The organism is Microbacterium sp. ZW CA_36 (assembly GCF_044987475.1).
In the GTDB taxonomy this organism is placed as follows: domain Bacteria; phylum Actinomycetota; class Actinomycetes; order Actinomycetales; family Microbacteriaceae; genus Microbacterium.
In genome coordinates this window covers 1-57671 of the sequence record NZ_JBJDRL010000006.1, presented here as the reverse complement: position 1 = coordinate 57671, position 57671 = coordinate 1, and the positions used below count along the sequence as shown (strand labels likewise).

Here is a 57671-nt window from a genome sequence, read left to right as displayed (position 1 = left end):
GATGACGTAGTCCTCGCCCGTCTGCTCCCAGCCACGTCGGGACACATCGGAGGCGACCAGCGCTGTCGGCTCGCCGATGGGCGTCAGGTCTCGGTCGAGTTCGACGCCGTAGAGAGGCTGCACGTTGTCGCATCCCCAGTAGAGGTAGATCCGGCCATCGTCGTCCTGGAAGATGCTCGGGTCCCAGAACGGGAAGGTGCCGGGCGACACCTGAGTGAAGTCGTCGCCGAGCGGATCGCGGCTTCGGAAGAAGGGCGAGTTCCCGTTCTTCCGCGAAGCGCTGATGACCAGAGCACCGTCGATCTCGCGTACATCCGGCGCGTAGTCGAAAGGGGGGAGCCTGTCGGTGGGCCGGTAGGTCCAGTCGATCAGATTCTCCGAGTACCAGAACCCGCGCGACATCGACGCGAAGAGCAGGTACCGGCCGCCGTATCGGACGATCGACGGATCGGCAGCCTCCCGATGCACGCTCCGCCGCGCGCCGCCGAGATCGATACCGCCGACGACGCCCGAGAATCTCACCTCCTGGTAGCGGTACTCGATGTCCAGGGGGTTGCAGATCGCTCGGCCCGTCACCGTCATTCCACTCTCTCTTGTCGTCATCCCTCAGGTGAGCAGGCCGCTCATCTGCTTGGCGATCATCGTGGTCGCCATCTTCGGGTTGAGCCGCGACAGCTTGTCCATCGCCGCTGCGTCCGCGCCGATGGTGGCCCGGAACCTGCCTCTGCGGATGGCGTCCACGATGACTTCCGCCGCCTTCTGAGGACTCGTGGTCTTATACGCCGACGTCTCGCCTGCTGCGCCTTCCGTGCCGAGCGAGACGCCCGAGTTCGCGGCGATCGCCGTCGCGATGGCCCCCGGGAACACGACCGTGACGGCGACGTTCGTATCGCGGAGCTCGGCGAAGAGGGCTTCGGTCAGCAGCTTGACCGCCGCCTTGGATGCGCCGTACACGGCCTGTCCCGGCACCGGAGCGTACGAGCCCATGCTCGCGATATTGACGATCGCGGCGGCAGGCCGTGTCACCAGGATCGGCAGGAAGGCCTTGCACATGTTCATGACCCCCCAGAAGTTCACGTTCATGACCTTCTCGATCTCACTGAACGGCAGGTCGATCACCTTGACGAACTTCTGGATCACGCCGGCGATGTTGACGATCCCGTCGACCTGCCCGTGGATGTCGGCGACCGCAGCGGGCAGCGCCTCGACTGCCGCCCTGTCGGTGATGTCGACGACATGCAGCGAGAACCGCTCCCCTGCGCCGGCGATCGTGGCCGTCTCGAGCAGTCCCTGTTCGCTGAGATCGACACCCGCCACCGACGCGCCTGCGGCGAGAAGGCGCAGCGCGACCTCGCGCGCGATGCCGTTGCCGGCTCCGGTGACGACGAAGACCTTGTTCTGGATGTCCATGAGTGCGCGTCCTTTCGGGGATGTCAAAGCGCTGCCGAAGCCGGCGACATGCGTGTGAGGACCGCGTCCATCGTGCGCATGGTCCGGAGCGTCTGGTCGTGTGCGTGCCACGGGTGCTCGATCAGCCCGTCGTCGAGGGCACGGGCGACCGCGTCGAGCATCGGCCGGTAGCCGTTGCCCTGGCGAGGGTGCTCGACGACCTCGGGGCTGCTGAAGATCCGCTCGACAGACCCGGCATGCACGCGAGCCATCGATCCCGCCCAGAACATCGGGGCGAAGGTGACCCAGCCGCGGTCGCCGCTGACTGTCGCCGAAAGATCGAGGAACTCGACTCCCGACCACGCGAGCTGCGCGAATCCGCGATCGAACTCCAGAGTCGCGTGTCCGTCGACGTCCGTGCCGTCCATGAACCGTCCGGCGGCATCGACACGCGTCGGGTCGCCGAGGAACCACTGGGCGAGAGTGATCGGATAGATGCCTCTGTCGAGGAGGATGCTGCCGCCCTGCGCGGGCGTCAGGGTGCGTCCGCGCGCCTGGAAGGGCGTACCGAAGCTTGCGCGCACACTGTTGACGTCGCCGAGCAGACCGTCGCCGATGCGGTCGATCATCTCGACGTAGAGCGGATTGAACCGCATCCACATGGCCTCCATCGCGAAGAGGCCGGCTGCGCGTGCGGTGGTGAAGATGCGCTCGGCGTCTGCGGCGCCGGTGGCGATCGGCTTCTCGATCAGCACATGCTTCCCTGCCGCCAGCGCCTCGAGCGCGATAGCCGCGTGGGTGTGCGCCGGAGTCGCGATGTAGACGACATCCACGTCGTCGCGCGCCAGCAGCTGGTCGCGTGAACTCGTGGCCGACGGGATTCCGTGGGCGTCGGCGAACGCCTGCGCACGCTCGGCGGTCCGTCCCCACACGGCCGTGACGGCACCGGGCGCGACGGCCTCCAGGTCGGCGACGAGGCGATCTGAGATGTCGCCTGTTCCGATGATCGCCCACCTGTGCATCGTCGCCTCCATGTTCGCGCGCCGGCTTCGTTGCGCCTTGGTTGGCAACCGGTTGTCAAAATCGAGCATACGTGATGTACTTGTCGCGCGACAACCCGTCGTCGCACGCACGACAAAGGAGTTCTGCCCATGGCCGCCCCCACCAGCACCGCAACGGTGCCCACCGAACGCCTGCCCTTCGGCAAGCTCGTCGCCTGGGCCGGCGCCGGCCTGTCCGCCGCGGCGAACTTCATCATCCTGGGCTACGTCGCCATCTACTGCACCGATACTCTGGGCCTGTCCCCCGCGGTGGTGGGCGTGCTCCTGCTGGTGAGCAACCTGTGCAACGCCGCCCTGGCCCTCGTCGCGGCGTACATCGTGGACCGCAGTCCCGAGACGCGCTGGGGCAAGGCCCGCCCTTACGAATTCGCGATCATCGGCATCTGGGCGACGACGTGGCTGATGTTCTCCACGCCGTCGGCGCTCGGCGAGACCGGCCGCATCATCTGGGTCTTCGTGACGTTCATCATGATCCAGGCCGTCTTCCGCACGCTGCTCGATGCGAACGACAACCTCTATCTCGCCCGCGCGTTCCACGGCCGCCGCGTCTACGCCAAGGTCACCACCCGTTCCGGCATCGTGACCTCGCTCGGCGCCATCGCCGTCACCGTCACCCTGCCGATGGTGCTGAACGCCGCGGGCAAGTCGCCGGAAGGCTGGTCGACGGCGATCGCGTGGTTCGCGATCCCGCTCGCCATCATCGGGATGTCCCGGTTCGTCTTCGTCAAGGAGACGCATCTGACCGCCGACGCCGGCTCTCCCCCCGTGAAGGTGCGCGACATCCTGGTCGCCCTCAAGGGCAACGCATGGATCTTCGCCATCGCGGCGCTGCAGCTCTTCGCGTCGGCGATCAACGGCGCCGGCGCCGGCGCGTACTACTTCCGCTACGTGGTCGGCGATCTGGGAATGCAGTCGATCGTCCTGGGCGCCGGCATCCTGATCCTCCCCAGCATCATCTTCCTGCCCGTGATCATGAAGCGGTTCGCGATCTCCCGCATCATCATGGCCGGCGCCGTCGCCGGCATGATCGGCTCGACCATCAACGCGTTCGCGGGCGCCAGCATCCCGGTGCTGATCGTCGGCGGGCTGTTCACGGGTCTCGCTCTGCTGCCGGTGAGCTATCTCGCCGCGGTGCTGATCCTCGACCTCTGCTCGTACAACGAGTGGAAGGGCAACCGCCGCCTGGAAAGCACCATCGGCGCGATCGTCGGCATCTTCACCAAGATCGGCGCGGGGCTCGCCGGCGCGTTCGTGGGGCTCGTCCTCACCGTCGCCGGCTACGACGGAGCCGCAGAGACGCAGGCCCCCGCCGCGAACTCCGCCATCGTCGCGCTGTACTCGTGGTTCCCGCTCGCGCTGTTCGCCGGCGTCTTCGTCGTCATGATGGTCTACGGCCGGTTCGACCGGCTCATCCTGCCCCAGGCCCAGGCCGAACTCGAGGCGCGAGGCGAGACCGCCCACCACGCCACCGAGCTCAGCCCCACCCCGCCGGTCATCGTCGGCGGCTCGGTCGGCGTCGATGCGCACGCCGAGCTCGAGCTCCTCGCCGCCGAGCGTCTGGACGCCCAGGCCGAGGCTGAAGTCTCGGCCGACGAGAAGAAGGCCTGAACGGATGCCGCGTCCGGCGATCTCCATCCAGCTCTACACCGTCCGCGATCACCTCGCCGACCTCGACGGCACGCTGGAGCGTCTGGCCGGGCTCGGCATCCGCTCTTTCGAGCCCTTCTCGCTGTACGACCGTGTGCCCGAGACGGCGACCGCGCTCGCTCGCCACGGACTCTCCGCGCCTACCGCGCACGCGCCGTTCCTCTCCGACGACATCGAGTACGAGGGGCGGCGCGTGGCGCTGCCGCCGCTCGGCATGACGCTGCAGGCGGCTCGGGCGCTGGGCGTGCACACGCTGATCGATCCGATGGTGCCCGCGGATCGCTGGCAGAGCGGCGCCGACGTCGAGCGGACCGCGGAGCGCCTGAATACGGCCGCCGCCGAGGCCGCCGCTGCGGGCGTGCGCGTCGGGTACCACAACCACTCGTTCGAGTTCCATCACCGCATCGGCGGCACGACGGCGTACGAGTACTTCGTGTCGAGGCTGGATCCGGCCGTGGTCCTCGAGGTGGACGTGTACTGGGCGGCGATGGCAGGACAGGATGTGCCGGCGCTGCTCGGGCGGCTGGGCAGTCGCGTCGCCGCGCTGCATCTCAAGGACGGCAACAGCATCCGCGATCCCTTCGGCGCCGGGGGCTATGCAGCGGAACAGCTCGACCAGAAGCCGCTCGGGCAGGGCATCCTCGACATCGCCGGCATCCTTCAGTCCGCTCGCTCCGTCGACTACGACGTCATCGAGTTCGACAATGTCGAGGGCGACGTCTTCGCGGCCATCGACACCTCTCTGGACTATCTGCGCGCCGCACGCGCCGGCATGCCCGTGACCGACTGACGAGTCGCTCTGGGGCCGCGAGGCCGTCGCCGCGGGCAGGACGTTTCGTCTCGCTCGTTCCTCGCTCGCTCAACGACCGGAGGCGCGGGGGCCGGTGCTTCCGCGGACCACGAGGGCGGTCGCAAGCAGACCGTCGTCGATCGCGTCGCGGCTCTCTTCGAGTCGCGCGAGCACCTTCTCGACCGCACGCTCGCCCGCGAGCTCGAGCTGCGCCTGCACCGTCGTCAGCGGCGGGACGATCAGCTCGCTGCCGAAGATGTCGTCGAAGCCCGCGACACTCAGCACGCCGGGGACGTCGATGCCGGCGGTCGCGGCGGCCTGCATCAGGCCGATGGCCATGAGGTCGTTGAAGGCGATCACGGCGGTCGCGCGGGCGGCGAGCACTCGACGGAGGACTTCGCGTCCGCCCTCGATCGTCGGGCTGTTCGGGCCGATCTCGACCACGCCGACGTCGAGGCGTTCGGCCGCGTCGAGCAGCGACTCCCAGCGACGTCGGCTGATCCACGAGGTCTCCGGGCCGGCGAGGTACACGATCGAGGTGTGGCCGAGCTCCGCGAGATGGTCCATCATCGCGTTCACGCCGCTCTCGACGTCGGGAAGCACCCCGGCGACGTCGCCGACCTGGCGGTTGATGAGAACCATCGGCTTGCGTTCGGCGAGCGCCGAGATCTTCTCGTCGGCGAGGCGCGTGGTGGCGAGCACGAGCCCGTCGACGCTCGGCAGCAGACGCGAGATCGCCTGGGCCTCGGCTTCACCCGACTCCTGCGACTCGGCGATGACGAGGGTGTAGCCCGCCTTGGCGGCCGCATGCTCGGCGCCCCGGACGATGCCGAACACCACCGGGTTCGTGATGTCGGCGACGAGGAGGCCGATGGTCTGACTGCGACCCGTCGGCAGCGCGCGCGCCATGGGGTTGAACTGGAAGTCGAGGCGCTCGGCCGCGGCGCGGATCTTCGCCTCGGTCTTCTCGCTGATGCGGCCCGGCTTGCTGAGCGCGCGCGAGACGGTGGAGGGATTGACTCCCGCGAGCTCGGCGATGTCGTAGATCGTCGCCGCACCGCCCCGGCGTTTGATCCGGGCCGCGAGCTCCGGGGGCAGTTCCTCCACCGCGACTCCTGTCGTCGATTCGTCAGCGCGCACGCGCGTCCATCCATTCAAGTGCAGTCTGCGCGATCTCGGCGACCGGCGCGTCGATGGCGATCTCGATGCCCGCCTCGTCCGGCTCGAGCGGCTGGAGGGTGTCGAGCTGCGAGCGCAGCAGGGCGGGGGGCATGAAATGGCCCTCCCTGCCCGTGGCTCGAGCCGCCAGAAGCTGCGGCGAGCCGGTGAGGTGCACGAACACGACCTCGGGCGCTGCGGCACGGAGCCGGTCACGGTACGACCGCTTCAACGCCGAGCACGCGACGACCGGCGCGTCGTCCCCGGCGAGCGTCACGGCGACGGCATCGAGCCACGGCCACCTGTCGTCGTCGTCGAGCGGTGTGCCGGCCGCCATCTTGGCGACATTGGGCGCGGGGTGCAGGTCGTCGGCATCGACGAAGCGCGCACCGATCGCCTCGGCGATGCGGGCCGCCACCGACGTCTTGCCCGACGCCGAGACACCCATGACGACGACGCGCGGGCGGGAGGAGGCATCCTCCCGCCCGCCGCGGCCGGTCATCGCGCTCCGCTCACCAGTCGTGGACGGTGCCATCGAGCAGACGGTTGTAGGGCAGATAGGCCTGCTCGTACGGGTACTTGCCCGCCTCATCGGCGTTCAGTTCGACGCCGAGCCCGGGGTTGTCGCCGGGGTGCAGGTACCCGTCGGTCCATGTGAACGACTGCTCGAAGACCTGGTCGGTCTTGGCGCCGTGCTTCATGTATTCCTGGATGCCGAAGTTGTGGATCGCCAGGCCCAGGTGCATCGCCGCCGCCATGCCGACCGGCGAGATGTCGGTCGGCCCGTGCATGCCCGACTTGATCTGGTACATCGCCGCGTAGTCCAGCGTCTTCTTGAGGGCCGTGATACCGCCCATGTGGGTGACGGCGCCGCGCACGTAGTCGATGAGCTGGTCGCGGATGATGTCCTTGAAATCCCACACCGTGTTGAAGATCTCGCCGATGGCGAGCGGCGTGGTGGTGTGCTGACGCACCAGGCGGAGTGCCTCCTGGTTCTCCGCCGGCGTGCAGTCCTCCAGCCAGAACAGGTCGTACGGCTCCAGGTCCTTGCCCAGGCGAGCGGCCTGGATGGGCGTCATCCGGTGATGCCCGTCGTGCAGCAGCGGCACATCGGGACCGAACTCGTTCCGCACCGCTTCGAACACGCCGGGCAGGTGGTTCAGGTACGCCCGGGTGTCCCAGTCCTCTTCCACCGGCTTCGCCCCGCGCCGGGCAGGCTCGTGGTCGTACCGGACCGTGGCGTCGCCGACGTCGGCGCCCTGCGCGGCGATCCCGTAGATCGCCTTGAGCGTCGGCACGCCGGTCTGCACGCGGATGGCCTTGTAGCCCTGCTCCTGGTGCGCCCGGATGGAGTCGAACAGCTCGGGCAGCTCCTTGCCCGACGCGTGCCCGTAGGCCATGAGCCCGTTGCGCGATGCGCCGCCGAGCAGCTGGTACACCGGCATCCCGGCCGTCTTGCCCTTGATGTCCCACAACGCCATGTCGACCGACGCGATCGCGGCCATCGTCACGGGACCCCGCCGCCAGTACGCCGACCGGTACAGGAACTGCCAGGTGTCTTCGATGCGCGAGGCATCCGCGCCGATGAGCAGAGGCACCACATGCTCGGTCAGGTAGGCGACGACCGCGAGCTCGCGACCGTTCAGCGTCGCGTCGCCCAGCCCCGTGATGCCGTCCGCCGTCGTGAGCTTGAGCGTCACGAAGTTGCGGTCGGGGCTGGTGACGATGACTTCGGCTCTGTCGATGATCATGATGTTCCTCCGGAGGGGTCAGGCGTCGGAGCCGGGCTTGCGGCCGTCGAGACCGCGCCAGCGACGGCGCAGCGCGAAGGCGGCTGACTTGGGCTTGCGATCGCGGGTGAAGACGCCCTTCTTGTTGCCGTCGACGCGGTGGATGCCGTTCGAGGTGGCGAAGTCGGCGAAGTTCCACACCTGCTCCCCCACGAACTGGGGGAAGCGATCGAACACGCGGTGGTACATCTCGAGCAGGTCCGACTGGTACTCCTCGGTCCACGCCTGATCCCACACCGAGTGCAGGCCGGGCTGCGTGTCGGCACCGTATTCGGTCATCATGATCGGCTTGCCGGTGCGCTCGACCCAGCCCTGGATGTCGCCCTGCAGGTACATCTCGGCGGTCTTCAGATCGCCCGTCGCGATGTACCAGCCGTAGTAGCGGTTCATGCTGACGACGTCGAAGAGGTCGACGATCTGGTCGTTCTTGAAGGTCGCGAACATCACCAGCGAATAGGTGATCGGGCGCGTCGGGTCGAGCTCGCGGGCGAGGTCCACGAGCGGCTCGAAGTACTCGCGGGCACCGTCCTCGTTCGAGGCCGGCTCGTTCGCGATGCACCACATCACGACGGAGGGGTGGTTCTTGTCGCGCCCGATGAGCTCGCGCAGGTGCTGGGCGTGCGCGGCGTGCGTGGCGGCGCCCGCGTACTGCTCCGAGAAGGTGGGGAACGGCGGCGTGCCCGACATCCCTCCCACGACGCCCATGTTGAGGCCGACCGCGGCCGTCTCGTCGATGACCACCACGCCGTGGCGGTCGGCGAAGTCGAGCACCTCTTCGGCGTAGGGATAGTGCGAGGTGCGGAACGAGTTCGCGCCCGACCACTCCATGAGCTGGAAGTCGTGCACCATGTAGGCGTCGTCGTGGCCCTTGCCGCGGATGGCCGCGTCCTCGTGCTTGCCGAAGCCGGTGAAGTAGAACGGCTCGCCGTTGATGAGGAACTCGTGTCCGCGCACCTCGACGGTGCGGATGCCGACGGCGACCGGGTACGAGTCGAGCACCTCGCCGCCGCGCACGGCCTCGACCGTGAGCTGGTACAGGTACGCCGCGCCCGGCTTCCACAGCACGACGTCGGCCACCGACAGCGTGCCCGCGGCACCGGTGCCCTCGGCGACGACCGCCCCCGTAGCATCCGCCAGCCGCACGCGGACGTCCGCGTCGCCGACCACGTCGACGCGGTAGTCCACCTGGCCCGTCGCGCCTTCGAAGCCGGTCACCACGGTGACGTCGTCGATGCGCGTGGCCGGCACCGAGTAGAGCCAGACGGAGCGTGCCAGGCCGGCGTAGTTGTAGAAGTCGTGGAAGTACGTCTGCGTCCGCTTGCCCGTCATCCCGACCTCGATCTTGCCGGGCGGGATGGTCTCGTTCGTGAGCTCGCCGCTGACGGCGACGGTCAGGCGGAAGGCGCCACCGGCCTGCACGCGGTCGGTGATCTCGACGTCGAACGGCGTGTAGCCGCCGACGTGCTCGCCGACCAGCTCGTCGTCCACGTAGACGCGCGCCGCATGGGTGGCGGCGTCGAAGCGGAGCAGGATGCGCTCGCCGGCCCAGCCGCGAGGCACGCGGACCTCGCGCTGGTAGTACACCCAGCCGACGTGATCGCGGATCTCGGCGTCGGTGAACAGGTCGTTGTAGCTGGCCGGCACGGCAGCCTCGAGCGGGCTCGTCAGCGGCGATGTCCACGGCTGCTCGCCGAGCCGCGTGTCGATCCCGAACCGCCAGACGCCGTCGAGGTTGACGAGTTCGCGGGTGGGGGTGGGCGTGGGCTTCAGCATCGATGGGCCTTCCTGCGCTGCGCTGCGGTGTACGGGTCTAGTAGATCAGGTTTGAGAGAGTAAGGCAACCGGTTGCCATCAGATGGTCTCGCCGGCGTCTGCCAGGAGCGTGCTTCCCGTCATCACCATCGAGAGGTCGCTCGCGCAGAACAGCACCACGCGCGCGATGTCGTCGGGCGTTCCGGTGCGGCCGATGAGGCTCTGCGACATCGCCGACGGCATGTTCGAGGGGTCGACGCCGGCTGCGGCCATCTGCTCCACCGCGGCGGCCGCCATCGCGATGTTGCCCTCGGTCGGCACGTAGCTCGGGGCGACTCCCAGAACGCGGATGCCGCGGGGCGCCAGCTCCAGCGCCAGCTGCTTGGTGAGCCCGCGCGCGGCGTGCTTCGACGCGACGTACGCCGACAGCCCCGGGGCGATGCCGCGGAAGCCCGCCGTGGAGACGACGTTGACGATGACGCCGCCCTCCGGCATGCGGTTCACCGCCTCACGCGCCCCGTTGCGCACGCCGCGGGTGTTGACGGCGAAGACCTGCTCCCAGGTCTCGTCCGGCATCTCGACGAGGGGCTGGCTCGGGAAGATCCCGGCGTTGTTGACCCAGACGTCCAGGCCACCGAGGGCCTCGACGGCGGATCGAGCGCCGGAGGCGACGGATGCCGCATCCGCGACGTCCATGCGGACGCCGACTGCTGCGCCGCCGAAGCGATCGGCGATGTCGCGGGCGGCCACGGCCGCATGTCCTTCGTCGAGGTCGGCGATCGCGACGGAAGCGCCCGCCTCGGCGAGGCGCAGCGCGATCGCCTTGCCGAGGCCCTGCGCGCCGCCCGTGACGAGGGCGCGGCGTCCCGCGAGCGAGAGGAGGTCGGAGAGCGGTGCGGACGAGACGTCGGCGAAGGGATAGGCCATGCGGTTTCCTGTCGGTTGGCGGGTCAGCGGATGCCGCGGACCCTGAGGGTGATGATGGAGCCGCCGACGACGGCGAGCGCGGCGGCGGTGAGGTACAGCGCGGTGAAGTTCTGCCCGCCCGACCCGATCGCCAGCACAGCGGGCGCGGCGAGCGGCGCCACGACTCCGGGGATCTTCTGGGCGAACATCGTGATCGCCATGTAGCGGCCGGCCTGCGTCTCGCGCTCGGGCAGCACATCGAGGACGAGTGCCTGGCCGACGGCCGAGAACGTCGCGATGCCCAGGGACGAGAGCAGCGTGCCGGCGATGACCAGCGGCAGCCCGTAGGCGAAGGCCGAGACGGCGCACCCGGCCGCGAACAGGAGTGCGCCGATGAGGATCAGCGGCTTGCGTCGCCGCAGCCGGTCGCTCAGCCATCCGCCGCCGATCGCACCGAGCGTGGCCGACACGATGCTGAGGCTGGAGGTCAGCGCCAGCACGCCGGCGACATCGGCCACCGGCAGTGCGAGGCGCTGCGCGACGAAGAACACCGAGAAGCTCGTGGTGAGGGTGAGCCCGAGGAAGAAGACGAAGCGCCCGAGCCAGTTCCAGGCGAAATCGGGCACCTCCCGCGGGCGGAACCCATAGCTGCGCAGGACTCCGCCCAGCGTGAGGCGGCTCTCCGGCAGCATCCCACGGCTGTCGGGCTCGCGGGCGAACACCACGAACAAGCCGATGAAGAGCGTGGCGATCGCGGCGGGAACCGCGAAGACCAGCAGGATGTCGTCGCGCAGCGGGCCGACGAGGACGATGCCGACGACCGGTGAGATCTGCATCATGAGACCGGTCAGCCCCGAGACGCTGCCGCGCTGGCCGGCCGGCAGGCGGTCGGCCTGCCAGTTGCCCACGGAGCCGGCCGCGGTCCCCCAGCCGACTGTCGACAGCACCCAGCCGGCGCCGAGCCAGACGAGGTCGGGTGCGAGAGCCATGACGGGGATCGAGGCGATGCCGAAGACGAGTCCGAGGATGGTGAAGGGCCGTCGGCGACCCCAGCGCGTGCGCGTCCGATCGCTCAGGATGCCGGTCAGCGGGGCGACGACCAGGGTCGCTGCCGACCCGATCCCCAGGATGTAGCCCAGGATGTCGGTGCGTCCGGGCGCAAGCTGATCGAGGCGGACGGCGAGCGAGTACGCCATGGGCACGACCATGGCAATCCCGCCGCCGAAGGTGGCCGCGACCAGCAGCACGAGCTGCCACCGGGGGACGCGCAGCAGGTCCGCGGCGTCCGCTTCCGAGCGCTCGCCGGGCCCGGCCGGGGGCTGCGGAAGAGCGACGTTCCCGGTGGGAACGCGCTCCTCCGCCGCCTCCAGCGCGTCGTGTGCGGAGACCGGCCGGACGCCGTCTGCGGGCGAGGGTCCGCTGCCGGCGGCATCGACAGCCACACTGGCTCCTTTCGTCCCCGAAGTCGGCTCAGGCCAGACCGTTGCGGCGCGCGATCTCGCCCAGCCAGCCGAGGCTCGGCTTCGGCGTGCGGACGAAGGTCTCGCGGTCGACGGCGATGAGTCCGAACGTCGGGCCCCAGTGACCCCACTCGTAGTTGTCGAGCAGGCTCCAGTGCAGGTAGCCGCGCACGTCGACGCCGTCGGCCATCGCCGCCTGCAGGCCTCGGAGCGCCGCATCCGTGTAGCGGATGCGCTGGGTGTCGTCGGCGGTCGCGATGCCGTTCTCGGTGATCACGATGGGCACGCCCTCCGAGACGGTCCACGCGTGACGGACGGCCATGGCGAGTGAGTCCGGGCGGTACGCGGTGCCGACCAGGGTGTTGTCGGGGTTCTGCGGGTGCGGCACGAGGCCGTTCGCGTCGACCTCCTGGCTCGAGTACGCCTGCACGCCGACGAAGTCGTCGCCGCGAGCACCCTCCCAGTAGATGTCCTCCTTGCCGTAGCGGATCTCCTCGAGCTTCTCCTCGCCGCCCGGAGACGCCGTGAGTGCGCCGGCCGCGATGGTCAAGCCCACCTTGGCGCCGGTCCTGGCGCGGACGATCTCGCGAGCCGCATGGTGGATGTCGACGAAGCTCCGGCCGATCTCGGGGTCGGCGTAGGTCAAGAACTCGCTGTGCGAGGTCTCCTTGCGTTCGGGGTCGCCCGCACCGTCGCTCTCGATCGTGGGGCTCTGCCACTGGCCGTCACCGGCCTGCTGCATGCGGCGCATCGCGGTCATGATCGCCGCCTGCATGTTCGGCTCGTTCATGGTCACGACCCACTCGACGCCGTCGAGGATCGTCGTCGCCTCGGTCGTGAACCGCTGGAAGCGCTCGGAGGCATCGGGTGCCGCCCACCCGCCGGCGGCGGCGAACCACTGCGGCGTGGTGAAGTGCTGCAGCGTCACGACGGGTGTGACGCCGCGATCGAAGCACGCCTCGATCACGCGGCGGTAGTGCGCGAGCTCTGCGCGGGAGAAGCGCCCCGGCAACGGCTCGATGCGGGACCACTCCAGGCTGAATCGATACGAGGTGAGGCCCGCGTCGGCCAGCAGGTCGATGTCTTCGCGGTAGCGGTGGTAGCTGTCGCAGGCGTCGCCCGAGGGCTCCATGCCTGGCATCTGCTGCTCGCGCGCCCACCAGTCGCTGTTGACGTTGTTGCCCTCGATCTGGTGTCCCGCGGTCGCCGCGCCCCAGAGAAAGCCGTCCGGGAAGTTCGTCATCGCACATCCTTGTCTCGCTCGAATGAACCGTCAACCGGTTGCCAGACCCCAGGCTAACATAGAATTCGAAAGGTCTCACTAAATTGAGGGGGCGCCGATGGCGCAGTACGCGAAGACCGCCGAAGTCCGCCGCGGCATCATCGCCGCGTGCCTGTCGGCATTCGGCGACTCCGGATTCCACGGCGCGTCGATGGCCGAGATCGCCCGTCGGGCGGGCATCAGCCACACCGGTCTGCTGCATCACTTCCCCCGCAAGGAGGACCTGCTGACGGCGGTGCTCGACCTGCAGGACGAGCGCAGCGCGGCGTACCTGCGCACCCACTCCGCGCTCGCACCGGATGCCGATCCCCTCGACATGCTGCGAGGGATGGCCGAGACGCTGGTCGATCGCGACCGCCACGTCGGCCTCGTCGAACTCGGCGCCGTGCTCACCGGCGAGGCCACGGCACCCGGGCATCCCGCGCACGGGTATTTCGCCCAGCGCTACCGGAACGTCCGCGGGTTCATGACCCGGCTGTTCGACAGGCTGCACGAGGAAGGGCGGCTGTCCTCGCCCCTGCCCCCGGCATCCCTTGCCGCCATCACCATCGCGGTGATGGACGGCCTCCACACCCAGTGGCTGTTCGATCGCGAGGCGGTCGACGTCGAAGAGACGGTGCAGTCCTTCCTCGCGACGCTGGCGCCGGAACTCGCGAAGGACCTGCCGCCGTCAGGCTCGTGAAGAGAGCCCCCGGTACGCGAACCTGGTCACAACGACGTCATCGCGGGTCGCCTCGACGCCCACGACGCGACCGGTGAAACCGCCCGCCACCTCGGTGGCGAGATAGCGTCCGTCCACGCGCGCGAGTTCGACGAACTCGTCGATCGCGTAGCCGAGCCTGACGAGATCCGGGCCCCGCCGCGCCCCGCGCTCGGCTTCGAACTCCTCAGCGCGGATCTCGAGCGAGTAGGTGGAGCGGGGCGCATCGGCGCGGGCGAGGACTCCGTCGAGCGGGCCGATCACGCCGCGCACGACCAGCTCGTCGCCGATGCGCTCGATGCTCACACGATGCGCATCATCGATCCGGACGGACAGCGCGAAGTCGCCGAGCGCATCGGCTTGCGCCGACCACGTCTGATCGCGGACGCGGGTGACCAGCGGGCGGGCTTCTCCCGACGCACCACGGCTCAGCGTCACCCCGCCCTCACCAGGCACGGCGAACGACGCCGGCATGACCCCGGGCGCGACCCACCTCGCGTCCAGCTCGGCGCTCTCGAAGCGGTCCTCGAAGGCCGTGTCGAGCGCGGCGACGTCGAAGCGGCTCTCGTCGACGACGGGCCAGTCGTCCACCCAGTCGATGCCCGCGAGGAAGGTCTCTCGGCCGTTCGTGTGCCAACGGGGGAACGTGCCTCTGGGCCTGGTCCCCAGGAACACCATCGCCCAGGTGCCGTCGGCGAGCTCCACCAGGTCCGCGTGCCCCGTCGACTGGACGTCGGCGCTCGTGCTGCGATGCGTCAGGACCGGGTTGGCGGGCGAGGACTCGAACGGACCCTCGGGCTGTCGCGAGCGCGCGACGGTCACCATGTGACCGGGGCCCGTGCCGCCTTCCGCCACGATCAGGTACCACCAGTGTCCGCGGCGCACCAGGTGCGGCCCTTCCGCGTGGGCCCCTCCCGTGCCGGCCCACACCGTCTGGGGCTCCGACAGCACGGCGCCGCTGGCGGGATCGACTATCGCCTGGGAGATGCCGGGACGGATGACGTCGCTCCAGGTGATCCGGCACACTCCGTCGTCGTCCCACGAGAGGTCGGGATCGATCCCGAGGAGGCCCTCGGTGTAGACCGGCTCGCTCCACGGACCCGCGGGGTCGTCGGCGTGGACGATGAGCTGTCCTCGGGCGATGTCATGGATGTTCGTCGTCGTCATCCAGAAACGTCCGCCGTGGTGACGCAATGTCGGTGCATAGATCCCGCCGCTCGCCCCGGCGAGCCCGGTGCGCACGTTCAGCTGCGACGGACGATCGAGGACGTTCCCCAGCTGCGTCCACTCGACGAGGTCGCGCGAGCGGAAGATCGGCACACCGGGGAAGTACTCGAAAGAAGATGTGGCGAGGTAGTACTCGTCGCCGACACGGCAGATCGAGGGGTCGGGGTGGAATCCGGGAAGGATGGGGAGCTGCGTCATGTCAGGCTGTCACTACTCTCTCTGCCGTCACCAGTTTGCGACGTTCCTCACGCCGCTGCTGCTGAACCACCGGATCGGCGACGGGGGATGCCAGAAGCAGCCGTCGCGTGTAGTCGTGCTCGGGGTCCGACGTCACGAGGGCAGCCGGCCCGGTCTCGACGAGGTCTCCGCGGTACAGCACCGCCACGCGGTGGCTGATGTGGCGGACGACCGTCAGGTCGTGCGAGATGAAGAGGTAGGCGACGCCGGTCGCGCGCTGGATGTCGATGAACAGCTCGAGCACCCGCTCCTGCGTCGACAGATCCAGGGCGCTGACGGGCTCGTCGCAGACGATGAGCTTCGGCTTCGGCGCGAGGGCGCGCGCGATCGCGACACGCTGGCGCTGACCGCCGGAGAACTCGCGCGGGAGTCGCTCTGCGGCGTCCGCCGGCAGTCCCACCTGGTCCAGCAGCGTCCGCACCCGTGCCCGCGCATCTTTCGGCGTCGCGCCCTGCACGACGAGCGGCTCGGCGAGGATGTCGCCGACGGTGAGCGAGGGATTGAGGGAGGTGTACGGATCCTGGAACACCACCTGGATGTCTCTGGCCAGGCGCCGCCGCTCCCGTGTCCCCACTGCGGTGATGTCCTCGCCGTCGAAGACGATCCTGCCGCCCGAGGGCTTGACGAGCCCCAGCACTGCGCGACCGATCGTGGTCTTGCCCGAGCCGGACTCCCCCACCAGGCCGAGGGTCTCCCCTTCGTTCACGTCGAGCGAGACTCCGTGCAGGATCTCCACGGGCTTCGCCCTCCAGCCGCGGCCGGGGAAGCCGACGCGAAGGTCATCGATCTCGAGGAGGCTCACCGCAGGATCCCTTCCGCCGGCGCAGCCGCCGGCTCATCGGCGCGGACCGATCCGTCATCGAGGATCGCGCCGAGCAGCATCCTCGTGTAGTCGTCCTGCGGATTCTGGAAGATCTCGAGCGCGGATCCCGCCTCGACGACAGCCCCCTTCTGCATGACGACGATGCGGTCGCAGAGGTCCGCCACGACGCCGAAGTTGTGGGTGACGAGAAGTATCGCCATGTCGAGCTCGGACTGCAGATCGCGCAGCAGGTCGAGGATCTCGGCCTGCACGGTGACGTCCAGCGCCGTGGTCGGCTCATCCGCGATCAGGAGCTGCGGGCGACTGGCGACGGCTCCTGCGATCAGCACGCGCTGGGCCATGCCACCGGAGATCTGGTGCGGATACGAGTCGAACGTGCGCTCGGGATCCGCGATGCCGCACCGCTCGAGCAGAGCGAGGACGCGCGACTTCGCCTCGCGCTTCGAGACCCCGAGCGCGGAGCGCACACCCTCGACCAGCTGGGATCCCACGCGATACGAGGGGTCCAGGTTCGACATCGGCTCCTGGGGGATGTACGCGATCGCCTTGCCGCGCAGTGGCCGCATCTGGGCGTCGGTCAGGCCCACCAGCTCCTGGCCGTCGAACAGGATCGAGCCGCGGGTGATCACCGCCTCCGCCGGGAGCACGCCGAGCGTGGCGAAGGCGGTCTGCGTCTTGCCCGACCCGGACTCTCCGACGACGCCGACGACCTGGCCGCGCGCGACCGACAGGGACACCCCCCGGACCACCTCGCGCGGCCGGCCGCTCGGACCGCGGTAGGCGATGCCGAGATCGGTGATCTCGAGCAGCGCACCGGACCGCCGCGGCCGGACGTCGTCGCCGGAGGCCACGCGCTGGCCGGAGCCCACCTTGACCGGTGTCGGTTTGGAGCCCTCGAGGGTGTCGCGCAGCGCGTTGCCGAGGAGCACCAGGGACGCGGTGATGACGCCGAGCAGCAGGCTGGGCCACAGGAACTGCGTCGGAGCGATGTAGAGGTTGCGGAAGCCGGAGGAGATCATCGAGCCGAAGCTCGGGATCTGCAGCGAGCCGACGCCGAGGAAGGCGAGGCCGGACTGCACGGCGATGGCGGAACCGGCCATGAACGCGGCGGCGATGATGATCGGACCGCGGACGACGAAGAGCACATGGCGGCTCAGGATGCGCAGGTTGCCGAGGCCCGAGACCCGCGCGGCATCCACATACAGCTCGTTCTTGACGCCGACGACGAGGTTGCGGACGATGCGGTAGATGCCCGGAGAGAGCAGCACGCCGAAGATCAGCATCGTGAACCGGTAGTCGCCTCCGGTCACCGGCATGAGGATGATCAGCAGCAGGATGCCGGGGAAGGTCATGATGAGGCTGAACAGCCACTCCGTCGACGCCCGGGTGACCGCGCCGAAGTACCCGCCGACGAGGCCCGCGATCACACCGACCGTGAGCGCCACGCCCGCACCGATGAGGGCCGAGATCGCGGCCGTGTTGATGGAGTGCAGGAGGCGCGTCCAGATGTCGCGGCCGGATTCGTCGGCGCCCAGCGGATAGCCGGGGGTGCCGACCGGCGCATTGACCATCGAGAGATCGGCGTCGTTCGGCCCCTGCTGCGTCAGCACCGGGGTGAGGACCCCCATCAAGAAGATGAGCAGCAGGATGCTGGCCGTGATCACGAACTGCGGATCTTTCAGCAGGCGCTTCCACATCGGCGTCCGCGAGGCGGTCACCGCATCCTCGATGGCGACGATGAGCTCTGTGCTCGGCGTCGTCATCGCCTCCATCATGGGTCCACGGTCGTCGCTCAATGGACTCTCGCTTTCGGGTTCAGCCAGCCGTTGGCCAGGTCGGTGAGGAGATTGACCACCGTGACGAGCAGCACGCCGAAGGCGGTGATGCCCAGGATCACGGGGATGTCGCCCTGCAGGGACGCGTTGAACGCGAAGCTTCCGTAGCCGGGCAGCGCGAAGACGTTCTCGATGATGAGCGCACCGCCGAACATGGCGATGAACTCGAGCGACATGACCGTCAGCGCCGGGCTCGCGGCGTTCCGCAGGGCATGGCGCAGCACGATCGAGGTCGTCGAGGCTCCCCGGGTGCGGAGCGTGCGGACGTAGTCGCGGCGGAGCTCGTCGATCATGCGGCCGCGCACCTGGGCCGCCATGTTGGCGACGCCGCCGATCACGAGCACGATCACCGGGATCGTGATGCTGCGCGCCCACGCCGCCGGATCCTCGCCGGGAGGCGTGTAGCCGGTGGCCGGCAGCCACTTCAGCTGGACGGCGAAGATGACGACGAGCCCGATCGCGAGGAGGAGACCCGGCACGATGTAGCCCACCAGGGAGATCCCCTGCGACAGGCGGTCGGCGATGCCACCGCGGGAGGCCGCCCAGACGCCGAGGACCGTCGAGATGATGACCGTCAGGATCAGGGCCGGGATGATCACCGAAAGGGTGACCGCCAGTCGCTGCAGCACGGTGGGTCCGACGGGGAGGGAGGTGTACACCGACGTCCCCAAGTCACCGCGGACCGCGGCGCCGAGCCAGTCGAAGTACTGCACCAGCACCGGCCGGTCCCAGCCCTTTGCCTCCATCAGCGCCGCCGTCGCCTCCGGCGTGGCCGATTGGCCGAGGATCGTCTTCGCGACGTCCTCGAACGAGGTGCTGAGCAGCAGGAAGGTGATGAAGGTCACCAGCAGGATCAGGATCAGCCCCGCGCCGAGCCGGCGCAGTGTGTAGGAGATCATCGTCGTTCCCTGGGGTTGGCTCCGGGGATGCGAGCACGGCCCGCATCCCCGGATGGTCTTACTCGCTGACGCCGAACAGTCGCACCGTCGGTACCGAGCTGCGGCCGTCGTCGACCATCACGATCCCGTCGCGGCTCGCCCACGTGCCGCCGACGAAGACGATCGGCACTTCGAACGCCTGCTCGACGGCGTAGGTGTTGAGCTCCTGGTACGCCGGCAGCGCCGCTTCGAAGTCGACGGTCGAGTTGATCGTGCCGAAGAGCTCGTCGATGGTCTCGTCCGTGTACCCGCGGGGATTGGCGTAGCCGCTGGTGCTGTAGTGCGAGGCGGCATCGGCCTGATCCGAGTTGAAGCCCGTGATCTGGAAGCTGAGCGGGTAGTCGCCCGAGAGGTGCGCCGACTGCGCCTGCTGCGGCGGCACGGGCACCCACTCCAGAGTGAGCCCGACGTCCGCGAACGCCTGCGTGAGGGTCGGCTCGAGGGATGTCGACAGGAAGGTGCTCGGGATCTGGAAGGTCTCGCCGGCATGGCCCGCCTCCTCGACGAGCTCCTTGCCCTTCTCGGGGTCGTAGTCGTACGTCTCGTTGAGGGACTCGTCGTAGACCTGGCCGTAAGGGCTGAAGATCTGCTCCGTCACCATGCCCACGCCGCTGAAGATGCCCTTCAGGACGCCCTCGCGATCGATCGCGTAGTTCAGCGCCTGGCGCACACGCTCATCGCCGAGGGCCGGCCACTTATCGCCGCCGCGGTCCAGGATGTCGAGGTACGCGACGGCCTGCGCGTCGATCGGCTGCACGGCGTACTCGTCGCCGAGCTGACCGAGCAGCTGCGTCTGCACGGTGGCGGCGTTGATCTCGCCGGCCTGGAGTGCGTTGAACGACGCCGTCGGGTCCTGGAGCACACGGACGGTGAAGGTCTTGAACGGGATCGCGTCGGCGTTCCAGTAGTCGTCGCGCTTGGTGAGCACGTACGTGCTGCCGGGCACGGTCTTCGCGACGTCGAGCGTGAACGGGCCCGAGCCGACCGGGTCGGTGGCGGTGCGCTCGTCGTCGAGGGTCGCGGGGTCGCCGATGGCTCCGGCGCCTCCGGTCAGGTTGGAGAGGAACTGCGGGTCGAACGAGTCGAACGTCACCTTCACGGTCAGGTCGTCCTCCGCGGTGACATCCGAGACCGAGCCGTACTTCACCTGCACGACTCCGGGGGTCTCCTTGTTCCGCAGCATGGTGGCGACGACGGCGTCGGCGTCCACCGGGTCACCGGTGCTGAACGTCATGCCCTCGCGGAGCGTGAGCGTGAGCTCGGTGCCGTCCTCGTTGTACTCCCAGCTCTCGGCGGCGTTGGGGATGAGCTCGCCCGTCTTGTTCTCCTTGGCGAGGAGGGTGTCGAGGATGGACGACCACACGAACTGCTGCTGTCCGTCCACGAGCTGCGCCGGGTCGAGTGAGTTCGGCCCCGACACGGCCGCGATGGCGAGATCCTTCTCGGCGACGGGGCCCGCCGAGCCGGACGGCGCCGCTTCCGGCGAACCGCTGCAGGCGGAGAGCGCGAGTGCGGCGGCGAGCGCTGCGGCGCCCAACGCTGCGAACCTGATCGGCCGGCGGCCGGTACGGGGTATCGACATGATTCAGACTCCTTCGAATGAATTCTTCATGCAACCGCTTGTCACGAACGTCGTGATGGGGCGCATACTTGGGGCTGTGGGCCAGTAAAGCAGCATCTGTCGATTTTGACAACCGATTGCCAGAATGTGACAGAGCCGTTATCTCTGTGGATCCCGCGCGTTCAGAGGAAGGCGGCCCGGATGCCCGGCACCGACAGCGCCACCGACGTGATGAAATCCTCGTCCGCGGCCAGGGACGCACTCACGCCCGCGATGAGGTCACGTAGGCAGGCGACCCCGTCCGGCTGATCCAGCGAGACGAGCCACGCGGCGAGCGCGCCGGCGCATCCCTCCGCGGACCGCCCGGCGGCGCGTTCGAGTTCGGCGACGGGAACGATGCGCAGCCGGATCTTCGTCGCGGTGTCCGACGCGATCTGCGACAGCAGATGGGCGATGCGCGGGTTGGCGAAGCGCTCGAGGAGGGCGTGACGATACAGCCCGATGTCGAGCTGCACGGGGAGGTTGCGCTCCGCATCGTCCCAGAACCGCTCGACGGCGGTCCGGCACACCGGATCGCCGATCGCCTCCGACACCAGGCTGTGGCCGCGAAGCGGGCCGAGGCATGCCAGGATCGTGTGCGCCCCGTTGAGCAGCCACAGCTTGCGCGCCTCCCACGGCTCGAGCTCGTCCGTGAAGCGCGCCCCGGCTGTCTCCCACGCCGGCCTGCCGGCGGGGAACGCGCCCGAGAGCACCCAGTCGCTGAACGGCTCCGCCACGACGGGTACGGCATCCCCGTACCGCTCGGACAGGCGCGACAGCTCGTCCGCCTCGATCCGCGGCGTGATCCGGTCGACCGAGCCGGAGACGAACGACACGTTCAGCCGGCACCAGTCCGCCGTGCGGGGGACGGATGCCGCGAGCGCGAGAAGCGCCCGCGCCACATGCCCGCCGTTGTCGGGGATGTTGTCGCACGAGACCACGGCCAGCGGTCCCGCGCCGGCGCGCCGCCGCGCATCGAGCCCCGCGACGAGTCGGCCGAGCACCGTCTGGAGCCCGAACGCGGCTTCGGAGTCGCCGCCGGCCAGCTGCGCGAGAAGCCGGCGATCCGAGCGGACCAGCGGGTCGCCTCCGTCGGGAAGCCCGTCCGCGCCGGTGCGATAGCCGGCCTCGGTGATCGAGAGCGTCACGACGGCGGTCGCCGGAGCCGCGATGTCGGCGAGGAGCGAGGCGACGTCGTCGCCCGGATGCGCCCGCACGATGCTCTCGACGACCTCGTGGCGATCGCCGTCGGCAGAGCGCTCGACGAGCGTGTAGACCCCGTCCTGCGCGGTCAGCGCCGCGGCGAGTCCGGCGCTGCGCCCGGTGTAGGCGGCGATGCCCCAGTCCTCGGCATCGGCGGCCCGGCCGGTGTACCAGGCGGTGTGCGACCGGCTGAAGGCGCCGAGGCCCAGATGCACAATGCGGACGGGCGGCGCCGGCCGCGACCTGCGGAGGACGGCGGCCGTCTCGAGGTCGGTCGATGGACCCGTCACAGCTTGAACACCCGCTTCGGCTGGGGCCCGACGATGTCGTCGATGACCGTGCCCGCTGTCGCTTCGGTGATGCGACCCTCGCGCACGAGACGCGCCAGGAACGCGGCATCCGCTCGTCGTGCGGTGTCATGACGGGCCGGGATCGACAGGAAGGCGCGGGTGTCGTCGATGAAGCCCGAGCCCCGTGAGAAGCCGGCGGACTCGGTGACCGCGGAGCGGAAGCGAGCCATGGCGTCGGGTGCATCCAGGAACCACCACGGAGCGCCGATGTAGACGCTCGGGTAGAAGCTGGCCATCGGGGCGATCTCTCGCGAGTACACGGTCTCGTCGACGGTGAACAGCACCAGGTGGAACGACTTCTCGAGCCCGAAGCGCTCGAGCAGCGGGCGCAGGCCACGCACGAAGTCGGTACGGCGAGGGAAGTCGTGGCCGGTGTCGGCGCCGAAACGCTCGAATGTGGGAGTGCTGTGGTTGCGGATCACGCCCGCGTGCACGGTCATGACGAGGCCGTCGTCGACGCTCATCCGCGCCATCTGGAGCAGCATGTGGCCGCGGAACGCCTGGCGCTCGCGCGCATCGGCACGACCCGACACGGCCAGCTGGAAGAGCTGCGCTGCCTCGTCGTCGGCCATGTCTACCGTGGCCGGGTCCTCGATGCCGTGGTCGGCCGACGTCGCGCCGTGGCGGATGAAGTGGGCCCGGCGTGCCTCGAGTGCGGTGAGGTAGCCGCGGAAGTCCGTCGCCTGCCCCTCGCTCGCGAGGAGACGGGCGACGTCGGCCGCGAAGGTGGCAGAGTCCGGGTCGAGATAGCGATCGGGCCGGAAGGTGGGCAGCACCCGGCCGGGAAGCCCGCTCGCCGCGATCTCGTCGTGGAACCGCAGGTCGTCGAGCGGGTCGTCGGTCGTCGCGAGCACCTCGATGCCGAAGCGCTCGAACAGGGCGCGCGGCCGGAACCCGGGCGCGTCGAGCTTCTCCTGGATGCGGTCGTACACGGCGTCGGCGGTCTCGGCGGAGAGCACGAGGTCGATGCCGAGGACGTTCCGCAGCTCTTCGTCGATCCAGTAGCCGGTCGCCGTGCCGGCGAACACGGCCTGGCGCGCGGCGAAGAGCCGCCATGCCGCGCGCGGGTCGATGCGGTGGCCGCCGACGCCGAGCTCGGCGAGATCGATGCCCGACGCGTGCAGCAGCCGCGTCACATAGTGGTCATGGGTGACGAGCAGGGCCGTCGGATCGGAGAACGGGATGTCGCGGGCGATCCACTCGGCGGGCACATGGCCATGCGGCGAGACGATCGGGGCGGTGGCCACCCGCTCGTACAGCGCGTGCGCGATGTCGCGGGTGCGCCGGTCGCCGGGCAGCAGCCGGGAGGGATCGCGAGGCTCGGGCAGGTTCCCGTCCAGGGCCGCGTCAAATGGCGTGAGGGTGCTCATGCGAGGACCTCCGTCATCGTGGTCGCCGTGACGCGGCCGGGAGCGAGCTCCCGCTCCGATCCGTCCGGCAGCACCAGGGTGCCGTGCGAACCAGCGGGCAGGTCGACGTCGATCTCGAACCGGCCGTCGTCATTGCGCCACGACACGCTGATGAGCCCCTGCGGCGACTCGTGCGTGGTCTTCGCCCACGTGAGAGTGGGGTGCGGAGTCGGCTGCACGATCACGGACTCCCACGCGATCGAGCCGGGAGCCTGACGAAGTCCCGCTACATGGGTGTGGAGGAATCGCACCACCGCGCCCTTGCTGTAGTGGTTGAGCGATTCATGGGCTCTGCCCTCGTCGTCGATGCCGTCCCAGTCCTCCCAGATCGTCGTCGCGCCCTTGTCGATCATGTTGAGCCACGACGGCGAGGAGCGCTGCCGCAGCACGTCGTAGGCGACATCCGCATGCCCGCTCTCGACCAGCACCGGAAGCAGATCTCCGGTCGAGAGGAACCCCGTGCCGAGATGATCGCCCGCCTCGCGGATCAGCTCGACCAGGCGCGACGCCGCGGCGTCCCGCAGGTCATCGGGGATGAGCCCGAAGGACAGCGCCCGCACGTACGCGGCCTGGGTGTCGGCGACGGTGCGGCCGTCGCCGACGAGGAACTCGGTGCGCCACGCGTCGCGGACGCGCCCGGCGAGCCCGCCGTACGTGGCCGAGTCGGCGGAGCGCCCGAGGATCGCCGCCGTGCGCGTCAGCGTGTCCAGCGAACGGTAGAGGAACGCCGTGCCGACCTCGCCCTTGTCTGCCATGAACCAGGCCTGCGGGTTGTCCTGCACGGGGTCGATGAGCGTGCCGTCGGCGCGCTTGCGCTTGGGTTCGATCCATTCGCCCCAGTGGAACGAGCCGTCCCAGAGGTAGCGCTCGTGCGGCTGCGGCTCGCTGGACCGCTGAACGCGGGACGGATGCCGCGAGCCCTCGGCGGTGGCGAGCGCCCAGTGCACCCACCGCACCATGGCGTCCCAGTTCTCCGACAGCACGCCTCGGTCGCCATAAGCGGTGTACATCTCCCACGGCACGGCGGTGATGGCGTCGCCCCAGCCTGCGGAGCCCGTCATCATCGCGAACTGAGCGTCGGTGTGCAGCCTGACCCGCCTGCCGTCGGGCGAGAAGTTGGCGATCCGCCCGTCATCGAGCTGGTCGTCCCGGACCGAGCGGAGCCATTTGCGCGTGAAGCCGCTGACGTCGTACAGACGTGTCGCTGTGGGAGCGAAGATCTGGTAGTCGCCGGTCCAGCCGAGGCGTTCGCGGGTCGGGCAGTCGGTCGGGATGTCGACCGCGTTGCCCCTGAAGCTCCAGTCCGCGAGCGCGTGGAGCCGCGTGAGGTCGGGATCGCTGCAGTCGAAGGATCCGGTGCGGGGGAGGTCGGTATGCACGATCTGCATCTCGATGCTCGCCGCGTCGAATGCCGCATCCCGCGTGATCCGGACGTACTGGAAGCCGTGGATCGTGTGTCGCGGCTCGAACACCGCGCCGTCGCCCGCCGACACGACCTCGTCGCGCTGGACGAACACCATCGTGGCGTCGGGACGGTGCGAGTCGAGGTGCGACGTCGAGAGGTCACCGGTGGCGTCGCGGAACTCGCCGTACTCGAGCACGGTCATCGTGCCGGCGGGACCGAGGTCGCGCAGGGTGATCCACCCCGACGCGTTCTGACCGAAGTCGGCCAGCCATACGCCGTCGCGCACCGGTGTCACCGATACCGCCGGACGGGACTCGATCACGCGGATCGGCGGGGCGGGCGACCACTCGATCGGCGGCGCGTCGACCTGGTCCACGAGCACCGGCAGCGCGGGTCCCGTCGCCGAGGTGAAGTCGGTCGTCTGGCCGTCCATGAGGTCCGCCCGCGTGATGACGGTGGGCGCGCTGGTCCACCCGCCGTCGGTGCGGATGACACGGCGGGAGCCGTCCTCGAGGTCGATGTGCAGCTCGGCGCGCGCGCCGAGCACGCTCCCCCACTCGGCGGGAGTCCGGAACGCGCCGACCTGCCCGCGGTACCAGCCGTCCGAGAGGACGATCTCGAGCCGGTTGGCTCCTGGCTCCAGGCCGGCCGTGACATCGGATGCCTGCGCGTAGAGCGTGCGGTCGTACGAGGTGGCACCCGGCGCGAGTTCGGCGGTCCCCGCACGCCGGCCGTTCACGAGCGCCTCGTACAGGCCGAGAGCCGTGGCATAGAGGCGGGCGGACGCCACCCGTGCAGGAAGCTCGAACGCGACCGCGAGGGTGTGCCCCGGCCGGCGGCCGTACCCGGGGTCGTCGCCCTCGACCGGACTGATCCACCGCGCCTGCCAGTCCTGGTCGAGCAGGCCCACCTCGAACTCGTGCCACGGGGACCAGTCCGACACGGTGCCGGACGACACCCCGCGCACGCGCCACGCGACCCGTTCGCGGCTCTTCGGGGCGCGCCAGGGCCACTCGACGTACCGGCTGCCGGCGACGCGGGCGACCGGCAGGCTCACGTCGTCGACCATCGCCTCCACTTCGAAGCCGTCTTCGTCACAAGCGCCGACGGGGTCTTTCCACGAGAGGCGCGGCGCGACGCCGGCGACCGGGAACTGGTCCCCGCCGCTGTCGATCGCAAGGTCGTAGGGCGCTGAAGTCATCGTCGTCTTTCGTGGGATGGCACGGTCGGCGCGCTGCGGGTATTGCATGGCAACCGATTGCACAGTACCTCGCGCCGCTCGCCGTCGCAAGCCGCCGGCCTCTCGGCAGCGCGCGGAGCCTGTCGAACGAAGCCCCGCCGCTAGCTCACACGCCGTCCCGCAGCACGCGACCCACCGCGCCGAGGCCGATCTCGAGCGCATGCAGCTCTTCGAGCGACAGGTGACCGAGGACGTCGGCACCGAGCTCGGGTCGCGCGCCCATCACCCGCTGCACGACGGCACGGCCGAGGTCCGTGCTGTGGACGCGGCGGACACGCAGGTCGCGAGCGTCGGCCGCGCGTTCGGCGAACCCGCCGGCGACGAGCCGGTCGACGAGGTTGGACATCGATGCCATGGTCACGCCGAAACTCCCGGCGAGCTGGGCGACGCTCGCCCCCTCCTCGGTCGTGACGACGACCGACAGGACCTTCAGCTGCTGCAGCGAGAGGCTGCCCGAACGCAGCGGCTCGAGCATCCTCGGTATGGAGCGGACGGCGATCGAGATCGACAGCGCCTCGATCCGCTGGAGCACCGCTCGACGATCGTCGTCCTCCCCCATGCGCTCACGCTATCCCAGTGGACTCCCAGCCAAAACTACTTAGCCAGAAGCTAACCTTCTCGAGCAATCCGATCCACGGCTGTGTCGGCGCGAAGAGTGCGGCTGCTGTGCCGCCACCGTGCCCTGCCCGGTGTTCCTCGAGGCGCCGTCGCTGCGCCGACGAGCGAGAACGAGGATGATGACGAACACGCACGAGCCCACCGCCGAGATCGATCTGGTCGCCCTGCGCGCCAAATACGCGCACGAGCGCGACCGGCGGCTCCGCCCTGACGGCGCGACGCAGTACCGTCGGGCCGCGGGCGCCTTCGGCTACTACGCCGAAGATCCCTACACCGAGCGCCAGGAGCGCGCGGCCGTCACGACGCCGGTGGAGGCCCTGGTCATCGGCGCAGGATTCGGCGGACTGCTGACCGCGACCCGCCTCCGGCAGGCCGGCATCCGATCCGTCCGCCTCATGGACGAAGCCGGCGACGTCGGCGGCACCTGGTACTGGAACCGCTATCCCGGCATCCACTGCGACATCGAGTCGTACGTGTACATGCCGCTGCTCGAGGAGCTGGGATACATACCCGCCTGGCGCTATGCGCCCGGTGAGGAGATCCGCCGTCACGCCGTCGCGATCGCGGAACGATTCGACCTGTACCGCGACGCCCTCTTCCAGACCCGTGCGACCTCGCTCACCTGGGACGAGGATCTCGCGCAGTGGAGTGTCGAGACGGATCGCGGCGACCGGTTCCACGCCCGCCACGTCGTCGTGTCGTCCGGCACGCTCACGCACCCCAAGCTGCCCGGCATCCCGGGGATCGAGGACTTCCGCGGCCACACCTTCCACACCAGCCGCTGGGACTACGACTACACCGGCGGCAGCGCCGACGGCGGTCTGACGAAGCTCGGCGACAAGCGCGTGGCCGTGGTGGGCACCGGCGCGACCGGACTCCAAGCAGTCCCGCACCTCGCCGAGGCCTCCGGCCACCTCCTGGTGTTCCAGCGCACGCCCTCCACCGTGGACGTCCGAGACAACCGCCCCACCGACCCGGAGTGGGCGGCGTCCCTCGAGCCGGGCTGGCAGCAGGAGCGGATGGACAACTTCCTCGCGGTCCTCGCCGGCGAGCCGGTCGAGCACAGCCTCGTGGACGACGGGTGGACACGGACGCCGCACCTGCAGCGGCAGATCCTCTCCGGTGCCGTGGACGAGTCGCTCCCCCTCGAAGAGCGCCGGCTGCAGGACGAGCTGGCGGACGCGGCGACGATGGAGCGCATCCGCGCGCGGGTGGACGAGATCGTCGACGATCCCGAGACGGCCCAGCTGCTCAAGCCCTGGTACCGCTACATGTGCAAGCGGCCGGGGTTCAGCGACACCTACCTGTCGTCCTTCAACCGCGAGAACGTGACGCTCGTCGACACCGCCGATCATGGCGGCATCACCCGCATGACCGAGACCGGCATCGTCGTCGGCGACACCGAGTACGAGGTCGACGCCGTCATCTTCGCGACGGGCTTCGAGGCCGGCGTCTCCGGCGTGCTGTCGGGAACCCTGCCCGTGCTCGGGCGCGGTGGTCGTCCGCTGCTACACCACTGGCAGTACGGTCCGCGCACCCTGCACGGGTTCTACAGCCACGGCTTCCCGAACCTCTTCCACCTCGGGGCGCTGCAGAACGCCAACTCGGTGAACTTCGTGCACATCCTGCAGGACCAGGCGGAGCACATCGCCGCCGTCATCGCGCGCGGCCGTGCCGAAGGCGTCGACGTCATCGAGCCGACGGCGGAGGCGGAAGAGCTCTGGTGCCGCGAGGTCGTCGCGACCGCCAACGACACCAGTGCGTTCCAGGCGGAGTGCACGCCGGGCTACTACAACGGCGAAGGCACGCGCGCGATCACGGGCATGACCTACAGCCCCGGCCCGGTGGTGTTCCGCCGCCTCCTGCGCGAGTGGCGCGCCGGGTCGATGGCCGACGTCCTCGTTCGCGACGCTCTCGACGACGAGCTCGACGACCTCGACCGCGAGGCTGCGGCAGGAGTCGCGCGATGAGGCGGCTCAGCGTCGCAGCGCTCGCCGCGCTCACGCTCATGGGAGCCACCGGCTGCGCCGCGGCAGCGGACGCAAGCACCCGAGCGCGCCCGAGTGACCCGGGCGAGGCGCAGCTCGAGCGGCTGGTGCAGGTGTCCTCTGTCCATGAAGCGACCGGGATGACGCTCGTCGAGGGCCCCGTCATCGGACCCGACGGCGACCTCTACGTCGTCGACGTGACGGCGCCGCCGGGCGCCGCCAAGGTGATGCGCGTGGACCTGGAGAGCACCGAGGTCAGCACCGTGTACACGGACGACACCAGCGCCATCACCTCCGCCCAGTTCAGCCCGCACGACGGCCGCCTCTACCTCACCGACTTCCTCGGAACGATCATCAGCACCACCGCGGACGGAGAGGATGCGCGGACGTTCTTCGACGCGGAGGTCGAGGGTGCGCGCATCGCCCCCGACGACATCGCGTTCGACGAGGAGGGTCACCTCTACGTGACGGACTCCCAGGGCGCGCAGGCCCCGTACTGGCAGGCGAGCGGTCGCCTGCTCCGCATCGACCGCGACGGCGCGACGGCCACGGTGCTGGCCTCCGAGCTGCCCGCGCCGAACGGGCTCGCATTCACGCCCGGGGCCGACGGGCTGTGGGTGAGCCAGAACACCGGCAACCGGATCGACTTCCTCCGCCTCGATGCGGAGGGGACGGCCGTTGCCACGGCGCATCCGGCCGTGTTCGCGAGCGTCGGCGAGGCGCAGATCGACTCGCTCGCCACCGACGCGGACGGCAATCTCTACGTCGGCCTGCACCATCGGGCCGCCGTCCTCGTGTACGACGCACACGGCGAGCTCCTGAGGACGATCGAGGCGCCCGCCGGCGACGACGTGACGTCGGCGACCAACGTCGCGATCGTGCCGGGCGAGACCACCGGGTACGCGACGGTGAGCGGTCCGGGAGGCGGCTTCGTCTACACGTTCGAGGCCCTCGCCGACGGCATCCGGTCGTCCAACGGCGGCTGACAGCGGCTTGGAAGGGGGGTGCGCCGTCGCAGATCACGGCGGCGCACCCCCCTGAAGGCGATTCGACGACGCCCTGACATCGGGCGTCCGCGGCGAGGTTTGACAACCGATTGCCGCACTGTCAGCATCGGAACGACAGGGAGCGCTGTGCGCCCGACGACGAGGAGTGATGCCGCTGTGACCGACACGACGACGGAGCCGACAGGCGGACGCGTGCTGCCCACGGTGCGGCGCAACGGGGCGGCGACGCATCTCTTCGTCGACGGCAAGCCGTATCTCGCCCTCGGCGGCGAGCTGCACAACTCCAGCGCCTCGAGCCCCGAGTACATGGCGCCGGTGTGGGACCACCTCGCGTCGAACGGCGTCGGCACCGTCATCGGGACGGCGAGCTGGCAGCTCGTCGAGCCCGAGGAGGGGCGCTTCGACTTCACCGCCGTCGACGATCAGATCCGGCAGGCCGAACGGCGCGGCATCCGTCTCGTCCTCATCTGGTTCGGCGCGTACAAGAACGCCGAGTCGACGTACGCCCCGTCGTGGGTGCGACGCGACGAGGATCGCTTCACCCGCGCCGAGCGCGACCAGACCCAGCTGCTCACCGGGCGCTTCGCTCTCGACGCGCCCATCCTCAGCGTCTTCGACGAGCGGCTGCGGGATGCCGACGCCCGCGCGTTCGCGGAGCTGATGGCCCACATCGCCGAGGTCGACTCGTCGGGCACGATCATCGCCGTGCAGGTAGAGAACGAGGTCGGCCTGCTCGGGGACAGCCGCGATCGCTCCCCGCTCGCGCTGGCCGCCTGGAACGCGGCGGTTCCCGCCGAACTCCTCGGAGGACTCTCCGCGCTGGGCGACCGCATGCATCCCCACGTCAGGGCGGCGTGGGACCGCAACGGCGCCCGCACCTCCGGGACCTGGGCCGAGGTCTTCGGCACCGACGGCGAAGCGGCCGAGATCTTCATGAGCTGGGGCTTCAGCCGGTACGTCGACGCGGTCGCCCGTGCCGGCGTCTCGCGGCACGGCCTGCCGGTGTTCGCCAACGCATGGCTCGGCCCGCAGCCCAACGCCCTCGAGCCCGGCCGCTATCCGAGCGGAGGCCCGGTCGCACGGATGCTGGACATCTGGCGGATCGGCGCCCCGTCGCTCGCCTTCCTCTCGCCCGACATCTACGTGGACGACTTCGACGGCACGCTCGCGCAGTATGCGATCGAGGGCAACCCGATCTACGTGCCGGAAGCGAGACCCGACGCCGCACTCGCGTTCATCGCTGTCGGCGCCTACAAGGCGATCGGCTTCAACCCGTTCGGGATCGAGGACCTGCCGACGGGGCACGAGGTCTTCCGCGCGTACGAGGTGCTGAACGCCCTGTCGAGCGAGATCGTGCAGGCACAGGCGGACGACCGCATCCATGGCTTCCGGGTGAGCACCGGCGAGCAGCAGCAGGTCGAGATCGGCGGGTTCCAGATCACGATCAGTGGACCGTTCGACACGCGCGGCATCTTCGGCACCGGCACCGGCTCCAACGCCGAGGACAAGGTCGGCTACGGGCTGATCCTGCTCACCGGCGAGGACGAGGTCCTCGTGACGGCGACGTCGGCGTCGCTGTCGTTCACGCGTGAGGACGCGATCGTCGAGATCGACGAGCTCCAGGAGGAGGTGCTGCGGGACGGCGTGTGGGTACCCCGACGCACGCTCAACGGAGACGAGCGGCACTTCATGTTCTACGGCGACGGGCTCCGCACGGTGCGGATCTCGCTGCTGCGGCGCGCACGCTCCTGAGCTCGAGCGGGGCTCCAGGGCGCGGCCGGATCGATCATCGCGGAGCCCGTACGCGCAGCGCCCGGAAGTAGCGCCGCCGCGCCACGCGCTGCGCCACCAGCAGCGCTGGGTAGGCCGCCCGCCATCCCCCGCGCGGACTGGCGCGCGTGAGGGAGCGGACCGTCAGGATCACGGCGTCGCCGTCACGGTGGACGATGAACGCCTCCTCGCCGCTCACGGGATGACCGGGCAGTGTGCGGTAGGCGAAACCGATGCGGTCGCGCGTCTTCACCACCTCCACCACCTCGACGGGTTCACGGACCGCGAATCCGAAAGGATGCGCGGTGATGACCGGCCGGTCCCCCGCGGTCACCGCGTCGCCCGGCGTCACGGTGAATCCGCTCCGGGTCTTGATCCCCCACCGCAGCACCTCGCGGCTCGCCCAGCGCCAGACCTCGTCGCCGCGGCCCAGCTCGGCCGACCTCTCCCACCGGCGGAACCCGCCAGCCGGCCCCCGCCACTGCGGATCCGCGGGCCGGGTCAGCGACATCCCCTCGTCCCCGTCCTACGTCGACGGGCCGAGGACGAGGCGGGGCTCGACGAAGCGCTCCCCGCCCGTGGCAGCGGGTTCGATGACGTTGTCGGCTGCCACGCGCCCGACGCCGGTCAGGTCGAGGTCGACGGTGGTGAGGCGCCGGAGCTTCTGGTCGAGGATGACTTCCTCCCAGTTGTCGATGCCCACGACCGCCACGTCGCCGGGCACGTCGACCCCGGCGGCCTCCAGCGCGTCGAGGACGCCGAAGCCGATGTGGTCGTTGCCGCAGAAGACGGCGTCGAACTCGGTACCCGACTCCCGCAGCGCGCCGACCGCCTGCTCGCCCCACTCGCGGCGCCAGCTGCCGTAGAGCGTCGGCAGCGGCGGCACGCCCGCCTCGGCGAGCGCGCGGCGGAAGCCGGCCTCGCGACGTCGGACGGCGAGGTCGTCGGCATCCGACGTGACGTGGGCGATCCGGGTGCGGCCGAGGGAGATCAGGTGGCGTGCGGCGAGGTAGCCGGCCTGCTCGTTGTCGGGAACGAAGACCGAATCGTCGGGGTTGTCGGATGCCGCGAACGCGTACGTCACCGGAACCTCGAACTGGTGGGTGATGGACGGCGTGACCCGCCCGAAGCCCGCGCCGACCACGAGGAGCCCGTCGATGCGACGGTCGCGGAGGGTGCGGATGCTCTCGGTCATCTCGTGGTGGGCGTTGATGCGCCCGTCGAAGACCAGCACCGCGCGCTCACGACGACCGAGTTCGAGGATCGCCCCCATGACGACGGCGCGGGAGAACGTCGCGGTCGCCCGATGCGTCAGAAGGCCGACAGTGCGGCTGCGGCCCGAGGCGAACGACAATGCCAGCGCGTTCGGCCGGAAGTCGAGTCGTTCGGCCGCCTCGCGCACGCGGGCCTTGGTCGCCGCGGAGACGACGGGACTGTCGTTGAGGGCCTTGGACGCCGTCGCCTTCGACACGCCCGCCACCGCAGCGACGTCGCTCAATCGCACAGCGCGTTGCGTGACCATCTCGTGATCCTACTGACCCGAGGCCGCGAACACCGGGAGGTCTCGCGTGCGGTCGGCGCCGCCGGCGAAGGCCGGCTGCTCTTCGAGGAACGCCACCTGGCGCGGCCAGTGCTCCGCGCCGCCGCCCTCGTGCTCGTTGAACTCGAAGGTCACCATCTCCTTCACGGATGCCGCGTACGCGTTGTACGCCGCGAACACCGTCGACGGCGGGCACACCGGGTCCTGCAGACCCACCGAGAACAGTGCCGGTGCGCTCGCGCGTGCGGCGAAGGTCACGCCGTCGAAGTACGACAGCGTGCGGAACACCGCGTCGGTGCGACCGCGGTGGATCGCCAGGTAGCGCACGACCTCCTGATAGGGCTCGCGGCCGGTCATCCCGACGGCGCGGCGGAAATGGCACAGGAACGGGTAGTCCACGATCGCGGCGGCGACCTCGTCGTGAAGCCCTGCGACGGCGAGAGCGATGCCGCCACCCTGGCTGCCGCCCGCGATCGCGACGGCGGCAGGATCGATGCCGTCCAGGCCCCGCACGGCATCCACGCACCGCACGCCGTCGGTGAACACCCTGCGGTAGTAGTAGGTCGCCGGGTCCCCGACGCCGCGCGTCAGCAACCCCGGAACGCTGGGCTCCGACCCGTGCGGGTCGGCGGTGTCGGCGGCCGCCTGTCCGCGCGTGTCCATCACGATGTACGCGAACCCCGCAGCCGCCCACGTGAGTCGCTGCTGCGGCATCCCTCGCCCGCCGCCGTATCCGAGGAACTCGACGACCGCCGGGAGGTCGGCGCTCACCCCGGCAGGCCGCAGGTACCAGGCCCGCACGGGATCGCCGGCGAACCCGGGGAAGATCAGCTCGCGCGCTTCGAGGGCCCGCAGCGGCACGTCGGCGTCCGCGACGGTGACGCGACCGCCCGCCGCTCGCGCCTCTCCGAGGGTCTCAGCCCAGAAGCGGTCGAAGTCATCGGGTTCGGCGACGTCCGGCGCGAACCGGCGGAGCTCCTCGATCGGGAGGTCGAATCGCGTCATCGGGATGCCGCCGCCGGGGAGCCGACGACGTCGCGCGGTTCTGCATCCAGGGCGGTCGCCGCGGCGCCGAAGGAGAGGTCGCGGATGAGCACCGCTGCCCCGTCGGCGAGCGAGTCGTTGCCCGCCACTCCGACGGCCATCGCGCGGACGCCGTCCAGCCAGGTCGCGGCCTGGCCGAGAGGATCAGCATCCGTCCCGACGAGCAGGTCGCGCAGCAGGGCGTCGTCCGCACCGCCGTGCCCGCCGGCCGCGTGGGGGATCCGGACCTCGCGCGCCGCATCGAAGTGCCGCTGGACCATGAGTCGCTCGCCGACCGGACGACCGGTCTCGTCGGTGACGGCCTCAGGGCGCGCGCTCGGGTCGACGACGTGCTGCCGCCCGGTTGCGTCGAGCAGGATGGCGCCGCGCTCGACGACGGACAGCTCCGCGCGTCCCGCCGTGCCGTTGACGGCGACGGTGTACCCCTCCCACGGGGAGTGGGCGTTGAGCGCGTACGTCATGCTGGCGCCGCGAGCGTAGTCGACGATCAGCGAGAGGTTGTCTTCGATGCTGATGCCCTCGTCGAACACGTCCCGGTCACGCAGGTACCCGTCGTGCTGCTCCTGCTCGTAGTAGAGCCCCCGCAGCACGTTGTGCTCGCGCAGGTCGAGCGCGAACGGATCGCGTCGGGCGGCGTCGACCGTGCCGCGCTCGGGCCTCTCGCCCAGTCCGCGCCGCGCGGCGTTCTGCGCCCCGTAGAAGCGGAGCCCGCCGCTCGCGAAGACGCGGACGGGGAGGTCGGCGAGCCACCAGTTGACCAGGTCGAAGTGGTGCGACGACTTGTGGACGAGCAGGCCGCCGGAGTTCTGCTTCTGCCGGTGCCAGCGGCGGAAGTAGTCGGCGCCGTGCGAGGTGTCGAGCAGCCATTCGAAGTGCACCGAGGTGACCTCGCCGATCTCGCCGCTCGCGATGATGCGCTTGAGAACGGCGTTGCGGGGCGAGTACCGGTAGTTGAAGGTGACGATCACCGCACGTCCGGTGGCCTCGACCGCCTCCGCGATGCGGCGGACGCCCTCCGCGTCGGTGGTCAGCGGCTTCTCGACCACCACGTCGGCACCGCCGTGGAGCGCGGCGACGACGAGGTCGGCGTGGGCGAAGTCCGGCGCGGTGACGATGACCCGCTCGATGCGCAGTCTCTCGACGGCCGCCGTCAGCTCCGTCAGATCGATCCGTCTCGGTGCGGGGCGACCGGCGGCGCGGACGCGCTGTTCGTTCCAGTCCAGTCGTCCCGGGTTCGGATCCGCCCACGCGATGAGCTCGGCGGCGTCGGCGTAGCGTCCGGTCAGCGCGTCGATGTACATCTGCGCGCGGCCTCCGGTGCCGATGATCGCGTAGCGGGTCGGTGCGGTCATTCAAGGTCTCCCTGTTCGTCTGGCTGGGCACTCGGGCGCGAGCAGTCGCGCGCGGGGACGGGCACCTCGACGGTCGTGTACGACGCGGCGCGATCGGGCGCGAGGTACGGCACGTAGGCCGCGACCCGGACGCGTCCGGCATCCGTCATCGCCTCCGTGGATCGCAGGTCGATCACTCTCGTCGCGCCCGCGGGCACGCCGGACCGCTTCTCGTCGCCGAACGACGAGGTTGCACGGACATCCGACGCGAACTCGGCCGTGTTGCGCACCGACACGAGGTACTGCACGCGATCGCCGACGCACGCGGTGCGGACGGCTGCGTCGATCGAGGCGTCGTCGCCGGTGACCCGCTCGACCGCGACCGTGTAGGTCGTGCTCGGCCGCCCGTCGGCCGAGCTGACCACCGTGGCGGTGCCGGGGGCGTCCGTCGGCTGTGCGACCTCGACACGGATGCCGTCGTCCGCCGTCGCCGTGAGCACGGGCAGGGGTCCTCCGGCGAGCGCGGGCACGCTGTACTCGGTGCGCTCAGGAGCGAAGCCGTCAAGCGGCCGGCCGTCGACCTGGATGCCGGTGGCCTGGGCTGCGGGAACCGGCGCGACGGGCACGACCGGCACGAACAGCGCCGCGTTCTTGCCCGCGCCGATGCCGCTGCCCCATTCGTAGAACCCCTCGCGGATGCCGCCGTCGTTGTCGTTGACGAGGATCGAGAACGAGAAGGCGCCGGCGGCGGGGTCGACCCCGAGCACGTCCCACGGCACCGTGACGTCGTACGCGGTCGTCGTGCCGTCACGTGTGATCGCGGCGGGAGCATCGAGGACACCGACGGGCGCGGTGTAGCGGTAGACCCCCGGGCCATCCGCCCCGAGATACGCACCCAGCTCCACACGCGATGCGGGGTCGGCGCCGGGCAGCCCCCTGGCCACGGCGAACTGCAGGGAGTCCCCCGCCCAGAGCCTGTCGACCGTCGCTGCGGCGGTGTGGTCCTCGTCCTGCACATCGGCGCGCACACGCAGTCCGTCGGCGCTCCACGAGACCGCGAAGGTTCCGCCGAGGTCGTCGGCCGTCGCGACGGATCCGCTGAGCGGCACGTAGGTGCCGCGTGCCCGCCAGTCCACGGCGGTGCCGTCCGACGGCGCCGCCGCGATCGGCGCGAGCGCCGTCGTTCCCGCCAGCCGGCGCTCCTCGGACCCGGCCGTGGCGCGCACCGTGAACGGGTAGGGCTGCCACGTGTCGATGTCTCCGAGGTCCAGATCCAACGCGGCCGTCTCGCCGCCCGCGACCTGCACCGCCGCCTGCGTGCCCGATGCCGGGCCGACGGTCCACGCGATGTCGTCGACGTCCGCCGTCGGCGCTCCGGCCAGGTTCTGCACGGTCAGCGCGAGACCGACGTCGTCCGCGCCGGCCACCGGTCCGAGCGAGAGCACGGGGTTCTCGACGACGGTCGCGCTGTCGTCGACGAACGCGATGACCGCGTCGCCGCTGCGCACGGTGTACGCGACCGGGTGGGCGCCGAGCTCGCGCATCGGGGCGAGCGTCACCGCACCGGCCACCTCGCCGGAGGTGCCGGCGAGCGTCGTGCCCCCGCCGACCGGCCCGAAGACCGAGACGTCGCCCGCGATCCCGAGTGCTGCGCGATCGACCGTGACGGGCACGCCGGGGGTGCCGTCGAGCGGGATCTGGTCCGGCGTGCCGATGTGCACGGCCGGGTCGGCGACGATGGTGGGCGTCGCGAGGCCCCCGGTCAGGTAGACGGGATTCCCGCCGACGGTGACCTCGACGCGCCCGTTCGGCTGGGCGCGCCACGATCGGCCGTCGCCCTTGACGAGACGCGCGTCGCTCCCGGTGCTCACCGCCAGCGTCACCGGGTCGCCCGTCGCCCACATCATCCGCAGCACGTCGCCCGCGGCATCCGTGTACTCGGCCACGATGGCGCCGTCGACGCGCTGCAGGCCCGAGAGCTCCCGACCGGCGGTCAGGCGGTTGAACACCGCGAGCGCAGGATAGGCGGGCTTCGGGGTGAGCGCGGTGCCGCCGTCGGTGGGCAGCCGCGAGATGCCGAAGTTGTGCTCCTGCTCGGCAGGATTGGCACCCGAGTTGATCAGCTCGTAGTAGACGACGCGGTCGACGCCCGCGGCTTCGAGGAGCGCCGCCGACCGCACGATGTACGCGGCCTGCTGCTGTTCGGTGGTGCCGCCGGAGGTCGTCGTCCAGCCGTGCTCGCTGAGCCAGATCGGGATGCCGGAGCCCGGCGCGTACTGCTCGATCAGTGCCCGCAGCGTCGCCACGCCGGCTTCGGTACGCCCCTCCGGCGCCACCGGGAAGTCGTACGTGTGATAGCTGACGACGTCGAGGTGCTCGAGCGCGCCGAGCGCGAAGAGGTCCTCCATGAAGTCCCACTTGGCGCCGGCGCTGACGGGACCGACGACGCGCGCACCCGGTGCCGCCGCGTGGATCGCCGCGGCAGCCGGCACGAGAAGGTCCATGTAGCAGGCGGCGGTCATGCCGCACGCGCCGTTGTTGAAGGTGTGGTTGAACTCGTTGTAGATCTCGTAGTCCACGTCGGAGCCGTAGTGGGCGGCGGCCGTCGCGGCGTAGTTCGCGAACGCCGCGATCCCCTCGGGTGAGCTCGGCGTCTTGCCGCCGTCGTACCAGCGGCTGAAGTAGGCGAGGATGACCAGCGGCCGTTCGCCGCGGACCTTCGCGGCGGCGAGCTGCGCATCGAAGTGCGCGGGGAACTGGTACACCCCGGGCGACGTCTCGATGGTGTCCCACGACGGGCCCTCGCGGAGCATGCCCGCACCGAGCGGACCCATCAGGCTGTCGACCTGGTCGACCGAGTACCGGTTCACGTGGACCGCCAGCCCCACCGGATGATCGGAGGATGCGGGTTCGTCGGCATCCTCGACGATCGCCAGCGTCGCAGTGCGCGTCGCGGCGACCGGTGCGGTCACCGACATCGTGACCGAGTAGTAGCCGGCCGGCAGCGCGGCCAGATCGATGGATGCCCCGCCGCCGGCGACGGTCTCGACGCCCGAGTCGACGCGCTGCCCGGATGACGCACGGACGTCCCAGGTCACGCTGCTCGCCAGGGTGGTCACGCCGATGTGCGCATCGCCGACGTCGTAGACGAGGGCAGTGTCCGTGAAGGCCAGCGTGCCGGGGGGCGGGTCGTGCTCCTCGAACGACGGGTGGATCACGAGGTTGGCCTGGCTCGCCGGCGCGGTCATCCGCACGTCGTCGACCCATACGGTCCCTGCCCCGCGCACCAGCAGACGCATGACGAAGGTCATGCTGCCCAGTGGCTGGGTGTACGTCCACTCCAGCTTGGTCCACTCGTTCGTGCCGGCGGGCAGCTCGACGCGCTGCGAGTGGTCGCCGCTCAGCACGAAGTACGCGGCGCCCGATGACGAGAGGTTCTCCGTCTTCACCCAGGCGCTCATCGCGTAGGTGGTGCCGCCGGCCGCCCGGATGTTCTGGCGGAGGTCGACGTAGCTGTTCGAGTAGGCCGTGGCGTACTCGACCCGTGCCGCGGTCGTGGCGTCGTGGGCGGTCGCGGTGTCAGCCGAGATCACGAAGTCGGGCGTGCCCGACACCGTCGTCGTCCAGCCTTCGAACGAGTCGGACTCGGTGAGACTCGCCTGCGCGGGCGAGGAGGTGGCGAGCAGGATGCCGACGACCATGACGAAAGCCGTCAGCATGGCCGCAGCGGGCGCGACGATGCGCCGGTGCACGTGAGACATGGACTGATCCGATCCGGGTGACCGCCGTGGTCACCCCTTGATCGCGCCGGCCTGGCCGGCGCTGCGGAGGAACTGACGCTGGAACATCAGGAACAGCGCGATGGGGATGATCACCGAGATGAACATGCCCGCCATGAGCAGACTCGTCGGAGCGGTGTCGCTGACGCGGTAGAGCCCGACCGAGAGCGGCTGCAGATCCGGCGAGGGCAGGACCAGCAACGGCCAGAGGAATTCCTTCCACGAGCCGACGATCGTGAGGAGCGACACGACGCCGATCACGGGCCGCGACATCGGCAGGACGATCGACCAGAACACCCGGAAGACGCCCGCGCCGTCGATCTTCGCCGCCTCGAACACGTCCCGTGGCAGGCGATCGAAGAAGCGGGCCACCAGCAGCACGTTGAAGGCGCTGGCCGCGGTCGGCAGCCACACCGCCCAGTACGTGTTGACGAGGTTCACGCCGATCAGCGGCACATCGAGGATCGTCACGTAGAGCGAGATCAGCGACACGACGCCCGGGATGAAGAGCGTCGCGAGGACGCCGGCGTTGACCACCTTCGCGTAGCGGGGCTTCAGGATCGAGATCCCGTAGCCGCCGGTGAGGGCGACGAGCAGCCCGAAGAACCAGCATCCTGCCGCCATCCAGACCGTGTTGAGCAGGTATTGGCCGATGCGGATCTGCGACCACGCGTCGGGCAGGTTCTGCCACTGGATGCCGCTCGGCCACCACTCGAACGGATACTTGAGGATGTCCTGGCTGGTCGACAGCGCCGCCTTGAACAGCCACAGCAGCGGCCCGAACGAGACGACGATCAGGCAGGCGATGAGGACGACCGCGAGGATCCGCGTCGTGAGGCGGACCGAGCGGCGCGACCTGTCGAGCGCCGAGACGTTGGTGCGGTCGTCGGTGTCCTCCTTCGCCGCCTTCCCCTTGCCGATCGCGCGGACCGTGGTGGTCACGAAGGTCACGATTCGCTCCACTTCCGCGTCAGCCGCAGGTAGATCGCCGAGATCACGCTCAGGACGACGGCGAGGAGCAGGCTCAGGGCCGTCGCCTTGCCGAAGTCGCCCGACAGGAAGGCGTAGTTGTAGATGAGCATCAGGAGTGTCACCGTCCGGTTCTCGGGTCCGCCGCCGGTCATGACGAAGGGATCGGTGAAGACCTGCATGGTGCCGATGATCTGCAGCAGCAGCATGAGCAGGATCACGCTGCGCAGCTGGGGCAGCGTCACGTGCCAGGTGCGCTGCAGGATCGACGCCCCATCGACCTCGGCCGCGTCGTAGAGCTCGGCCTGGATCGACATGAGCGCCGCGAGGTAGATGATCGTGGCCGTGCCCGCCGTCGCCCACGTCGCCTGGATCACGATGCTGGGCATCGCGAGCGCCGGGTCCTGCAGCCAGCCGATCGGCCCCAGTCCGAACCAGCCGAGCACGGTGTTGAAGAGGCCGGACGACGAGGGGTCGTAGAACTGCTTCCAGAGCAGGACGCTGACCACGGGCGGGATGATGACGGGCAGGTAGACGAGGACGCTCGAGATCTGGCGGCTGCGCCGCAGCTCCGCCATCACCATCGCCATCAGGATCGGCAGGGGGAAGCCGATGAACAGCGCCAGGACCGCGAACCAGACGGTGTTGCCGGCGGCGGTCCACAGCAGCGGGTCGGCCAGCACGCGCTCGAAGTTGCGCAGGCCCACCCATGTCGGGTCGTTGATGAGGTCCGTCTGCTGGAAGGCGAGGATGAGGCTCTTGAGGATCGGCCACCACGCGAAGTAGCCGAACGTCAGCAGCAGCGGCACGAACATGACGAGCGTCGGCACGCCGCCGTTGCGCACCCACGCCACCAATCGCGCGCGCGGTCCCTTGCGCCGCCGGGGCGCAGCGGAGGGCGTAGCGGTGTCGGCGGCCGCGTCGGCCGGCAGACCGACGAAGGGCGGAGCGGTTGCGGTCACGGTGTGTCTCCCGTCGGTGTTCTCGGGCCGGATGCATCCGGTGGCCGCGGCTGTCCGCGGCCACCGGGAGCGGATCATCCGGCGTCGACCAGGTCCTGGACCTGCGTCTCGGCCGACGTCAGCAGCTCGTCGAAGTCCGCGTCCTCACGCGTGAGGACAGCCTGCACGACAGGGTCGAGCGCGGCGTACAGCTCCTGCGCCTTCTTCGCCGGCTCCGGGACGATCGTCGCCGTCGCGAGGCTGTCGAGGTAGGCGGTGTAGTTCTCGCGCGGAACGTTGATGTACGGCTCGATCCAGCCGAGGTACGTCTCGTACTGCTCGTCCGAGACGACCGGCACCTCCGGCAGGCCGACCGGCAGGTCGTCGGCGACCTGGGCCTCGGCCCACGTGACCGCCGCCTCTTCATCGACGTAGCGGTTCAGGAAGTAGAACTTCGTCCACTCCAGCGCCGCGCAGAGCTGGTCGGGCGTGGCCTTCGGGTTGAACCACTGGATGTTGCCGCCCCCGAGCACGCCCAGGGGGTCGTCGCCCGTCGGGAACGGGGCGAGTCCGAAATCCTCCTTCGGCATGCCGCGGCCGATCACGAGGCTGTTGTACAGGTTCGCCCCGTTGAGGCTCTGACCGATGGAGCCGGCGGCGATGTCGTCGCGGATGGCGTTGTTGTCATAGAGGAAGTTGGCACCGGCGGCCTCCTCCTCCCATCGCACATCGTGCAGGAACTGCAGGCTCGCCTCCATCCCGGGCGTGTCCAGGGTGACGGTCGTGGTGTCGCCGTCGACCTCCTCGACGAGGTCGCCGTTCGAGTACGACATCGATGTCAGCAGCCAGCCTCCGGTGTTGGCGGTGGTGGGGATGATGAAGCCGGTCTGCCCGGTCTCGTCCGAGATCGTGGCGGCGGCATCCAGCACCTCGTCCCACGTCGTGGGGGGTGCGTCGGGGTCGAGACCGGCCTCGGTGAACAGCGCGCGGTCGTAGATGAGACCCATCGTGTAGGCGGCTCGCACCACGCCGTAGGTGTGGCCGTCGGCGTCCTCGGTGACGGCCTTGAGCTGCGGGTTCAGCTGGCTCAGCACGTCGTCGCTCTCGACGTACGCCGTGATGTCGGCCGCCTGGCCGCGCTCGATCAGCGACTGGATGTCGGTGAACGGCACCTGCAGGGTGGTCGGCAGCGTTCCGCCGACGAGCAGCGCGGGGAAGGTGGAGACGTCGTACTTCGTCTCTTCGTCGTCGATGGTGATGTTGGGGTGGTCCTCTTCGAACTGCGCGACCGCGTTCTCCCACGCCTCGAGGTTGGCCGTCTGGTCCGACGTCGGTCGCTCGCCCACCGTGATGGTCACATCAGCATCGGGGTCGCACGTCACCGCCTCGGCCGACGGCGTCGACGAGGGCGAACCGCCGCCCGCGCATCCGCTCACGAGCAGTCCCGTGACGGCGATGCCCGTGACGAGTCCGCCCGCGCGAACCCAGCGCTGCTGTGTCATTTGTCTCTACTCCTTCGTAGTTCGGCGTGCACTCTGATCTCGATGCGAATCTCAACCGGTTTCATCACTCTGGCGTGAAACATATCCGATGTCAAGCCGGGATCGAGCCGTCGCTCAGCCAGCCCTCCCGTGCGAGCCATGCGGCGCACGCATTCGTCCACGGCACGAGGTCGCCTCCGAGGCCGCAGCCGTGCCCGCCGAGAGGGTACAGGTGAAGCTCGTGCGGGATCCCCGCGTGGTGCATCGCCGACGACAGCAGGAGCGAATGCTCGACGGGGACCTTCTGATCGTCGAACGAGTGGAAGAGGAAGGATGCTGGCGCAGCGGCGGTGACGAGCGACTCCAGCGATAGTGCCGCCCGACGAGCGGGAGTATCTTCGTCACCGAGGAGGACCTCGCTGGATCCCTGATGAGAGTGCTTTTCCAACGAGACGACCGGATACCCGAGCACCAGCCCGTCGACGCGGCGGGTCGCGTCGGCGGGCCGGAGTGCAGCGAGCCCGGCGGCGTGCCCCCCGGCGGAGAAGCCCACGAGCAGCACGCGGTCGGCGCCCGCGCCGCGCAGCTCGGCGATACGGGCGCCGATCGCGTCGTGCGCGGCGGGGTGCGCCATCCCGACGGGATACCGGAAGATGTCAGCCTCGACTCCCAGCGCGCGCAGCCACGCGACGACGGGCTCCGCCTCGTGCGGTGCATGGTGGCGGTAGCTCCCACCCGGGAGAACAAGTGCTCTGATCGTCATGTCACACCTTTGAAACCGGTTGTTGCCTCACAGCGTTGCATGTACGCTCGTCGGCGGGCAACTCCGATGCCAAGACGCGGACGCCCCGGCAAGTGAGGAGCAAAGGTGCACGACGACCGGTCGCATGTGCAGGCACGCCTGCGGAGGTTCACCAGGGAGCGGCTCGAGCCGGCCGTGCACCCCGAGTTCCACCCGCTGCGGGTCGAGCACTGGTCCGTCCCCGACGAGCCGGTGCGGTTCGCGGAGGCGGTCGATCGCGGGTACGAGCCGACTCCGGCCGGCTGGACGTGGGGCCGTGCGTGGAGCTCGACGTGGTTCCGGCTCTCGGGTCGGCTCCCCGAGGGGTGGAGCCCGCAGCACACCGAGATCGTCTGCGACCTCGGCTTCACGGCCGACCGCCCGGGCTTCCAGGTCGAGGGTCTGGCGTACCGCCCGGACGGCAGCATCCTCAAGGCGGTCTCACCCCGCGGCCACCACCTGCCGCTCGACGCGGACGCCGGCGACGACCTCACGCTCTACGTCGAAGCTGCCGCGAACCCCGACGTCGCGGGTGAGTGGACCTTCGCGGCGACGCCGCTGGGCGACAAGCTGACGTCGGGCGAAGGGCCGCTGTACAGCCTCGGCGCCATCGGCTTCGTCAGGCGAGACGAGACGGCGTGGGAGCTGCTGCAGGACATCCAGGTGCTCAGCGGCCTGTTGGGCGAGCTGCCGCAGGACTCCCCGCGGCACCACACCATCGTGCGAGGCCTCGAGCGGATGCTCGACGTCGTCGATCCCGACGACGTCGCGGCCACCGCGGCGCTCGCCCGCGAGACCATCGCACCCCTGCTCGCCTCCCCCGCGCACGCGTCCAGCCACCGCATCGTCGCGGTCGGCCACGCGCACATCGACTCCGCGTGGCTCTGGCCCACCCGCGAGACGATCCGCAAGGTGGCGCGGACGTTCGCGAACGCGCTGGAGCTCATGCAGCGGCATCCGGAGTTCGTCTTCGCCGCCTCGTCGGCGCAGCAGTACGCGTGGCTCGAGGAGCACCACCCCGCATTGTTCGCGCGGGTGCGCGAGCAGGTGCAGGCCGGCAGGTTCGTGCCCGTCGGCGGCATGTGGGTCGAGTCCGACACGAACATGCCCGCCGGCGAGTCGATGATCCGTCAGTTCCTCCACGGCAAGCGGTTCTTCCGCGAGCGTCTCGGGGTCGAGACCGAGGAGGTCTGGCTTCCGGACTCGTTCGGCTACTCGGCGGCGCTGCCGCAGATCGTCCGGGGCACGGGCAATCGCTGGTTCCTGACGCAGAAGCTGTCGTGGAGCCAGGTGAACCGGCTGCCGCATCACACCTTCTGGTGGGAGGGGATCGACGGCACGCGCGTGTTCACCCATCTGCCCCCGGCCGACACCTACAACTCCGAGCTGACGCCGGCCGAGCTGCTGCACACCGAGCGCAACTTCAAGGACGCCGGTGCCGCCACGACCTCGCTCGTGCCGTTCGGGTACGGCGACGGAGGCGGCGGCCCGACCCGCGAGATGCTGGCCGCCGCCGAGAGGTCACGCGACCTCGAGGGCCTTCCCCGCGTCGAGATCGCCGCGCCCCGCCGGTTCTTCACGGATGCCGAGGCCGAGTACGCGGACGCGCCGGTGTGGGCGGGCGAGATGTACCTCGAGCTGCACCGGGGCACCTACACGTCGCAGCTGCGCACGAAGCAGGGCAACAGGCGCAGCGAGCAGCTCCTGCACGAGGCGGAGCTCTGGTCGGCGACGGCGGCGATCCGCACCGGCGAGCCGTATCCCTACGACGAGCTGCGGCGGGCCTGGGAGACCGTGCTGCTGCTGCAGTTCCACGACATCCTCCCCGGCAGCTCGATCGCCTGGGTCCATCGCGAGGCCGAGCGCGACCACGCGCGGATCCGCGACGAGCTCACCACGATCATCGACCGCGGTGTGGCCGCCCTCGTCGGCACCGGATCGACGCCGTTCGTCGCCAACCCGATGCCCCTGCCCGGCCTCGGCGTCGGGGCGTTCGCCATCGGCGCCCGCGCCGAGACGGCGGCCGACGCGACGTGGGAGCGCCGACCCGACGGTGGCCTGGCGGTCGACAACGGTGTGCTCCGAGCGGTCATCGACGCGCGCGGGCTCGTCGTCTCACTCGTCGACGAGGTCTCGGGTCGCGAGGCGGTGGCCCCGGGCGGCGCGGCGAACCGGCTGGTGCTGCACCGCGACACCCCGAACGAGTGGGATGCCTGGGACATCGACGACCACTACCGCCGCAACGCCACGCCCCTCGACGTCGGCGCGCCCGAGTCGCTGGACGCCGTGACGGACGACGACGGATCGGTGACGGTGACGGTGGTCCGCTCCTTCGGCGCGTCGCACGTGACGCAGCGGCTCACCCTCGCGCCCGGCGCGCCTGTGTTGGACCTCGAGCTGGTCATCGATTGGCACGAGAGCCAGAAGCTGCTGAAGCTGTACGTCGACATCGATGTGCACGCCGACGTCACCGCCGCCGAGACCCAGTTCGGCCACGTGCACCGCGTCACGCACGAGAACACCTCCTGGGAGGCCGCGCGCTTCGAGTTCTGCGCGCATCGGTGGGTGCACGTCGGCGAGCCCGGCTACGGCGTCGCGGTCGCCAACGACTCCACCCACGGGCACGACGCCCGCCGCACCCCGCGCACCGGGGGCGGGCGCTCCACCACGCTGGGCATGTCGCTCATCCGCGCACCCCGCTTCCCCGACCCCGTGGCCGATCAGGGCACGCATACCCTGAGGGTCGCGTTGCGGCCGAATGCCGGCATCCGGGATGCCGTCGCCGAGGGGTACCGGCTCAACCGGCCCGTGCGGCGCGTCACCGGCGACCACGCCGCGGCCGCCCTCTTCGCCGTGCGCAGCGAGACCGTGGTGGCCGAGACGGTCAAGCTGGCCGACGACGAGTCCGGCGACGTCATCCTCCGGCTGTACGAATCGGCCGGCGGTCGGGGATCCGTCTCGGTGACGGCGCTCTTCGACGCCGCGAGCTGCGAGCGCACCGACCTGCTCGAGCGCGCGACCGGCGATCCGTGGGATGCGCCGTCCACGACGCTCGAGTTGCGGCCGTTCGAGATCGTCACCCTCCGCTATCGGCGCCGGGCCGGGCACGAGCGAGACGAACTACGATGACGCGATGTGTTCGTAACGGTTCACCGTTCCATTAATTCACGAGCCGCTGTATCGTGGCGTCATGCTCGCTCCCACGGCTACCGTCACGCATACCGCAGCGCTCGCCCGGTTCGGCCACGCTTTGTCCGATCCGACACGAGTGGGCATCCTGCTGGCGTTGCGTGAGGCGCCGGCCTATCCGTCGGACCTCGCGGACACGTTGGGCGTCTCCCGGCAGGTGATGTCCAACCAGTTGGCGTGTCTCCGCGGCTGCGGTCTCGTGGAGGCGACCCCTGACGGCCGTCGCAGTCAGTATCGGCTCGCTGACTCTCACCTCGCGCCGGCGCTCAATGAACTGCTGCAGGTCGTTCTCGTTGTCGAACCGGACTGCTGTGACGGGGAAGGCTGCAGCTGCGCATGAGCATCAGCCTCACGGCCGATCGCCGCGCCGTCCTGCAGCGACGGATCCGCTGGATCGTCACCGCCACGATCGCCTACAACCTGATCGAAGCGATCGTCGCGATCACCGCCGGCAGCATCGCCTCCTCCGGCGCGCTGATCGCCTTCGGCCTGGACTCCACCATCGAGGTCCTCTCCGCTGCCGCGGTGGCCTGGCAATTCACCCGCCAGGACCCGGAACGCTGGGAGAAGCCCACTCTGCGTGTCATCGCCGTCGCGTTCTTCTCCCTCGCGATCTACGTCGTCATCACATCGCTGCTGACGCTGCTGGGACGAGTCGAGGCGCAGCACACCACGCTCGGCATCATCATCACCGCGCTCGGCGTGATCATCATGCCGTTCCTCTCCCTGGCCGAACGACGCACCGGCCGCGAACTCGGTTCCGCCACCGCCGTCGCCGACTCCAAGCAGACGCTCATCTGCACCTACCTGTCCGCCGCGGTCCTCGCGGGTCTCCTCCTCAACAGCCTCCTCGGCTGGTGGTGGGCTGACGCCATCGCCGGCCTCGTCATTGCCGGCTTCGCCATCCGAGAAGGCGTCGAAGCCTGGCGCGGCGACGCCTGCGCCACCTCCGTCGGCATGCTCCTCGAGGACGAACACAACGACGACGACCACGACCACGGCTGATGTCGCCGATCTCCTGATGGCAACCCAGAGAAGGGTCGCCGGCGAGCGCGCGGGTCAGCGCTGGTCGTCGGCGGTGGCGTCCCGTTCGTAGACATCCGGGATGCCGTCCCCGTCGGCGTCGACGGCGTCCTCGGCGGCGATGCGCTTGTAGCGACGGTTGCGCGTCAGGAGGATCACGGATGCCGCGAGCGAAGCGACCACGGACGCGACCATGATGGCGATCTTGGCGTCGTCGTTGTGCGGACTGTCCGCGCCGAAACTGAGCTCGGCGACCAGCAGTGAGACCGTGAAGCCGATTCCCGCAAGGATGCCGACGCCGATGAGGTCGATCCAGCGCAGCGCGGGGTCGAGGCGTGCCCGCGTCGCAGCGGTGAGCACACGAGTCGTGAGCACGATCCCGATCGGCTTGCCCAGCACCAGCCCCGCCACGACGCCGATCGTGACGGGGTCCGTGATCGCCCGCGTGATGCCTTCGACGCCGCCGAGTGCGACGCCCGCCGCGAAGAAGGCGAAGACCGGTACGGCGAAGCCCGTCGAGAGCGGCCGGAACCGATGCTCGAACTCCTCGGCGAGTCCGCCGTCGCGTGACGTCACCGCGCCGCCCTTCGGCGGCCTGACCGGGATCGTGAACGCGAGGGCGACGCCCGCGATCGTGGCGTGAACACCCGACGCGTGCATGAAGGCCCACGCGGCGAAGCCGATCGGGAGCAGGATCACCCATGCGGCGGCGGGCTTGAGGTGGAACACCGCCTGGTACCGCTGGGCGAGGAAGCCGTAGACGGCGATCACGGCCAGCGAGATGACGAGCGCAACCACGTCGATCTCGCTGGTGTAGAAGATGGCGATGATGAGGATCGCGATGAGGTCGTCGACGACCGCGAGCGTGAGCAGGAAGATCCGGAGCGGGCTCGGCAGATGGGAGCCGACCAGCGCCAGAACCGCCACCGCGAACGCGATGTCGGTGGCCGTCGGGATCGCCCAGCCGACCGCCAGGCTGGGGTGGTTCCACACGACGGCCGTGTAGATCACGGCCGGGACGACCACTCCGCCGACCGCCGCGGCGACGGGGACGATCGCGGTGCGGAAGTCGCGAAGGTCGCCGACGACGACCTCGCGCTTGAGCTCGAGTCCCACGAGGAAGAAGAAGATCGCGAGGAGTCCGTCCGCCGCCCAGGTGCCCAGCGAGAGGTCCAGGTGCCACGGAGCGTAGCCGACGGTGAAGTCCCGCAGCGCGAAGTACGATTCCGCCGCGGGGCTGTTCGCCCAGATGAGGGCGACGACCGCAGCGGCCACGAGGAGCGCGCCGCCGACGGCTTCCTTCCGCAGCAGCGCGCCGATCCGGCTCGCCTCGGCGTAGCTTCCCCGGCGGGGGAACGAGGAGGAAGTGGGGCGTGGGTTCTGATGAGTCACGGGGATGCCATCCGGCTGATCGATCGACAGAGACAGTGTCGACCAGACTTCCCGACGCGCCTCCGCCAGCTTACAGAGCCCCGCGGGCATGCCCTCCCGATGTGACGCGGTCAGCCGACCGGCCGCCGCCGTTCCTTTGCTCTTCGGTACTCGTTCGCCATACTGACGTCCATGGATGACGTGAACGAGTGGCTGTTGACGTGGGGCGACCATCTCTGGACCTGGGTGGTGCTTCCCGTCGTCGTCTTCCTCGGGCTGTACTTCACGATCCGTTCGGGGGTGGTGCAGTTCCGACTCATCCCGGAGATGTTCCGCACGCTCACCGACAAGACTCCGCGCACGGCATCCGGAGAGCCGCAGTCGGTGTCGGCGTTCCAGGCGTTCACGATCTCCGCGGCGTCGCGCGTGGGTGTCGGCAACATCGCGGGCGTCGGAACGGCGATCGCGGTGGGCGGTCCCGGAGCCGTGTTCTGGATGTGGGTCATGGCGTTCATCGGCGGCGCCTCCAGCTTCATCGAGTCCTCCCTCGCGCAGCTGTTCAAGGTGCGCGACAGTGACAGCTTCCGCGGCGGCCCGGCGTACTACATGCAGCGCGGGCTCAAGGCGCGCTGGCTGGGCGTGTGGTTCGCGATCATCCTCATCGTCTGCTTCCCCTTCGCCTTCAGCTCGTTGCAGGCGAACACGATCTCGGCGACCGTGACCTCCAGCATCGGCGGCGGGCCGGCATGGCTCCCGTGGGGCATCGGGATCGGGATCGCGGCGCTGACCGGCCTGGTCGTCTTCGGCGGCGTGCGTCGCATCGCGTCGGTCACGCAGCTGCTGGTGCCGATCATGGCGCTCGCCTACCTCCTGCTGGGCCTCATCGTGGTCGGGCTTCACGTCGACCGGATCGGCCCGGTCTTCGCGGAGATCTTCACCCAGGCGTGGGGGTTCAACGAAGTCGTCGGCGCGACGTTCGGCTACATCGTCCTCACCGGCGTGAAGCGCGGCATGTTCTCGAACGAGGCCGGCCTCGGCTCGGCACCCAACGCGGGGGCGAGCGCCGCCGTGACGCACCCGGTCAAGCAGGGACTCGTCCAGACTCTCGGGGTCTACTTCGACACCTTCCTGGTGTGCTCGATCACCGCATTCATCATCCTCGTCTCGGTGCCCGATCTCGCCGGGGCGGAGCGAGGGATCGGACTGACGCAGGGCGCCCTCGTCGGCACGCTCGGCGAGTGGTCCAACATCGCGTTGAGCGTCATCATCTTCCTGCTCGCGTTCTCATCCATTCTCGGCAACTACTACTACGGCGAGTCGAACATCGAGTTCATCACCACCCGTCGCTCGGTGCTCACCGGCTACCGCATCCTCGTCATCGTCGCCGTGCTCGCCGGATCGGTCGTGGGAGCGGACCTCGTCTGGAATTTCGCCGACGGAGTGATGGGGCTCATGGCGCTCACCAACCTCATCGCCATCGGCCTGCTGTCAGGCATCTCCTTCCGATTGCTGAAGGACTACACCGCGCAGCGCCGGGCCGGCCGGGACCCGGTCTTCACCCGTGCACTCCTTCCCGACATCACCGGCATCGAGTGCTGGGAGGACGAGCTCAGCGTCACAGGTCCGATCGACGTCCAGACCAAGCGCCACCAGGCCGAGAAGCACCGCGACCACCTGCACCAACAGGACTGAGCCTCGCCGCACGGCACGGGGACGACGCGGTCCGGCGGCGTCTGCTCACTCGTGGACCGCGGAGGAGACGAGCGCCGGCTGCCGGTTCGCCGCGCGGGCGTCGACCGTGAGTCGCCGGGCGATGAGCAGAGACGCCGCAGCCGCGAGCAGCACCGCGACGGTCGTCACCACGCCGAGCGGGAGGATGCTGAGGGCACCGGCGACGCCGACCAGCGGGGCTGCGACACCGCCGAAGCCGAACCGGACCATCCCCAGGAGCGACGACGCCGTCCCGGCGATCTGCGGGTACTCGACCAGGGCGAGCGTGGTCGCCGGCGGTGACGAGATCGCGACGCCGGCGGCCAGGAGGAAGAGCGCCACGATGACCACCCAGAGCGGCACCGCCGTGAGGCCGGCCACGAGCAGTCCGGCTGCCCCGAGCGCGGCGACGAGGATGCCGATCGCGAGCGTTCCCACGATGCTCCATCGCTCTGCCGCGCGGCCGGCGAGGTAGCCGAAGGTCATGAAGCCTGCGGAGTTGAGCCCGAAGGCCAGGGCGTACCCCATCGGGGAGAGGCCGTAGATGTCCTGCAGCACGAAGGTCGCGCCCGACAGGTACGCGAACAGCGCCGCGTACAGGAACCCCTGATTGAGGACCGCTCCGAGGAAGACGCGGTCCGACAGGAGCGTCCGGAAGTCACTCATGGTCTGGGCGAACCCTCCACGTGAGCGCAGCGCGACGGGGAGCGTCTCGCGGAACACCAGCAGCGTGGCGATCAGGATGAGCGCGCCGATCGCGGCGAGGAAGCCGAACAGTCCGCGCCAGTCGGTCACGGCGTTGAGCATTCCGCCCAGCAGCGGCCCGACGATGGCGGCGAGACCGCCGATGACGGTGAGCCGGCCGTAGAAGCGGATCAGGGCGCCGCCCGCGTAGATGTCGCGGCCTGCTGCCTGGGCGATCACGATTCCGACCCCGCCGGCGAGGCCCTGCACGAACCGGGCGACGATGAGCAGCTCCACGGTGGGGCTGATCGCGCAGAGCACCGAGGTGACGATGTACGCGACAATGCCGACGAGCAGGATGCCGCGTCGCCCGAAGCGGTCCGACAGCGGACCGGCGATCAGCTGCCCCCCGGCGAGCCCGATCAAGCAGGCGGTGACGGTCAGCTGCGCGACGGAGGTCGCGGCATCCAACTCCGCAGTCAGCGCCGGGAGGGCGGGCAGGTAGAGGTCCATCGAGATCGGCCCGAACACGGTCAGCAGCAGCAGGAGCGTCGGCAGGAGCCGACGGAGCAGGGGCGAAGGCGAAACGGTCTGGTCGAGCATGCCACCAGCCTTCCGGCCGCGCGCCGGCGGGAGGAGTCCCTGACGAGGGGTGTACCGCCAGGGCATCCCCCGGGCAGCGACGCCCGACCTACGATGTCGACATGGACAACCGAGCCGAGGTGCGGGAGTTCCTCATGTCGCGGCGGGCGAAGGTCACGCCGGACGCCGCGGGACTCACCGCCGGCTCGAACCGGCGCGTGGCGGGTCTGCGCCGCACCGAGGTGGCGATGCTGGCGGGAGTCAGCGTGGAGTACTACGCCAAGCTCGAGCGCGGGGCGATCGCCGGCGCCTCCGCGTCTGTGCTCGAGGCCGTCTCGCGCGCACTGCAGCTGGACGACACCGAGCGCGCACACCTCCTCGACCTCGCGCGTGCGGCCGACGGCATCCCGTCTTCCGGGCGTCCCCGCCGCCGCGCGGCGAAGCCGGCGGCGCCGCGGCCGAGCCTGCTGTGGGCGATGTCGGCGATCACCGACGCGGTGGCCTTCGTGCGCGATCAGCACCAGGACATGCTCGCGACCAACGCCCTCGCCCGAGCCTTCTACTCCCCGCTCATCGGAGACGGCGGCCGGACGCCGAACCTGGCTCGATTCCAGTTCCTCGACCCGGCGTCGCGGGAGTTCTACCCGGAGTGGGATCGCATGGCCGAGATGTGCGTCGCGATCATGCGCAGCGAGGCGGGCCGCGATCCGCACGACAAGGGATTGCAGGACCTGGTCGGCGAGCTGTCGACCCGCAGCGACACGTTCCGCCGGCTGTGGGGTGCGCACGACGTGCGCACGCACGGGGCGGGCACGAAGCACTTCCACCATCCCGTCGTGGGCGACGTCACCCTCGCCTTCGAAGAACTCGCGATCACCGCCGAGCCGGGCCAGGTGCTGCTGATCTACACCGCCGAACCAGGGTCGCCGTCGGCCGAGCGGCTGCGGCTGCTCGCCTCCTGGAGTGCCGACCACCCCGTCGACGTCTCCTCGTAGAGACCGGGGTATGCGTGATCGCCACGGCGCGGGACGCGACGAACGTGACAGCTGGGGTGCGGTTCATCCCGACGGTCGGGTCGAGTCCCGCTGTCGCGTGAGATACGCGACCTCCGCCGTGTTGCTCGCCAGGGCAAGCGCCGCGTCGTAGGCTGCGGCCGCCTCCGCGGGTCGCCCCAGTCGCCGCAGCAGCTCCGCACGGGCAGCGTGATACGGGTGGTAGGACTCCAGCTCCGGCCTGAAAGTGTCGACGAGGGCGAGCCCCGGCTCCGGCCCGTCGCGCTCGCTCACCGCGATCGCGCGGTTCAACTGCACGATCGGCGAGCGGTCGAGCCGCAGAAGGTGATCGTAGAGCGCGACCACCTGCGTCCAATCGGTCGCGTCGCCGTCGGTGTGGACGGCGTTGATCGCGGCGAGCAGCTGGTAGCGGCCCGGCGGCATGCCGGATGCCAGTCGCGCACGGACCAGCGCATGCCCCTCCGCAATCGACTCGGCATCCCACTGCCCGCGGTCCTGCTCGCCGAGAGGCACGAGCTCGCCTGCCGACGACACGCGCGCCGGGCGGCGCGCGTCGGTCAGCAGCATCAGCGCCAGCATCCCGGTCGCCTCGCCGTCGTCGGGCAGCAGCTGGTGCAGGAGCCGGGCGAGACGGATCGCCTCGCCGGTCAGCTCCTCGCGCACTGGTGCGCTGTCGGGGCCGCTGGCGAGATATCCCTCATTGAAGATCAGGAACAGCACGGTCAGCACACCCGCCACCCGGCCCGGCAGGTCCTCGGCCCCCGGCACTCGGTAAGGGATGCCGGCGGCGGCGATCTTCGCCTTCGCCCGCGTGATGCGCGCCCCCATCGTGGTCTCCTGCACCAGGAACGCGCGGGCGATCTCGGGCACGCTCAGTCCGCCGACCATCCGCAGTGTCAGCGCGACACGCGCCTCCATAGCGAGGGCAGGGTGACAGCAGATGAAGATCAGCCGCAACCGGTCGTCGTCGATCGCGCCGAGTGGCTCGGGCTCTGCGTCGTACACGAGCTGCGCCTCCCTGTGTCTCGCGTCACGGCTGCTCTCGCGCCGGATGCGGTCGATCGCCTTACGGGTGGCGGTGGTCGTGAGCCACGCGCCGGGGTTGGGCGGGATGCCCTCCGCCGGCCAGTGCTCGGCGGCGGAGGCGACAGCGTCCGCGGCGGCATCCTCGGCGATGTCGAGGTTGCCGAACCGCTTCGCGAGGGTCGCCACCACCCGCGCCCACTCGTCGCGGTGAGCGCGGGTCAGGGCATCATGCGCGTCGATCACCCGGCGAGCAGCGGCCGCACCTCGAGCCGACGATTGCAGGCTTTGGAGCCCTCGACCATCAGCTTCAGGGCGACGTCCAGGTCGGCGGCTTCGATGATCCAGAACCCCGCGGCCCACTCCTTCGCCTCGACGAACGGGCCGTCGGTGAACACCGGCTCGTCGCCACGGCCGTCGATGACGGTGGAGACGGTCGGATCGGCGAGCCCGGCGGCGAAGACCCAGTGGCCGCCGGCGCGGAGCCTGTCGTTGAACGCATCGATCGCGACGCCTTCCTCGGCCGTCCCCGAGTTGCTTCGGCTGTCGATGACGTTGACCAGGTACTGCATGCTCATATCCTCTCTCTCGCGTGACGCATCAGACCAGGGCCGGCCTGATGGTGGGCGGGATCGCGGTCACCGCGAGCAGTGAAGCGCTCGTGGTCGCGGATCCTCGCCTTCACTACCGCTACGAATGGGACCGACGGGATTCGACAGGGCGTCGGAAATCAGCGCGGTGCAGGACGCGTGCGGCGGAGCACGATCACGTCGGCCGGATGCAGGACGATGACGTCGCCGGCGCTCAGGTCACGACCCGTGAGCAGGTCGGTGCCACTCGCATGGAGGCGGATCGTCGCATCCCGCGGACCGTGGTGGAGCAGGAAGTCGACGGTCTGTCCGGATGCCGCGATCCGCGTCGCGAACTCGAGGCCGGGGACGTCGGCGTACGGGCCGACGAGGTCGTGCCGCTCGAGCGCATCGGTCACGATGCGCGAGAGCCCGGTCGCGTCGAGCTGAGTGCCCACGTACCACACGTGTCCCTCGCGGCCGCCGTCGACGGCAACCGCACGACGCGTGATCGCGGGCTCGCCCGCGTAGAAGTCCGCTCCATAGCGGGCCAGCACCTCGGCCCCATCCGGGACGAGCACCTCGAAGACCATCTCCCCGGCTGCGGGAGAGGCACCCCCCTCCCCGTCGAACACGACGGGGTTCATGACGCCCGGTTCGGCGGCATCCGTCTCGGCGACGCGCACGCCGGCGAGCCCGGCGAGCGGTCCGGGTGCATCCGCGAGGAATCGGCGGTCGTCCTCATCCGCTCGGCCCGACAGGCACCCGGTGATGACCGTGCCGCCGCGCTCGGCGACGGTGCGCAGGCGGGCGGCGGTGTCCCCCTTCACGAGGTGGAGCAGCGGCGCAGCCACGACGTCGTAGGCGCTCAGATCGGCAGTCACCGGCACGACATCGAGCTGCGCGCCGGCCTCCCAGAACGGGCGCGCCCAATCGGTGATGGTCGACAGGTACCGGAGGTGGCGGTTCGGGCCATCGGCCATCTCCACCGCCCACCACGAGTCCCAGTCGACCACCAGCGCGCAGCGTGTGGGAGTCCGGGCACCGAGGAGGATGCCACCGACGGTCTCCACCTCCTTGCCGAGGCCGGCCACCTCGCGGAAGGTGCGGGTGTCGAGTCGCCCCGAGTGGTCGAGAACGGCTCCGTGGGTCATCTCGCACGCGCCACGTGACGCCCGCATCTGGAAGTACAGAACCGAGTCCGCGCCGTGGGCGACCGCCTGCCACGACCAGAGCCGCACGATGCCCGGCCGCCTCACCGGATTGACGTCGCGCGACGCGGTGACCGACGGTGTCTGCTCCATGAGCCAGAACGGGGCGCCGTCCTTCAGCCCGCGCATGAGGTCGTGAGCGAGCGCCGTCGCCCACGGCTCGTCGTATCGGCGCGGATAGTTGTCCCAGGACGCGAAGTCGAGGTCGGCGGACCAGCGGTGATAGTCCAAGGGCTGGAAGAAGCCCATGAAGTTCGTGGTGACCGGCAGCTCGGAGTGCTCGCGGATCGCGCCCTTCTCGTCGCGGAACTGGCGGAGCGCGTTGTCGGTCGAGAATCGATGGAAGTCGAGCGTGATGCCCTGGAAAGCCGTCTTGCCGGGCCCTCCCCAGTGCTCGGTGAGCGCACTCGGGGGCTCGATCTCGTCCCAGTCCGTGAAGCGGTGCGACCAGAACACGGTGTTCCACGCCTCGTTCAGCTCATCCAGCGTTTCGTAGCGGGCCTTGAGCCAGCGGCGGAACTCCGCGGCGCACAGCTCGCAGTAGCAGCGACCCCCGTACTCGTTGCCGACGTGCCACGCGACGACAGCAGGGTGCGACCCGTAGCGCTCTGCGAGGCGCAGGGCGATCTGCGCGGCGAGGCGCCGATAGTCCGGTGAGCTCCAGCATGCATTGTGACGTTGTCCGTACCGGTGCCGTCGCCCCTCGAAATCGACCCGTGTGATGTCGGGATACTTCCGGGCCATCCAGGGAGGAAGCGCCCCCGTGCCCGTGCCGAGGCAGATCGACCGCCCTTCGTCCGCTGCCCGTTGGACGATCTTGTCGAGCATCGAGAAGTCGAGCACATCCTCGTCGGGCTGCGTCAGCGCCCAGGTGAAGACCCCGACGGTCACCGTCGTGATGCGCGCGGCGTCGAAAGCCTCGTAATCGCGGTCCCAGATCTCATCCGGCCACTGCTCGGGTGAGTAGTCCCCGCCGTAGGCGAGGTGATCGAGCTCGGGCAGGCGTGCGGCAACCGGCTGGCCGGCCGGGTGGCCCAGGATCGTGACTTCGGGCAGCGGCCGCGGTCGCAGGTCAGGCATCGTCGGTGAACCTCTTCGTGACGTGGTGGAAGACAGGGCGCGCCATCAGCGTGAGAAGACCGACGAACGCCCACAGGAAGAGCATCAGGACCACTTCGGATGCGACGAGCACGACGAAGGCGGCGACGAGGACGAGCGACAGGACACCCAGCGAGTAACCCCACCGCGGAACGATCTGCGTGAGCGCGACGCGCGCGGCATCGCGGGTTCGAAAGCGGAAGCCGGCCGTGAGGACGAGCATGTGGCCGCTCCACACGATGACGAGCGCGGCGAGACACAGCAGGAGCGGGCGCACTGCCGCTCCGCTGTCGACCGCATCGAGGTGGACGAGGTTGAAGGTCAGCAGCGCGAGGACGAGGCTCACGGGAGCCGCCCAGGCGAGTGTCGCACCGATGTCTCGACGATAGGCGCGGAAGAAGTACCTCCCCGGCGCCAGGTCGTTGGAGCGGGTCGCCGCGCGGACAGCCGAGACACCGGCGACGAGTGCGGGCGCCAACGGCAGCAGAGCGAAGACGAACAGGGGAAGGTTGGACGGGTCGCGATCGAGCAGCAGCACGGCACCGATCGTAGGAAGCGTCGCGAGCAGGAGCTGCGCCTCGAGGACCAGCATCCGATAGACCACGGCGGCGGCGCGGGAGAGCGGTCCGCGCCCGATCTCATCCGCCGTGCCTGCCCGGCGCGGGCGGTGGTCGATGCTCATGTCTCTTCTCCTTCGGGCGGGCGGAACGGCGGGACGGCGGACCGGCGGGGACGGCGGGGGGGCCG

45 protein-coding genes (1 of these 45 running past the window's edge) are annotated in these 57671 nt (G+C 69.9%); 11 read left to right on the top strand and 34 right to left on the bottom strand.

The genetic code is table 11. The features are described 5' to 3' along the window. The 3 genes in view from ACI3KX_RS04930 to ACI3KX_RS04920 are tightly spaced (at most 24 nt apart) and all read right to left on the bottom strand, a layout consistent with a single transcriptional unit that may run on beyond the window. Positions 1-582 carry the start of a family 43 glycosylhydrolase gene (locus ACI3KX_RS04930; RefSeq protein ID WP_404908266.1) on the bottom strand. It extends 1206 nt beyond the left edge of the window, so only the first 582 of its 1788 coding nucleotides appear in the window; its start codon is at positions 580-582; its stop codon lies beyond the left edge, outside the window. A 24-nt stretch (positions 583-606) separates the two neighbouring features. After that, on the bottom strand, positions 607-1410 hold the full coding sequence (locus ACI3KX_RS04925) for an SDR family NAD(P)-dependent oxidoreductase (protein WP_404908263.1): 804 nt from the start codon (positions 1408-1410) through the stop codon (positions 607-609). Positions 1411-1433: 23 nt separating this feature from the next. Next, positions 1434-2411 (bottom strand): Gfo/Idh/MocA family protein, encoded by a 978-nt coding sequence (locus ACI3KX_RS04920; RefSeq protein ID WP_404908260.1) that lies wholly within the window; start codon positions 2409-2411, stop codon positions 1434-1436. A 129-nt stretch (positions 2412-2540) separates the two neighbouring features. Between ACI3KX_RS04920 and ACI3KX_RS04915 the strand changes: the two genes are divergently transcribed. Next, positions 2541-4058, top strand: a complete 1518-nt coding sequence (locus ACI3KX_RS04915; RefSeq protein WP_404908258.1) for an MFS transporter — start codon at positions 2541-2543, stop codon at positions 4056-4058. A gap of 4 nt (positions 4059-4062) precedes the next feature. Continuing rightward, the gene (locus ACI3KX_RS04910; protein ID WP_404908255.1) at positions 4063-4887 is read left to right on the top strand and encodes a sugar phosphate isomerase/epimerase family protein; all 825 of its coding nucleotides are present in this window, start codon (positions 4063-4065) and stop codon (positions 4885-4887) included. Positions 4888-4956: 69 nt separating this feature from the next. Here ACI3KX_RS04910 and ACI3KX_RS04905 read toward each other — a convergent pair whose 3' ends face one another. The 7 genes from ACI3KX_RS04905 to ACI3KX_RS04875 form a co-directional block, all read right to left on the bottom strand. Beyond that, on the bottom strand, positions 4957-5994 hold the full coding sequence (locus ACI3KX_RS04905; protein WP_404908252.1) for a LacI family DNA-binding transcriptional regulator: 1038 nt from the start codon (positions 5992-5994) through the stop codon (positions 4957-4959). Between the two features lie 22 nt (positions 5995-6016). Beyond that, positions 6017-6547 carry a gluconokinase gene (locus tag ACI3KX_RS04900; RefSeq protein ID WP_404908250.1) on the bottom strand — a complete coding sequence of 177 codons (531 nt, stop codon included), beginning with the start codon at positions 6545-6547 and terminating at the stop codon, positions 6017-6019. A gap of 10 nt (positions 6548-6557) precedes the next feature. Continuing rightward, on the bottom strand, positions 6558-7796 hold the full coding sequence (manD, locus tag ACI3KX_RS04895) for a D-mannonate dehydratase ManD (protein ID WP_404908247.1): 1239 nt from the start codon (positions 7794-7796) through the stop codon (positions 6558-6560). A gap of 18 nt (positions 7797-7814) precedes the next feature. Next, on the bottom strand, positions 7815-9608 hold the full coding sequence (gene uidA, locus ACI3KX_RS04890; protein WP_404908245.1) for a beta-glucuronidase: 1794 nt from the start codon (positions 9606-9608) through the stop codon (positions 7815-7817). Positions 9609-9686: 78 nt separating this feature from the next. Continuing rightward, positions 9687-10514, bottom strand: coding sequence for an SDR family NAD(P)-dependent oxidoreductase (locus ACI3KX_RS04885; RefSeq protein ID WP_404908242.1), 828 nt, complete (start codon positions 10512-10514; stop codon positions 9687-9689). Between the two features lie 23 nt (positions 10515-10537). Further along, the gene (locus tag ACI3KX_RS04880; RefSeq protein ID WP_404908239.1) at positions 10538-11935 is read right to left on the bottom strand and encodes an MFS transporter; all 1398 of its coding nucleotides are present in this window, start codon (positions 11933-11935) and stop codon (positions 10538-10540) included. Between the two features lie 28 nt (positions 11936-11963). Then, positions 11964-13196 carry a family 1 glycosylhydrolase gene (locus ACI3KX_RS04875; RefSeq protein WP_404908236.1) on the bottom strand — a complete coding sequence of 411 codons (1233 nt, stop codon included), beginning with the start codon at positions 13194-13196 and terminating at the stop codon, positions 11964-11966. Between the two features lie 97 nt (positions 13197-13293). On the opposite strand from ACI3KX_RS04875, the gene ACI3KX_RS04870 reads away from it, so the two are divergent. After that, positions 13294-13917 carry a TetR/AcrR family transcriptional regulator gene (locus ACI3KX_RS04870; protein WP_363356656.1) on the top strand — a complete coding sequence of 208 codons (624 nt, stop codon included), beginning with the start codon at positions 13294-13296 and terminating at the stop codon, positions 13915-13917. Here the strand turns inward: ACI3KX_RS04870 and ACI3KX_RS04865 are convergent. The 9 genes from ACI3KX_RS04865 to ACI3KX_RS04825 all read right to left on the bottom strand — a co-directional run bounded on the left by ACI3KX_RS04865 (position 13906) and on the right by ACI3KX_RS04825 (position 26761). After that, the gene (locus tag ACI3KX_RS04865; protein ID WP_404908234.1) at positions 13906-15360 is read right to left on the bottom strand and encodes a glycoside hydrolase family 43 protein; all 1455 of its coding nucleotides are present in this window, start codon (positions 15358-15360) and stop codon (positions 13906-13908) included. The two genes, ACI3KX_RS04870 and ACI3KX_RS04865, sit on opposite strands and share 12 nt — an antisense overlap. Before the next feature lies 1 nt (position 15361). Further along, a complete protein-coding gene (locus tag ACI3KX_RS04860; RefSeq protein WP_404908231.1) occupies positions 15362-16201 on the bottom strand; it encodes an ATP-binding cassette domain-containing protein in 840 nt (279 codons plus the stop codon). Beyond that, a complete protein-coding gene (locus ACI3KX_RS04855; RefSeq protein WP_363356653.1) occupies positions 16198-17985 on the bottom strand; it encodes a dipeptide/oligopeptide/nickel ABC transporter permease/ATP-binding protein in 1788 nt (595 codons plus the stop codon). The genes ACI3KX_RS04860 and ACI3KX_RS04855 overlap by 4 nt, the downstream gene beginning before the upstream one ends. A 29-nt stretch (positions 17986-18014) precedes the next feature. Beyond that, positions 18015-18956, bottom strand: coding sequence for an ABC transporter permease (locus ACI3KX_RS04850; protein WP_404908227.1), 942 nt, complete (start codon positions 18954-18956; stop codon positions 18015-18017). A 58-nt stretch (positions 18957-19014) separates the two neighbouring features. Next, positions 19015-20577, bottom strand: coding sequence for an ABC transporter substrate-binding protein (locus ACI3KX_RS04845; protein ID WP_404908224.1), 1563 nt, complete (start codon positions 20575-20577; stop codon positions 19015-19017). 161 nt (positions 20578-20738) lie between these two features. Then, a complete protein-coding gene (locus ACI3KX_RS04840; protein WP_404908221.1) occupies positions 20739-22088 on the bottom strand; it encodes a mannitol dehydrogenase family protein in 1350 nt (449 codons plus the stop codon). Further along, complete coding sequence (gene uxaC / locus ACI3KX_RS04835) at positions 22085-23518, bottom strand: glucuronate isomerase (RefSeq protein ID WP_404908218.1); 1434 nt, start codon at positions 23516-23518, stop codon at positions 22085-22087. The genes ACI3KX_RS04840 and uxaC overlap by 4 nt, the downstream gene beginning before the upstream one ends. Next, positions 23515-26163, bottom strand: coding sequence for a family 78 glycoside hydrolase catalytic domain (locus tag ACI3KX_RS04830; protein ID WP_404908216.1), 2649 nt, complete (start codon positions 26161-26163; stop codon positions 23515-23517). The genes uxaC and ACI3KX_RS04830 overlap by 4 nt, the downstream gene beginning before the upstream one ends. Before the next feature lie 145 nt (positions 26164-26308). Then, a complete protein-coding gene (locus tag ACI3KX_RS04825) occupies positions 26309-26761 on the bottom strand; it encodes a MarR family winged helix-turn-helix transcriptional regulator (protein WP_404908213.1) in 453 nt (150 codons plus the stop codon). Between the two features lie 178 nt (positions 26762-26939). On the opposite strand from ACI3KX_RS04825, the gene ACI3KX_RS04820 reads away from it, so the two are divergent. From ACI3KX_RS04820 to ACI3KX_RS04810, 3 genes are all read left to right on the top strand, one after another. Further along, positions 26940-28790 carry a flavin-containing monooxygenase gene (locus ACI3KX_RS04820; RefSeq protein ID WP_404908211.1) on the top strand — a complete coding sequence of 617 codons (1851 nt, stop codon included), beginning with the start codon at positions 26940-26942 and terminating at the stop codon, positions 28788-28790. After that, positions 28787-29794 (top strand): SMP-30/gluconolactonase/LRE family protein, encoded by a 1008-nt coding sequence (locus ACI3KX_RS04815; RefSeq protein WP_404908208.1) that lies wholly within the window; start codon positions 28787-28789, stop codon positions 29792-29794. The genes ACI3KX_RS04820 and ACI3KX_RS04815 overlap by 4 nt, the downstream gene beginning before the upstream one ends. 177 nt (positions 29795-29971) lie before the next feature. Next, on the top strand, positions 29972-31567 hold the full coding sequence (locus ACI3KX_RS04810) for a DUF5597 domain-containing protein (protein ID WP_404908205.1): 1596 nt from the start codon (positions 29972-29974) through the stop codon (positions 31565-31567). A 34-nt stretch (positions 31568-31601) separates the two neighbouring features. Here ACI3KX_RS04810 and ACI3KX_RS04805 read toward each other — a convergent pair whose 3' ends face one another. The 9 genes from ACI3KX_RS04805 to ACI3KX_RS04765 all read right to left on the bottom strand — a co-directional run bounded on the left by ACI3KX_RS04805 (position 31602) and on the right by ACI3KX_RS04765 (position 43433). After that, entirely contained in the window at positions 31602-32096 is a 495-nt protein-coding gene (locus ACI3KX_RS04805; RefSeq protein ID WP_404908202.1) for a DUF1990 family protein, read from the bottom strand. Between the two features lie 15 nt (positions 32097-32111). Then, positions 32112-33107: a LacI family DNA-binding transcriptional regulator gene (locus tag ACI3KX_RS04800; protein WP_363356640.1), complete on the bottom strand. Its 996-nt coding sequence runs from the start codon at positions 33105-33107 to the stop codon at positions 32112-32114. A 9-nt stretch (positions 33108-33116) separates the two neighbouring features. Continuing rightward, entirely contained in the window at positions 33117-34130 is a 1014-nt protein-coding gene (locus tag ACI3KX_RS04795; RefSeq protein WP_363356639.1) for an acetylxylan esterase, read from the bottom strand. Continuing rightward, positions 34127-35521, bottom strand: coding sequence for a Gfo/Idh/MocA family oxidoreductase (locus ACI3KX_RS04790; protein WP_363356638.1), 1395 nt, complete (start codon positions 35519-35521; stop codon positions 34127-34129). Before ACI3KX_RS04790 ends, ACI3KX_RS04795 begins: the two co-directional genes overlap by 4 nt. After that, positions 35518-39261 (bottom strand): hypothetical protein, encoded by a 3744-nt coding sequence (locus ACI3KX_RS04785; protein WP_404908197.1) that lies wholly within the window; start codon positions 39259-39261, stop codon positions 35518-35520. The genes ACI3KX_RS04790 and ACI3KX_RS04785 overlap by 4 nt, the downstream gene beginning before the upstream one ends. A 30-nt stretch (positions 39262-39291) precedes the next feature. Beyond that, entirely contained in the window at positions 39292-40230 is a 939-nt protein-coding gene (locus ACI3KX_RS04780) for a carbohydrate ABC transporter permease (protein ID WP_363356636.1), read from the bottom strand. After that, complete coding sequence (locus ACI3KX_RS04775) at positions 40227-41210, bottom strand: carbohydrate ABC transporter permease (protein ID WP_404908194.1); 984 nt, start codon at positions 41208-41210, stop codon at positions 40227-40229. Before ACI3KX_RS04775 ends, ACI3KX_RS04780 begins: the two co-directional genes overlap by 4 nt. A gap of 74 nt (positions 41211-41284) precedes the next feature. Next, positions 41285-42691, bottom strand: a complete 1407-nt coding sequence (locus ACI3KX_RS04770) for an extracellular solute-binding protein (RefSeq protein WP_363356635.1) — start codon at positions 42689-42691, stop codon at positions 41285-41287. 91 nt (positions 42692-42782) lie between these two features. Next, positions 42783-43433, bottom strand: a complete 651-nt coding sequence (locus ACI3KX_RS04765) for a prolyl oligopeptidase family serine peptidase (RefSeq protein WP_404908190.1) — start codon at positions 43431-43433, stop codon at positions 42783-42785. Positions 43434-43538: 105 nt separating this feature from the next. On the opposite strand from ACI3KX_RS04765, the gene ACI3KX_RS04760 reads away from it, so the two are divergent. From ACI3KX_RS04760 to ACI3KX_RS04750, 3 genes are all read left to right on the top strand, one after another. Next, entirely contained in the window at positions 43539-46580 is a 3042-nt protein-coding gene (locus tag ACI3KX_RS04760; protein ID WP_404908187.1) for an alpha-mannosidase, read from the top strand. Positions 46581-46641: 61 nt separating this feature from the next. Further along, complete coding sequence (locus tag ACI3KX_RS04755; RefSeq protein WP_404908185.1) at positions 46642-46980, top strand: ArsR/SmtB family transcription factor; 339 nt, start codon at positions 46642-46644, stop codon at positions 46978-46980. Then, complete coding sequence (locus ACI3KX_RS04750; RefSeq protein WP_404908184.1) at positions 46977-47645, top strand: cation transporter; 669 nt, start codon at positions 46977-46979, stop codon at positions 47643-47645. Before ACI3KX_RS04755 ends, ACI3KX_RS04750 begins: the two co-directional genes overlap by 4 nt. Positions 47646-47699: 54 nt before the next feature. Here the strand turns inward: ACI3KX_RS04750 and nhaA are convergent, their stop codons facing one another. Beyond that, positions 47700-49061, bottom strand: coding sequence for a Na+/H+ antiporter NhaA (gene nhaA / locus ACI3KX_RS04745; protein WP_404908345.1), 1362 nt, complete (start codon positions 49059-49061; stop codon positions 47700-47702). A gap of 165 nt (positions 49062-49226) precedes the next feature. Between nhaA and ACI3KX_RS04740 the strand changes: the two genes are divergently transcribed. Further along, complete coding sequence (locus ACI3KX_RS04740) at positions 49227-50726, top strand: alanine/glycine:cation symporter family protein (protein ID WP_363356629.1); 1500 nt, start codon at positions 49227-49229, stop codon at positions 50724-50726. Between the two features lie 45 nt (positions 50727-50771). Here ACI3KX_RS04740 and ACI3KX_RS04735 read toward each other — a convergent pair whose 3' ends face one another. After that, positions 50772-52031, bottom strand: a complete 1260-nt coding sequence (locus ACI3KX_RS04735; RefSeq protein ID WP_404908181.1) for a multidrug effflux MFS transporter — start codon at positions 52029-52031, stop codon at positions 50772-50774. 101 nt (positions 52032-52132) lie between these two features. On the opposite strand from ACI3KX_RS04735, the gene ACI3KX_RS04730 reads away from it, so the two are divergent. Next, a complete protein-coding gene (locus ACI3KX_RS04730; protein WP_404908178.1) occupies positions 52133-53005 on the top strand; it encodes a helix-turn-helix transcriptional regulator in 873 nt (290 codons plus the stop codon). Positions 53006-53068: 63 nt separating this feature from the next. On the opposite strand, the gene ACI3KX_RS04725 is transcribed toward ACI3KX_RS04730, so the two are convergent. The 4 genes from ACI3KX_RS04725 to ACI3KX_RS04710 all read right to left on the bottom strand — a co-directional run bounded on the left by ACI3KX_RS04725 (position 53069) and on the right by ACI3KX_RS04710 (position 57606). Next, a complete protein-coding gene (locus tag ACI3KX_RS04725; RefSeq protein WP_404908176.1) occupies positions 53069-54292 on the bottom strand; it encodes an RNA polymerase sigma factor in 1224 nt (407 codons plus the stop codon). Beyond that, complete coding sequence (locus ACI3KX_RS04720; protein ID WP_404908174.1) at positions 54289-54618, bottom strand: YciI family protein; 330 nt, start codon at positions 54616-54618, stop codon at positions 54289-54291. The genes ACI3KX_RS04725 and ACI3KX_RS04720 overlap by 4 nt, the downstream gene beginning before the upstream one ends. A 158-nt stretch (positions 54619-54776) precedes the next feature. Next, positions 54777-56906 (bottom strand): beta-galactosidase, encoded by a 2130-nt coding sequence (locus tag ACI3KX_RS04715; protein ID WP_404908172.1) that lies wholly within the window; start codon positions 56904-56906, stop codon positions 54777-54779. Beyond that, positions 56899-57606: a hypothetical protein gene (locus tag ACI3KX_RS04710; RefSeq protein ID WP_404908169.1), complete on the bottom strand. Its 708-nt coding sequence runs from the start codon at positions 57604-57606 to the stop codon at positions 56899-56901. The genes ACI3KX_RS04715 and ACI3KX_RS04710 overlap by 8 nt, the downstream gene beginning before the upstream one ends. Between the last annotated feature and the right edge of the window lie 65 nt (positions 57607-57671).

Coding starts and splice junctions, on each gene's coding strand:
- ACI3KX_RS04925 (WP_404908263.1), bottom strand. CDS start 1,410: ATGGACATCCAGAACAAGGTCTTCGTCGTCACCGGAGCCGGCAACGGC.
- ACI3KX_RS04920 (WP_404908260.1), bottom strand. CDS start 2,411: ATGCACAGGTGGGCGATCATCGGAACAGGCGACATCTCAGATCGCCTC.
- ACI3KX_RS04915 (WP_404908258.1), top strand. CDS start 2,541: ATGGCCGCCCCCACCAGCACCGCAACGGTGCCCACCGAACGCCTGCCC.
- ACI3KX_RS04910 (WP_404908255.1), top strand. CDS start 4,063: ATGCCGCGTCCGGCGATCTCCATCCAGCTCTACACCGTCCGCGATCAC.
- ACI3KX_RS04900 (WP_404908250.1), bottom strand. CDS start 6,547: ATGACCGGCCGCGGCGGGCGGGAGGATGCCTCCTCCCGCCCGCGCGTC.
- manD (WP_404908247.1), bottom strand. CDS start 7,796: ATGATCATCGACAGAGCCGAAGTCATCGTCACCAGCCCCGACCGCAAC.
- uidA (WP_404908245.1), bottom strand. CDS start 9,608: ATGCTGAAGCCCACGCCCACCCCCACCCGCGAACTCGTCAACCTCGAC.
- ACI3KX_RS04885 (WP_404908242.1), bottom strand. CDS start 10,514: ATGGCCTATCCCTTCGCCGACGTCTCGTCCGCACCGCTCTCCGACCTC.
- ACI3KX_RS04875 (WP_404908236.1), bottom strand. CDS start 13,196: ATGACGAACTTCCCGGACGGCTTTCTCTGGGGCGCGGCGACCGCGGGA.
- ACI3KX_RS04870 (WP_363356656.1), top strand. CDS start 13,294: ATGGCGCAGTACGCGAAGACCGCCGAAGTCCGCCGCGGCATCATCGCC.
- ACI3KX_RS04865 (WP_404908234.1), bottom strand. CDS start 15,360: ATGACGCAGCTCCCCATCCTTCCCGGATTCCACCCCGACCCCTCGATC.
- ACI3KX_RS04855 (WP_363356653.1), bottom strand. CDS start 17,985: ATGACGACGCCGAGCACAGAGCTCATCGTCGCCATCGAGGATGCGGTG.
- ACI3KX_RS04850 (WP_404908227.1), bottom strand. CDS start 18,956: ATGATCTCCTACACACTGCGCCGGCTCGGCGCGGGGCTGATCCTGATC.
- ACI3KX_RS04845 (WP_404908224.1), bottom strand. CDS start 20,577: ATGTCGATACCCCGTACCGGCCGCCGGCCGATCAGGTTCGCAGCGTTG.
- uxaC (WP_404908218.1), bottom strand. CDS start 23,518: ATGAGCACCCTCACGCCATTTGACGCGGCCCTGGACGGGAACCTGCCC.
- ACI3KX_RS04830 (WP_404908216.1), bottom strand. CDS start 26,163: ATGACTTCAGCGCCCTACGACCTTGCGATCGACAGCGGCGGGGACCAG.
- ACI3KX_RS04825 (WP_404908213.1), bottom strand. CDS start 26,761: ATGGGGGAGGACGACGATCGTCGAGCGGTGCTCCAGCGGATCGAGGCG.
- ACI3KX_RS04820 (WP_404908211.1), top strand. CDS start 26,940: ATGACGAACACGCACGAGCCCACCGCCGAGATCGATCTGGTCGCCCTG.
- ACI3KX_RS04815 (WP_404908208.1), top strand. CDS start 28,787: ATGAGGCGGCTCAGCGTCGCAGCGCTCGCCGCGCTCACGCTCATGGGA.
- ACI3KX_RS04805 (WP_404908202.1), bottom strand. CDS start 32,096: ATGTCGCTGACCCGGCCCGCGGATCCGCAGTGGCGGGGGCCGGCTGGC.
- ACI3KX_RS04800 (WP_363356640.1), bottom strand. CDS start 33,107: ATGGTCACGCAACGCGCTGTGCGATTGAGCGACGTCGCTGCGGTGGCG.
- ACI3KX_RS04795 (WP_363356639.1), bottom strand. CDS start 34,130: ATGACGCGATTCGACCTCCCGATCGAGGAGCTCCGCCGGTTCGCGCCG.
- ACI3KX_RS04790 (WP_363356638.1), bottom strand. CDS start 35,521: ATGACCGCACCGACCCGCTACGCGATCATCGGCACCGGAGGCCGCGCG.
- ACI3KX_RS04785 (WP_404908197.1), bottom strand. CDS start 39,261: ATGTCTCACGTGCACCGGCGCATCGTCGCGCCCGCTGCGGCCATGCTG.
- ACI3KX_RS04770 (WP_363356635.1), bottom strand. CDS start 42,691: ATGACACAGCAGCGCTGGGTTCGCGCGGGCGGACTCGTCACGGGCATC.
- ACI3KX_RS04765 (WP_404908190.1), bottom strand. CDS start 43,433: ATGACGATCAGAGCACTTGTTCTCCCGGGTGGGAGCTACCGCCACCAT.
- ACI3KX_RS04755 (WP_404908185.1), top strand. CDS start 46,642: ATGCTCGCTCCCACGGCTACCGTCACGCATACCGCAGCGCTCGCCCGG.
- ACI3KX_RS04750 (WP_404908184.1), top strand. CDS start 46,977: ATGAGCATCAGCCTCACGGCCGATCGCCGCGCCGTCCTGCAGCGACGG.
- ACI3KX_RS04740 (WP_363356629.1), top strand. CDS start 49,227: ATGGATGACGTGAACGAGTGGCTGTTGACGTGGGGCGACCATCTCTGG.
- ACI3KX_RS04735 (WP_404908181.1), bottom strand. CDS start 52,031: ATGCTCGACCAGACCGTTTCGCCTTCGCCCCTGCTCCGTCGGCTCCTG.
- ACI3KX_RS04730 (WP_404908178.1), top strand. CDS start 52,133: ATGGACAACCGAGCCGAGGTGCGGGAGTTCCTCATGTCGCGGCGGGCG.
- ACI3KX_RS04720 (WP_404908174.1), bottom strand. CDS start 54,618: ATGCAGTACCTGGTCAACGTCATCGACAGCCGAAGCAACTCGGGGACG.
- ACI3KX_RS04715 (WP_404908172.1), bottom strand. CDS start 56,906: ATGCCTGACCTGCGACCGCGGCCGCTGCCCGAAGTCACGATCCTGGGC.
- ACI3KX_RS04710 (WP_404908169.1), bottom strand. CDS start 57,606: ATGAGCATCGACCACCGCCCGCGCCGGGCAGGCACGGCGGATGAGATC.